At 29.8% G+C, this 57671-nt stretch carries 59 protein-coding genes, 1 tRNA gene and 3 pseudogenes (1 of these 63 running past the window's edge); 20 read left to right on the top strand and 43 right to left on the bottom strand.

Features of this window, described 5'->3' with window-relative positions; genetic code table 11:
- A pseudogene (locus SR62_RS08575) lies at positions 1-137 on the top strand (methyl-accepting chemotaxis protein); the annotation flags it as partial.
- 134 nt (positions 138-271) lie between these two features.
- Positions 272-2053, top strand: a complete 1782-nt coding sequence (locus SR62_RS08580) for a PhoX family protein (protein WP_100608246.1) — start codon at positions 272-274, stop codon at positions 2051-2053.
- Positions 2054-2090: 37 nt separating this feature from the next.
- Here the strand turns inward: SR62_RS08580 and trxB are convergent, their stop codons facing one another.
- The 19 genes from trxB to mqnP all read right to left on the bottom strand — a co-directional run bounded on the left by trxB (position 2091) and on the right by mqnP (position 15544).
- Entirely contained in the window at positions 2091-3029 is a 939-nt protein-coding gene (gene trxB / locus SR62_RS08585; RefSeq protein ID WP_002851648.1) for a thioredoxin-disulfide reductase, read from the bottom strand.
- 133 nt (positions 3030-3162) lie between these two features.
- On the bottom strand, positions 3163-3477 hold the full coding sequence (gene trxA, locus SR62_RS08590; protein WP_002778629.1) for a thioredoxin: 315 nt from the start codon (positions 3475-3477) through the stop codon (positions 3163-3165).
- A 56-nt stretch (positions 3478-3533) separates the two neighbouring features.
- A complete protein-coding gene (locus tag SR62_RS08595; protein ID WP_002851874.1) occupies positions 3534-3872 on the bottom strand; it encodes a YraN family protein in 339 nt (112 codons plus the stop codon).
- Positions 3872-5119, bottom strand: coding sequence for a homoserine dehydrogenase (locus tag SR62_RS08600; protein WP_002880854.1), 1248 nt, complete (start codon positions 5117-5119; stop codon positions 3872-3874). The genes SR62_RS08595 and SR62_RS08600 overlap by 1 nt, the downstream gene beginning before the upstream one ends.
- Before the next feature lie 3 nt (positions 5120-5122).
- Positions 5123-6325, bottom strand: coding sequence for an LL-diaminopimelate aminotransferase (locus tag SR62_RS08605; protein WP_002893100.1), 1203 nt, complete (start codon positions 6323-6325; stop codon positions 5123-5125).
- A gap of 11 nt (positions 6326-6336) precedes the next feature.
- Positions 6337-7143 carry a hypothetical protein gene (locus SR62_RS08610; protein ID WP_002857300.1) on the bottom strand — a complete coding sequence of 269 codons (807 nt, stop codon included), beginning with the start codon at positions 7141-7143 and terminating at the stop codon, positions 6337-6339.
- The gene (locus tag SR62_RS08615) at positions 7137-8075 is read right to left on the bottom strand and encodes a membrane protein (RefSeq protein WP_002857583.1); all 939 of its coding nucleotides are present in this window, start codon (positions 8073-8075) and stop codon (positions 7137-7139) included. The genes SR62_RS08610 and SR62_RS08615 overlap by 7 nt, the downstream gene beginning before the upstream one ends.
- On the bottom strand, positions 8068-8751 hold the full coding sequence (gene rlmB, locus SR62_RS08620) for a 23S rRNA (guanosine(2251)-2'-O)-methyltransferase RlmB (RefSeq protein ID WP_147502358.1): 684 nt from the start codon (positions 8749-8751) through the stop codon (positions 8068-8070). Before rlmB ends, SR62_RS08615 begins: the two co-directional genes overlap by 8 nt.
- A 13-nt stretch (positions 8752-8764) precedes the next feature.
- A complete protein-coding gene (gene rsmI / locus SR62_RS08625) occupies positions 8765-9589 on the bottom strand; it encodes a 16S rRNA (cytidine(1402)-2'-O)-methyltransferase (RefSeq protein ID WP_002880851.1) in 825 nt (274 codons plus the stop codon).
- A 2-nt stretch (positions 9590-9591) separates the two neighbouring features.
- Complete coding sequence (gene rpmE / locus SR62_RS08630) at positions 9592-9792, bottom strand: 50S ribosomal protein L31 (protein WP_002851603.1); 201 nt, start codon at positions 9790-9792, stop codon at positions 9592-9594.
- 78 nt (positions 9793-9870) lie between these two features.
- Entirely contained in the window at positions 9871-10527 is a 657-nt protein-coding gene (locus SR62_RS08635) for a 16S rRNA (uracil(1498)-N(3))-methyltransferase (RefSeq protein ID WP_002851903.1), read from the bottom strand.
- Between the two features lies 1 nt (position 10528).
- On the bottom strand, positions 10529-10936 hold the full coding sequence (locus SR62_RS08640) for a membrane protein (protein ID WP_002851635.1): 408 nt from the start codon (positions 10934-10936) through the stop codon (positions 10529-10531).
- Positions 10936-11361 carry a c-type cytochrome gene (locus SR62_RS08645; RefSeq protein WP_002893101.1) on the bottom strand — a complete coding sequence of 142 codons (426 nt, stop codon included), beginning with the start codon at positions 11359-11361 and terminating at the stop codon, positions 10936-10938. The genes SR62_RS08640 and SR62_RS08645 overlap by 1 nt, the downstream gene beginning before the upstream one ends.
- Complete coding sequence (locus SR62_RS08650; RefSeq protein WP_002858675.1) at positions 11361-11942, bottom strand: 6-pyruvoyl trahydropterin synthase family protein; 582 nt, start codon at positions 11940-11942, stop codon at positions 11361-11363. The genes SR62_RS08645 and SR62_RS08650 overlap by 1 nt, the downstream gene beginning before the upstream one ends.
- Positions 11939-12682, bottom strand: coding sequence for a 7-carboxy-7-deazaguanine synthase QueE (locus SR62_RS08655; RefSeq protein ID WP_002851883.1), 744 nt, complete (start codon positions 12680-12682; stop codon positions 11939-11941). Before SR62_RS08655 ends, SR62_RS08650 begins: the two co-directional genes overlap by 4 nt.
- Before the next feature lie 2 nt (positions 12683-12684).
- Positions 12685-13647: a GTP 3',8-cyclase MoaA gene (gene moaA, locus SR62_RS08660; RefSeq protein ID WP_002868437.1), complete on the bottom strand. Its 963-nt coding sequence runs from the start codon at positions 13645-13647 to the stop codon at positions 12685-12687.
- Between the two features lie 12 nt (positions 13648-13659).
- Positions 13660-14175 (bottom strand): DUF6115 domain-containing protein, encoded by a 516-nt coding sequence (locus SR62_RS08665; protein ID WP_002851715.1) that lies wholly within the window; start codon positions 14173-14175, stop codon positions 13660-13662.
- Positions 14172-14669 (bottom strand): hypothetical protein, encoded by a 498-nt coding sequence (locus tag SR62_RS08670; protein ID WP_002851641.1) that lies wholly within the window; start codon positions 14667-14669, stop codon positions 14172-14174. The genes SR62_RS08665 and SR62_RS08670 overlap by 4 nt, the downstream gene beginning before the upstream one ends.
- Complete coding sequence (gene mqnP, locus SR62_RS08675; protein ID WP_002851905.1) at positions 14660-15544, bottom strand: menaquinone biosynthesis prenyltransferase MqnP; 885 nt, start codon at positions 15542-15544, stop codon at positions 14660-14662. The genes SR62_RS08670 and mqnP overlap by 10 nt, the downstream gene beginning before the upstream one ends.
- Before the next feature lie 70 nt (positions 15545-15614).
- Here mqnP and miaA point away from each other — a divergent pair, with 70 nt between their 5' ends.
- Complete coding sequence (gene miaA, locus SR62_RS08680) at positions 15615-16484, top strand: tRNA (adenosine(37)-N6)-dimethylallyltransferase MiaA (RefSeq protein ID WP_002851982.1); 870 nt, start codon at positions 15615-15617, stop codon at positions 16482-16484.
- Here miaA and SR62_RS08685 read toward each other — a convergent pair.
- Positions 16470-17034: pseudogene (locus SR62_RS08685) on the bottom strand (manganese efflux pump MntP family protein). The gene miaA and the pseudogene SR62_RS08685 overlap by 15 nt on opposite strands.
- A gap of 147 nt (positions 17035-17181) precedes the next feature.
- Here SR62_RS08685 and SR62_RS08690 point away from each other — a divergent pair.
- Positions 17182-17256 (top strand) — tRNA-Glu (locus SR62_RS08690).
- A gap of 135 nt (positions 17257-17391) precedes the next feature.
- On the opposite strand, the gene SR62_RS08695 is transcribed toward SR62_RS08690, so the two are convergent.
- The gene (locus tag SR62_RS08695; RefSeq protein WP_002851904.1) at positions 17392-17574 is read right to left on the bottom strand and encodes a hypothetical protein; all 183 of its coding nucleotides are present in this window, start codon (positions 17572-17574) and stop codon (positions 17392-17394) included.
- 269 nt (positions 17575-17843) lie between these two features.
- Between SR62_RS08695 and sodB the strand changes: the two genes are divergently transcribed.
- On the top strand, positions 17844-18506 hold the full coding sequence (gene sodB, locus SR62_RS08700; protein WP_002860986.1) for a superoxide dismutase [Fe]: 663 nt from the start codon (positions 17844-17846) through the stop codon (positions 18504-18506).
- Between the two features lie 27 nt (positions 18507-18533).
- Here sodB and SR62_RS08705 read toward each other — a convergent pair whose 3' ends face one another.
- Genes SR62_RS08705 through SR62_RS08725 form a run of 5 tightly spaced genes read right to left on the bottom strand, consistent with a single transcriptional unit; the run spans position 18534 to position 23415 of the window.
- Complete coding sequence (locus SR62_RS08705; protein ID WP_002892643.1) at positions 18534-19739, bottom strand: saccharopine dehydrogenase family protein; 1206 nt, start codon at positions 19737-19739, stop codon at positions 18534-18536.
- Positions 19740-19774: 35 nt separating this feature from the next.
- Positions 19775-20683 (bottom strand): ABC transporter ATP-binding protein, encoded by a 909-nt coding sequence (locus SR62_RS08710; protein ID WP_011989565.1) that lies wholly within the window; start codon positions 20681-20683, stop codon positions 19775-19777.
- Entirely contained in the window at positions 20667-22283 is a 1617-nt protein-coding gene (locus SR62_RS08715) for an ABC transporter permease (RefSeq protein ID WP_074484194.1), read from the bottom strand. The genes SR62_RS08710 and SR62_RS08715 overlap by 17 nt, the downstream gene beginning before the upstream one ends.
- On the bottom strand, positions 22283-23287 hold the full coding sequence (locus tag SR62_RS08720) for a Fe(3+) ABC transporter substrate-binding protein (RefSeq protein ID WP_002892647.1): 1005 nt from the start codon (positions 23285-23287) through the stop codon (positions 22283-22285). The genes SR62_RS08715 and SR62_RS08720 overlap by 1 nt, the downstream gene beginning before the upstream one ends.
- Positions 23284-23415, bottom strand: a complete 132-nt coding sequence (locus SR62_RS08725; RefSeq protein ID WP_002859376.1) for a lipoprotein — start codon at positions 23413-23415, stop codon at positions 23284-23286. Before SR62_RS08725 ends, SR62_RS08720 begins: the two co-directional genes overlap by 4 nt.
- A 191-nt stretch (positions 23416-23606) precedes the next feature.
- On the opposite strand from SR62_RS08725, the gene SR62_RS08730 reads away from it, so the two are divergent.
- Positions 23607-24806 carry a putative transporter gene (locus tag SR62_RS08730; RefSeq protein ID WP_002866340.1) on the top strand — a complete coding sequence of 400 codons (1200 nt, stop codon included), beginning with the start codon at positions 23607-23609 and terminating at the stop codon, positions 24804-24806.
- Positions 24807-24904: 98 nt separating this feature from the next.
- Positions 24905-26263 (top strand): hemolysin family protein, encoded by a 1359-nt coding sequence (locus SR62_RS08735; protein ID WP_002860995.1) that lies wholly within the window; start codon positions 24905-24907, stop codon positions 26261-26263.
- Positions 26264-26276: 13 nt separating this feature from the next.
- Here SR62_RS08735 and SR62_RS08740 read toward each other — a convergent pair whose 3' ends face one another.
- The 10 genes from SR62_RS08740 to tig all read right to left on the bottom strand — a co-directional run bounded on the left by SR62_RS08740 (position 26277) and on the right by tig (position 35058).
- On the bottom strand, positions 26277-27461 hold the full coding sequence (locus SR62_RS08740) for a metallophosphoesterase (protein WP_052775319.1): 1185 nt from the start codon (positions 27459-27461) through the stop codon (positions 26277-26279).
- 9 nt (positions 27462-27470) lie between these two features.
- Entirely contained in the window at positions 27471-27680 is a 210-nt protein-coding gene (locus SR62_RS08745; protein WP_002857271.1) for an alkylphosphonate utilization protein, read from the bottom strand.
- On the bottom strand, positions 27673-28392 hold the full coding sequence (locus tag SR62_RS08750) for a TerC family protein (RefSeq protein WP_002892650.1): 720 nt from the start codon (positions 28390-28392) through the stop codon (positions 27673-27675). The genes SR62_RS08745 and SR62_RS08750 overlap by 8 nt, the downstream gene beginning before the upstream one ends.
- A 71-nt stretch (positions 28393-28463) precedes the next feature.
- On the bottom strand, positions 28464-29030 hold the full coding sequence (gene purN, locus SR62_RS08755) for a phosphoribosylglycinamide formyltransferase (RefSeq protein WP_002892652.1): 567 nt from the start codon (positions 29028-29030) through the stop codon (positions 28464-28466).
- Positions 29021-30391: an NAD(P)H-hydrate dehydratase gene (locus tag SR62_RS08760; RefSeq protein WP_147502359.1), complete on the bottom strand. Its 1371-nt coding sequence runs from the start codon at positions 30389-30391 to the stop codon at positions 29021-29023. Before SR62_RS08760 ends, purN begins: the two co-directional genes overlap by 10 nt.
- Positions 30375-31073, bottom strand: a complete 699-nt coding sequence (locus SR62_RS08765) for an NYN domain-containing protein (RefSeq protein ID WP_002826913.1) — start codon at positions 31071-31073, stop codon at positions 30375-30377. Before SR62_RS08765 ends, SR62_RS08760 begins: the two co-directional genes overlap by 17 nt.
- Before the next feature lies 1 nt (position 31074).
- Positions 31075-32580: a YifB family Mg chelatase-like AAA ATPase gene (locus SR62_RS08770; protein WP_002892655.1), complete on the bottom strand. Its 1506-nt coding sequence runs from the start codon at positions 32578-32580 to the stop codon at positions 31075-31077.
- On the bottom strand, positions 32577-33104 hold the full coding sequence (def, locus tag SR62_RS08775; protein WP_002892656.1) for a peptide deformylase: 528 nt from the start codon (positions 33102-33104) through the stop codon (positions 32577-32579). Before def ends, SR62_RS08770 begins: the two co-directional genes overlap by 4 nt.
- Before the next feature lie 35 nt (positions 33105-33139).
- Entirely contained in the window at positions 33140-33724 is a 585-nt protein-coding gene (clpP, locus tag SR62_RS08780) for an ATP-dependent Clp endopeptidase proteolytic subunit ClpP (RefSeq protein ID WP_002892658.1), read from the bottom strand.
- The gene (tig, locus tag SR62_RS08785) at positions 33724-35058 is read right to left on the bottom strand and encodes a trigger factor (RefSeq protein WP_032604007.1); all 1335 of its coding nucleotides are present in this window, start codon (positions 35056-35058) and stop codon (positions 33724-33726) included. Before tig ends, clpP begins: the two co-directional genes overlap by 1 nt.
- 142 nt (positions 35059-35200) lie before the next feature.
- Between tig and folE the strand changes: the two genes are divergently transcribed.
- Together folE and fliI are read left to right on the top strand one after the other, a co-directional pair.
- Positions 35201-35773, top strand: a complete 573-nt coding sequence (folE, locus tag SR62_RS08790) for a GTP cyclohydrolase I FolE (protein ID WP_002892660.1) — start codon at positions 35201-35203, stop codon at positions 35771-35773.
- The gene (gene fliI / locus SR62_RS08795; protein WP_002892661.1) at positions 35773-37158 is read left to right on the top strand and encodes a flagellar protein export ATPase FliI; all 1386 of its coding nucleotides are present in this window, start codon (positions 35773-35775) and stop codon (positions 37156-37158) included. Before folE ends, fliI begins: the two co-directional genes overlap by 1 nt.
- A 2-nt stretch (positions 37159-37160) precedes the next feature.
- Here fliI and purF read toward each other — a convergent pair whose 3' ends face one another.
- The 7 genes from purF to SR62_RS08830 form a co-directional block, all read right to left on the bottom strand.
- The gene (gene purF, locus SR62_RS08800) at positions 37161-38498 is read right to left on the bottom strand and encodes an amidophosphoribosyltransferase (protein WP_038400915.1); all 1338 of its coding nucleotides are present in this window, start codon (positions 38496-38498) and stop codon (positions 37161-37163) included.
- A 1-nt stretch (position 38499) separates the two neighbouring features.
- Positions 38500-39228: a 4-hydroxy-tetrahydrodipicolinate reductase gene (gene dapB / locus SR62_RS08805; RefSeq protein WP_002851754.1), complete on the bottom strand. Its 729-nt coding sequence runs from the start codon at positions 39226-39228 to the stop codon at positions 38500-38502.
- A gap of 62 nt (positions 39229-39290) precedes the next feature.
- The gene (locus SR62_RS08810; RefSeq protein ID WP_002892665.1) at positions 39291-40472 is read right to left on the bottom strand and encodes a replication-associated recombination protein A; all 1182 of its coding nucleotides are present in this window, start codon (positions 40470-40472) and stop codon (positions 39291-39293) included.
- Positions 40472-41599, bottom strand: coding sequence for a hypothetical protein (locus SR62_RS08815; protein ID WP_002892666.1), 1128 nt, complete (start codon positions 41597-41599; stop codon positions 40472-40474). The genes SR62_RS08810 and SR62_RS08815 overlap by 1 nt, the downstream gene beginning before the upstream one ends.
- A gap of 134 nt (positions 41600-41733) precedes the next feature.
- Positions 41734-42081 carry a hypothetical protein gene (locus tag SR62_RS08820; RefSeq protein WP_147502360.1) on the bottom strand — a complete coding sequence of 116 codons (348 nt, stop codon included), beginning with the start codon at positions 42079-42081 and terminating at the stop codon, positions 41734-41736.
- A gap of 63 nt (positions 42082-42144) precedes the next feature.
- Entirely contained in the window at positions 42145-42750 is a 606-nt protein-coding gene (locus tag SR62_RS08825; RefSeq protein WP_002892669.1) for a YiiX/YebB-like N1pC/P60 family cysteine hydrolase, read from the bottom strand.
- Positions 42734-43075, bottom strand: a complete 342-nt coding sequence (locus SR62_RS08830; protein WP_002892670.1) for a DUF4878 domain-containing protein — start codon at positions 43073-43075, stop codon at positions 42734-42736. Before SR62_RS08830 ends, SR62_RS08825 begins: the two co-directional genes overlap by 17 nt.
- Positions 43076-43317: 242 nt before the next feature.
- Between SR62_RS08830 and SR62_RS08835 the strand changes: the two genes are divergently transcribed.
- The 11 genes and pseudogenes from SR62_RS08835 to SR62_RS08925 form a co-directional block, all read left to right on the top strand.
- Positions 43318-44664, top strand: coding sequence for a CitMHS family transporter (locus SR62_RS08835; protein ID WP_052775322.1), 1347 nt, complete (start codon positions 43318-43320; stop codon positions 44662-44664).
- Positions 44665-44847: 183 nt separating this feature from the next.
- Positions 44848-46845 carry an OPT family oligopeptide transporter gene (locus SR62_RS08840; protein ID WP_147502361.1) on the top strand — a complete coding sequence of 666 codons (1998 nt, stop codon included), beginning with the start codon at positions 44848-44850 and terminating at the stop codon, positions 46843-46845.
- Between the two features lie 73 nt (positions 46846-46918).
- Positions 46919-47722, top strand: coding sequence for an undecaprenyl-diphosphate phosphatase (locus SR62_RS08845; RefSeq protein ID WP_032592228.1), 804 nt, complete (start codon positions 46919-46921; stop codon positions 47720-47722).
- 130 nt (positions 47723-47852) lie between these two features.
- Complete coding sequence (thrS, locus tag SR62_RS08850; RefSeq protein ID WP_002900786.1) at positions 47853-49661, top strand: threonine--tRNA ligase; 1809 nt, start codon at positions 47853-47855, stop codon at positions 49659-49661.
- Positions 49658-50176: a translation initiation factor IF-3 gene (infC, locus tag SR62_RS08855; RefSeq protein WP_002851726.1), complete on the top strand. Its 519-nt coding sequence runs from the start codon at positions 49658-49660 to the stop codon at positions 50174-50176. The genes thrS and infC overlap by 4 nt, the downstream gene beginning before the upstream one ends.
- Before the next feature lie 38 nt (positions 50177-50214).
- Positions 50215-51306, top strand: coding sequence for a DNA adenine methylase (locus SR62_RS08860; protein WP_002892675.1), 1092 nt, complete (start codon positions 50215-50217; stop codon positions 51304-51306).
- A 39-nt stretch (positions 51307-51345) separates the two neighbouring features.
- Positions 51346-54793, top strand: a pseudogene (locus SR62_RS09245) (S6 family peptidase).
- 80 nt (positions 54794-54873) lie between these two features.
- On the top strand, positions 54874-55902 hold the full coding sequence (gene argC / locus SR62_RS08910; RefSeq protein ID WP_002892684.1) for an N-acetyl-gamma-glutamyl-phosphate reductase: 1029 nt from the start codon (positions 54874-54876) through the stop codon (positions 55900-55902).
- A 9-nt stretch (positions 55903-55911) separates the two neighbouring features.
- Positions 55912-56358: a GNAT family N-acetyltransferase gene (locus tag SR62_RS08915; RefSeq protein WP_002874914.1), complete on the top strand. Its 447-nt coding sequence runs from the start codon at positions 55912-55914 to the stop codon at positions 56356-56358.
- 3 nt (positions 56359-56361) lie between these two features.
- Positions 56362-57207, top strand: a complete 846-nt coding sequence (gene argB / locus SR62_RS08920; RefSeq protein WP_074484196.1) for an acetylglutamate kinase — start codon at positions 56362-56364, stop codon at positions 57205-57207.
- Positions 57208-57210: 3 nt separating this feature from the next.
- Positions 57211-57671: the start of an aspartate aminotransferase family protein gene (locus SR62_RS08925; protein ID WP_074484197.1), read on the top strand. The gene runs 727 nt beyond the window's last position; the window shows 461 of its 1188 coding nt (coding positions 1-461); the start codon lies at positions 57211-57213; its stop codon lies off the right edge, out of view.

Here is a 57671-nt window from a genome sequence, read left to right on the forward strand (position 1 = left end):
TCAATGATAGCGTAGCTCAAATTGATCAAACTACTAAAGATAATGTTGAAATTGCTAATGAATCAGCTATTATTTCTAGTACAGTAAGTGATATAGCTAATAATATCTTAGAAGATGTTAAGAAGAAAAGGTTTTAATTAATCATTTATACCTAGTAAAAAACTAGGTATAAATTTTTCCTTCAATTTAAATTTTTCATCAAAGTTTCTAAAAAGTTTCCAAATATTTTTATACTTCCATTGTTTTAAATTTTAATATGGAGTAAAAACAAATGGAAAGAAGATTGTTTTTAAAAGGTTCAGCTTTAGGTTCTATGGTGGCTTTTTTTGCAAGTTCAAATTTAAGTGCTGTTATGCTTAAGGATAAGAATTTGTTAGGTTTTAAAGCTGTTAGTGCAAGCACACAAGATAAAGTTATAGTACCGCAAGGTTATGAAGCAAAGGTTTTAATTTCTTGGGGTGATCCACTTTTTAGTAAAGCAAAACCTTATGATGAAAATAAAATCATCGATATGAATGCAGTTAAAAATGCTCATTTGGTTTTTGGAGATGACAATGATGGTATGAGTTTTTTTCCACTTTCAAAAAACAGAGGAATTTTAGCCGTTAATAATGAATATATAAATCCTGAAATCATGTTTAATCATCATGGTAAAAATTTAAGCAAAGAAGATGTTTTATATGAGCAAGCCAGCGTGGGTGTGAGTATCTTAGAAATCGAAAAAAAGGGTGATGATTGGACTGTGGTTTTAGACTCTAAGTATAACCGCAGAATCGATGCAAACACTAAAATGCAAGTAAGTGGAGCAGCTAAAAAAGAAGTTTTAAAAAATGAAAAATTTGTTCATGGAACTTTTGCAAATTGTGCAAATGGACAAACACCTTGGGGAACTTATATCACCTGTGAAGAAAATTTTGAAAATTTTTTTGGAAGTTCAGATGAAAATCTAGAATTTAATGACTCTCTTAAACGCTATGGATTTAACAAAACTAGTCTTTATGGATGGGAGAAATTTGATGAAAGATTTGATTTAGCTAAAAATATCGATGAAGCCAATCGTTTTGGTTGGATAGTGGAAATCAATCCTTTTGATGCAAAAAGCACACCTGTTAAAAGAACTTCTTTAGGGCGTTTTAAACATGAAAATGCAGAAATTATCGTAGAAAAAGATGGTTCTGTTATAGTTTATATGGGTGATGATGAGATGAATGAATTTATTTATAAATTTGTTAGCAAACATAAATACAAAAAAGGTGCTGATACAAGTAAAATTTTAGATGAAGGTATTTTGTATGTAGGACAGTTTAATGGCAAGGTGGGAGATTTTAAAGGACAGGGAAAATGGATAGCTTTAGAATATGGCAAAAACAGCTTAGATGAAAAAAATGGTTTTAAGTCTCAAGCTCAAGTACTCATCAATACGCGTCTTGCTGCAAGCATTGTAGGTGCAACTCCTATGGATAGATGTGAATGGATAGCAAGCCATAAACAAAGTGGTTCTAAAGAGGTATTTGCAACACTAACGAACAACAAAAATCGCCAAGAACCTAATGCAGCAAATCCAAGGACTAAAAATGTTTATGGACAAATTTTAAAATGGATGCCAAAAAATTCTCATAAAGACGATGATTTTACTTGGGAAATTTTTGCTCTTGCTGGAAATCCTGATAACCAACAAGGCTTATATAAAGGCTCAAATAATATTACAAGTGAAAATAAATTCAATTCTCCTGATGGACTTAAATTTGATAGAGATGGAAGACTTTGGATACAAACAGATGGATCTTATTCTAATAAAGATGAATACGAAGGTATAGGAAATAACTGCATGCTAGCAGCAAATCCAAAAACAGGGGAAATCAGACGCTTTTTAACAGGGCCTATTGCTTGTGAATTAACAGGGATTGCTTTTAGTGAGGATTATACTACAATGTTTGTAGGCATACAACATCCAGGAGAAGGTTTAAAAGGTAGTACTTTTCCTTATGGAAAAACACCAAGATCGAGTGTAATAATGATAAGAAAACTTGATGGTGGAGTGATAGGAAGCTAAATAAAAATAAAGTTGCTTTTAGCAACTTTATAAAATCTTAATGCAAGCTTTCTATATAAGCCATAGCACTTAATGCAGCTACAGCTCCATCACCTGCAGCACAAATAACTTGCTTAGGCGCATCTTTTCTAAGGTCCCCTGCGGCAAAAAGTCCAGCAACGCTAGTTTGCATTTTAAGATCAACACTTACTTGCCCACCTTCTTCCATATTGCATAAAAACTTACTATCGTCTTGTTTTAAAATTTCATTTCTTACGTTAAGACCAACAAAAGTAAAAATTCCTGGAACATTTAAATCTCTAATACTACCATCTTTTAATTTTACTTTTACTCCAGCAACACCCATTTTATCGCCATATACTTCATCTACACTTGCGCTAGTAATGAGTTCTATTTTTTCGTTTTTCTTAACTTTTTCTACTGTAGATGGAGCTGCTCTAAACTCATCTCTGCGGTGGATAAGATAAATCTTAGAACAAATATTTGCTAGATATAAAGCTTCTTCTAAAGCCGTATCTCCACCACCTAAAACTGCAACTTCTTTATTTTTATAAAAAAATCCATCACAAGTTGCACAAGTGCTTACACCTTTTCCAAAAAATTCATCTTCGCCCTTAAAACCTGCTTTTTTTGGAGCTGAGCCTGTACAAACTATCACAGCTTTAGCAAGTTCTGTTTTACCACCTTCTAATTTGATGGTAAAACTTCCATCACTATTTTTTAAAATTTGTTCTACTCCAACCATTTCATGTTTTAAACCAAAACGCATACATTGTTCACTCCAAGGAGCCATAAAAGAAATTCCATCCATAACTTGGGCTACACCTGGATAATTTTCTATCTCAGAACTTGAGGTAATTTGTCCACCAGGCATACCTTTTTCAAACATTACTACATTTTTAAGTCCACCTCTAGTTGCATAAAGTCCGGCACTAAGTCCAGCAGGACCTCCACCTATGATTGCTACATCTAACATTTATATTTCCTTTATATTGAATTTTATTATTAATAATGATATAAAAATTATTCTTAATAGTAGTTAATAAAAATTATTATTTAGTATAAATTTGAAATTTTTAAGAAGAAGGCTAGTTATACTAGCCTTTAGTTTATAGCAAAGAGTTTAATTTATCGCTAATTGCTTGTTTAGATTGTGCACCAACGAGTTGATCTACAACCTCACCATTTTTAAAGAAAATAAGTGTAGGAATAGAGCGAACACCAAATTCAGCTGCTAAATCACCTTGTTCATCTGTATTTACTTTGCAAATTTTAGCTTTACCATCAAAGTCATTTGCAAGTTCATCAATAACTGGAGCAAGCATTCTACAAGGTCCGCACCATGGAGCCCAAAAATCAACTAAAGCTACACCTTCTTTTGCTTGAGCAAAATTATCACTTGTTAATTCAATATATTTTCCCATAATTTTTCCTTTCTTTAATTTTTGTCTAATTGTATTTTATTTTTTTAAATATCAGCTTAAAAACTTATATTTTCGCAAAATTGTATCACATCATTTTTAATGCAAATCAGATCAATCTGAAAATCCGATGAAATTCCATTTTTAAGATGATAAAATTCTATAGTTTTTAAAATTTTTTCAAGTTTTTTTCTATCCAAACGCTCGGAAACTTCATAATCATTTTGAGTAAATTTAACCTCTATAAAATGTAAAATTTCATCTTTTTTGGCTATTATATCGATTTCTCCAAATTTAGAATGGAAATTTCTTTTTAAAATTTCAAAGCCCTGTTTTTTTAAAAATTTACAAGCCTTATCTTCCCCTAAAATTCCATCTAAATAAGCTTTTACACCCATTATTCTATACGCATCATAAAAGGCTTGGTTTTTATAAAATCTTGTTTGCGTAAAATTTCAAGCAAATTTTGTATGCTTTTTTCATAAGTTAAATGTGTAGTAAAAAACAAAGTACTGTAATTTTCATCATTTTTTTTAGGTTTTTGTAAAAAACTATCGATAGAAATATTATTTTCACTCATCAATTGTGTGATTTTAGATAAAATCCCTATTTTATCTTCAACTTTCACCCTTAAATAATATTTTGTATAAATTTCATCTTTGCTTAAAAGCTCGTATTCTAAAGTATTCACAAAACCAAGCATTGGTGCTTTTACCTGATCTCTTGCTATATCCATAAGATCTGAAATCACAGCACTTGCAGTAGCCTCTCCTCCTGCTCCTGCTCCATAATACAAACTTTCACCCAACAAATCTCCATTAATGCTTATAGCATTCATCACTCCATCAACTTTTGCAAGCATTTTTTCTTTATCTATCATAGTAGGATGCACTCTTAATTCTACTTTATTTTCACGCACCTTAGCTATACCTAAAAGTTTTATGGTAAATTCAAACTCATTAGCAAAATACATATCTTCAGGTGCAATTTCACTAATACCCTCGATCAAAATATCTTCAGGTTTAGCTTTAAGATTATAAGCGATACTTGATAAAACAAGCAGTTTATGTGCTGCATCTTGTCCTTCTATGTCAAAAGTTGGATCAGCCTCTGCATAACCTAAATTTTGAGCTATTTGTAAGGCTTGTTCAAAACTCATATTTTTTTGACTCATAGAACTTAAAATATAATTACTCGTGCCATTTAAAATCCCTTTTATAGCCAAAATATTATTTGCACTTAAACCTTCTTTTAAAACCTTGATAATAGGAATTCCTCCAGCCACACTTGCTTCATAACCAAAAGCTAAATTTTTAGCCAAATTTTCAAGTTCATAACGATGATAAGCAAGCATAGCTTTATTTGCAGTAACAACGGCTTTTTTCTTTTTTAAAATTTCACTCACTATTTTAAAAGCTTCATCCACCCCACCCATTAATTCTACAAAAACATCTACATCAGCATTTAAAATTTCTTCAACACTGTGAGTAATTGGAATTAAAGCATTTTTTTTGGGACTTCTAGCAAGAGCGATCACAGGAGTGATACTTTGTCCACATCTTGCACGAATGAGTTTATCATTTTCTAAAAGAAATTTAACCACTGCACTTCCAACAGTGCCATAACCAAGAATCGCTACTTTCATAACTTATTCTTTTAAATATTTTTTGATATTGCGTGCAGCTTGACGTATGCGATTTTCATTTTCAATTAAAGCAATTCTTACATACTCATCACCTGCTTCGCCAAAACCTACCCCAGGACTTACTGCAACACTAGCGCGTTGTAAAAGTTGCTTTGAAAATTCTAAACTTTTTAAATGCCTTTTGCTTTCAGGGAGTCTTGCCCAAACAAACATACTTGCTCTTGGTTTTTGAAGTTTCCAGCCTGCATTTTCAAAAGCTTCAAGTAAAATGTGCATTCTTTTATCATAAGTTGCACGGATTTCATCCACACAAGTTTGATCTCCATCTAAAGCTATGGTAGCTGCTACTTGAATAGGTGTGTACATACCATAATCAAACCAAGATTTTATTTTTTTAAGCGCACTGACTAAGCGTTTATTTCCTACTACAAAACCTACACGCCAACCTGCCATATTGTAAGATTTTGAAAGAGTGTAAGTTTCTACCACTACATCTTTTGCACCTTCAATTTCCAAAATAGAAGGAGTTTTATAGTCATCATAAGTTAAATCTGCATAAGCAATATCTGAAATAATATAAAATCTTTCTTTTTTTGCCGTTGCTATCAATCTTTCATAAAAACTTTTCTCACAAGTTACTGTTGTTGGATTATGCGGGAAATTAACAACGACATATTTTGGACGCGGGATGCTTTCATTTAAAGTTTTATGCAAATTTTCAAAAAATTGATTTTCATCAAGCTCAAATTTTTCATTATAAGCTAAAGGCATTTTTGCTACATTACCTCCTGCTATAATAAAAGCTTGAGTATGTATAGGATAAGCAGGAGTTGGCACAATAGCAACATCTCCAGGATTTATAATCGCTCTTGCAAGATTTACAAAACCCTCTTTTGAACCCATGGTAGCTACAACTTCATTTTCAGGATCTAAATTGACATTATATTTTCTTTTATACCAATTACAAACTGCTAAGCGAAGTTTATAAATCCCCATGGATGTAGAATATCCCGAGGTTTTATCTTTGTTAGCACTTTCACAAAGTTTATCTATAATGTGTTGTGGAGTTTTACCATCGGGATTTCCCATTGAAAAGTCGATGATATCCTCTCCAGCACGTCTTGCTGCCATTTTTATCGCATTTACTTCTGCGAAAACATAATTTGGAAGTCTTTCTATGGTATTAAAACGGATTTCATCAAACATTTCTTAATCCTTTATTTTTTAAGTGTGATTTTTAAACCCCTGCGTATATTATCTAAACTATACATATCGCTTACAATAGCATATATAGCACCATTTGGAATAAGTTCTGAAAAATGATTATTTTTATTTTCGCTTTTTACTGCTTTAATTAGATTTAGATTTTTATCTAAAAAGAAGATTTTAGGAAACCAATTGTCTAAATCATTTGCATCAATAATCAAATTTGTAGCATTTTTTAAATCAAGCACATAGTCTTTAAGGGGCTTTTCTAATGATTTTGGAGTATTTAAATTAACATTTGTATTGGTTTTTAATACAGCATTGGAAAAATTTAAATCATATTCATAGTCATATGCCCCAATACGCTTAATATTATTTATATAGACAGAATTTTCTTTTAAGAGATTGTAAAGCGTTCCAGGATCTAAAACATATTGAGATTCTACTTGTATGGTATAGTCAATATTTCCTTCTCTTAAAATCAAATCTGTAGGGATAAAATATATATATCCAGCATCTGTTAAAACATCGGATAAAATTTTAAAAAACATAACTTCATCAGCTTTTGCTTTAAAATTTAGTCTTAGACTTTGAGGATTTGATAGTGTTAAGGCAATTAAAGAATTGGTTTTTAATATTTGAGATATTTTTGCAATATCACAATTTCCATTATTATCTATGTAAGAATTATTTGAAAATAATAATTCTAGTTGAGAATTTTTACTAGGATTGTTTACTAAATTTTTTGCTAATTCAAGACTTGAGATTGCAAAAGATATATTAACCCAAAGAGTAAGAATAATAATTTTTTTTACCATTCTTTACCTTTATTTAATTTTACAAATTCAGCAGCTGAAATACTTGTAATTTTTCCATCTTTAATCAAGAAACGTTTTGAAATTCCTGCAGGAAATTTTTGTTCTTTATTTTCTTGATCAAACATTGTTAAAGCTGCAGCCCCTGTTAAAATTAACTGATCTTTATCTAAAGAAATATTAAAATCTTTTTCTTTAACAAAGCTTGTTTTTTTAAGACTTTTTAAATCTATTAAACCTATCCAAATCTTGGTAGAGGTTTTAAAATGTGCTTCTTTTAAAGAATCAGTTTTTGGTGTATTGGTGTCTTCTTGGATTTGGGTATTTTTTTCTTCATCGAGTAGGGTTGTGTTATTTTCACTGATATTATTTTCTATGCTTATGTTTTTATCATTTTCTTGTAATGAGATGTTTTGGCTTGGTAAAACGCTCTCTGTTTGATTTGTTTCTTGTGCTTTATTGTTGTCTATAACAACAACATTGTTTCCACCTAAAGATTTTAAATTTTCTTGTGCTTGTCCTATGATATCTATAACTGTTGCACTAGTATTATTTTGTTCATCTTTGAAAAAAGTTTTAAGTGTATCAAAATAATAAATTCCACTTCCTATAATCACTAAAACAATAAGAACAATCAAAAAAGGCCAAGCGTTAGAGGATTTTTGACTATAAGCATCTAGTTTTGGGGTTATCATTTTTGATTTTGTTTGTGGAGTAGGATTGTTTTCGTTAAGATAAGCTTCATACTCTTCGTTAAAATCACTAAAGTCGAGTTCGTATTCTCTGCTCAAAATTTTAACAAAACCTTTAACATTAAAACGACTTAAAACAGCAAAATTCTTTTCTACTAAAGCTTCAAGAAAATCAAGTTCAATTTGCGTTTTTGCTGCAACTTCTTTTAAATTTAATTCTTGTATTTTTTTCCAATTAAGCATTTAACATCCTATCACAAAGTATTGCAAAGGCAGCGCTGACATTAAGACTATCAAAATTATTTTTCATCGCAATGCCCACACATTCATCGCATTTTTTTACAATTTTAGAGCTTAAACCAAAACCCTCACTACCCAAAACTAAAACTTTTTTACCATTGTTTATTTTTACACTGTGAATTTCTTTTCCCGAGCCATCACTCGCATAAAAATAAAAACCTACTTGTTTTAGTTCATTTATTACACTTAAAGCATCGTTGCTTATCACAATAGGTAAATCAAGAGCCGCTCCGCTGCTTGTGCGAATTATTCCTTCCATGGTTAATTTTTCACCAATAAAAATTAAAGCCCCAACCCCTAAAGCATAAGCTGTACGCGTGATAGCCCCTATATTTCCTACATCGCTAATTCCATAAAGCATAACAATAAAATCATTTTTTTTGATCTCATTTAAATTCGCAAAAGAACTTTCTTTAATATCTAGCAAAAAACCTTGATGATTTCCACCTTTCGCATAAGCTTGAGCAGTTTTAAAATCAAGTTTTTTGATTTTAAAACCTGATTTTGCGATTTTGGAAAAAGTAGTTTTATCACATTCTTTTGCTAAATAAAGCTCATTGATACAGTCTTTATGATATTCTAAAATATAAAAAAATATTTGCTTCCCATAAACTATCATATTAAAATTTTACCTAATCTTGACTTAAAAGCAGTTTTTGATAAATTTCTTTTGCATTTTTTTCATTGATCTTTGATAATAATTTTGCTTTTGCTTTTAAAGGCAGCTCTAAATCCATAATATCTTTTTCACAAAGAGTATTTTGCAAAAAATTTTGCTCTTTTGATTGCAGTACTACAACCCATTCACCGTTTAAATTAGACTTTTTTAAAATTTCAAAAAGCTCTTTAGCATTGCCTTTAAATTTTTTTTCAAATTTTTTACTGATTTCTTTAATCAAAAAAATTTCTCTTTGGCTGTCTAGAATCATAATTTGTTCTACTAAAGATAAAATACGCTTGGGGGATTCGTAAATAATACTTGGATAAGGAAGGTTTAAAATTTTTTCTATGTCTTTTTGTCTTTCTTTGCCTTTATTTGCTAAAAAACCAATAAAGATAAATTCTTTTTGACAAAATGCTGAGCTTACAAGAGCAACTAAGGCTGCATTTGCACCTGGTAAAATTTCATAGGTGATATTATTTTCTTGTGCAAATTCTACCAAAGCCTTGCCAGGATCACTAATCCCTGGCATTCCTGCATCGCTTAAATAAGCTACATTTTTTTCAAATATCTTTAAATCAATACTTGCTAAAACTTCTTTTTCATTATGGGAGTGTAAGGCTATAAATTTAGAAATATGTATATCAGTGTGAAATTTGGTATTTAATAACGAAATCAAAGACTTACTTACTCTTGTATCTTCGCAAAACACAAGATCGCAAGTCTTTAAAAGTTCTAAGGCTCTAAAAGAAATATCGCTTAAATTTCCTATGGGAGTAGGAATAAAATAAAGCATAATTATTGCATTGCGTATTTTTTCTTAAATTTTTCTACACGACCTGCAGCATCTACAATTTTTTCACTGCCTGTAAAAAAAGGATGGCAATTTGAACAAATATCTACTCTTAATTCTGCTTTGTTTGACTTTGTTGTAAAAGTATTTCCACAAGCACAACTTACTTTGCATTCTACATATTCTGGGTGAATTTCTTTTTTCATTAGTTTTCCTTAAAAATTAAAACAATAAGCCGTGATTATAAATTATTTAACATAAAAAAGAGATTAATTTAAGAAAAGTTAAAGCAAAATTTTTGAAGCTATAGCTATAATAGCTGTTTGACTTTTTAGAATATTAGAGCTTTTAAGAGAGATTTTCCGGTTAAACAATAATCTCTCATCATTGTTAAATCCACCTTCAGGACCTATAAAATATAATTCTTTTTCATCGAAATGACTTTGTTGTTCTCCTTGAAAATCAACCATAATTGCATTTGGAAATTTTTGAACAAATTCTTGAGTGCTTTGGTGGATAATTAAATCCATTTTAGTATTTCTACCGCATTGTTCACAAGAAGAAATAATGATTTTTTCAAATCTTTCTAAATCGATTTTAAAATTTCTTTGTGAAAAATTTGTAAAAACCAAATGTAACTTTTTTACTCCAAGTTCATTTAAGAAAGGTAGAGTTTTTTCTAAAATTTTAATATCTATAATGGCTAAGGCTAAGTTTAATTCACTTTGTTTTATATTTTGTGATTTTTTGTTTAAAAATTTTAAAGTGCAAGAATTTCTTGTTAAATTTGTGATTGTATAGTTGTAAAGAAAATTATCTTGTAAATTTCTAAGATTTAGCTCCGAATTTTCCTTTACTCTTCTTACTTTTAAATGGTTAAAGTTTTCACCTTGAAGTTGTATAAACTCTTCTCCAGCTTGCTTGTTATACAAAAATTGCATTTTATAGATATCTTTCTATTAAAAAAGGCAAAAACAATAAAAAAATTTCAAAAGGTAAAATCAAACAACTAATCCATCTAAAAGTGGCATATTTTCTAAATCTTCTTGCTTTTTTAAAACAAACAAAGTGAAAAATTGCTAAGGCAAAAATTAAGATCCAAGAAAAAATCATTACCCAGATATTGACATTCATTTGAAATTGTTTCATTGCTGATAACAAACAACCTGTAAAAATAATCAAAGCTAAAAATAAATAATAAATTGGTAAAAATAATCGTATTCTGCGAATAAAAATGAATTCGGTTTTAAAATTTCCTTGTGTTAGTATAAGATAAAAAAGCATTAAAAAACCGCTCGCATAAAGACTATAAAGATGTAAAGCTAAAAAGAATTCGTAACTTTGATCCATTATTTTCCTTTGTTTATAAAATCAGCTAAATTTTGAATTTGTTCATCACTTAAAAAACTATGGTTTTTATCTTTTATCGTTTTTATTTTTTGTATAAAAATTTTATTGCTCAAGGTTTTAATGGCCGTGCTGTTTTTAGGTTTTAATTCCCCTTTTTCTCCATGACAAGTGGCGCATTTTTGTTTATATAAAGAGTTGATAATACTAGGATTGACTTCATGTTCATCATTTGAACTTTGTGCTTCATCATCTACAGGTAAAGGCAGGTTGGAGTCACTTAATTCTGTTTTTTCATCGTTTTGTTCTATTTGGACTACTTCTTGATCTGTATTTTGAGTCTTGGAAATATTTTTTTCATCATTAGAACAGGCAGATAAAACTAATAAAAAAAAACTTAAGGTAATTAAAATTTTAGCTTTTTGCATTAAATCTCCTTTGGATTTATAAAAATTTCTTCATTTTTTAATTTGTTATAAAAATCTATATCATTCCATTCTGCTTTAATGCCATTGGAAAATTCTATGTCTTGAAGTGAAATTTTTGGCATTAGCTCACTATAGGCATCTTCTCTAAAACCTTGTGCATAGCCTGTTCTTGTTTCATGAACAATGATGCTTTGTAAAGTCACTCCTTGTTCTCCATTTACCATTTTTGTTTGTTTTAATAAAGCATCTATAAGTATGAAAAATACACGACAAAAATTTTCAGCACTTACATTAACAGGCAGGCAAATCCAACGACTTGAATATTTTTTCATTTCTTCTAAATATTTTGCGTCATCATATTTAAAAAGAGTGATAGCATGATCAAAACTATCAATAATTTGGCGTATATAGGTTTTTAAAAGTCCAAAATCATAGACCATTCCAGCATTATCTAAATATTTGCTTTCAAGTAAAACTTCAACTTTGTAAGAATGTCCATGAATGCTACTTTTGCAACGCTTAGAAGAACAAAATCTAACAATGTGTGCGTTTTCAAATTCAAATAATTTTCTTATAATCATACACCCTCTTTATCGTTCCAAAGACGAATATGAATTCTATCAGAATAATTATAACCATTCTTAATACAAAATTCAGCAATTTTTTGAGCATTTTTTTTAAGGTTTTGCTCATTTTCACCCATAGGCATACAAAAAATTTGATTTGGAGCTTCTTTTAGAATTTCATTGATTTCTAAAAATGAATTATCAAGAGTATTGGCATCTAAAACAAATTTATAAAAACTATCTTTTGCGTAATTTTTAAATGCTTTTAAAGCTTTAAAATTTAATCGTTTATCTTTTTTTATCCCACTATTTTGGAGTTTAACGCTTAAAGCAAAAATACATTCTTTGTAAAAAGGATATCTATCAAAATCAATTTCTATGCTTCCATTGCTTTCAAAGTGTATTTCGAATTTATTTTTTAATAACATTTGGATAAATTCTATAAATTCAGGATTTTCATAATGGATTAATGGCTCTCCACCTGTGATAACAACTATAGGATCAAAGTCTTTTTTTAATTTTATCACTCTTTTTAAAAGTTCATTAGCATTTAAAGTTTCATAACTTTCTTTAAAATCTTTTGTGAAAACAGCTCTTATCGTGTCACATCCAATGAGAGTTTTATCGTTTTTTGATATTTTTACATTAAAACCTAAACAGTTGAAATTGCAACCAGCAAAACGCATAAAAATAGCTAATTTTCCATTATATTTGCCTTCTCCTTGAATGCTTAAGAAACTTTCAACAAGTTGCAAAATTAACCTCCAGTTTGATAAAAAGCACGAGATGAGGTTTCATTATCAACAACACTCCATTTATTTTTTTCTGGTTTATTTCTTAATACTTCTTGTAATATTTCTACAGCGGCTTTAATATCACCTTTTCGAACCGCTTCTTTTATGCTTAATGCTTCATCAAAATAAAGGCAAGGTATTAACAAGCCTTCAGCACTTAAGCGTATGCGATTGCAAGAATCGCAAAATTCATGGCTATGAGGATCTATAATTCCAAATTCATAATCATCTGCCTTGTAAATACTCACAGGTGCTTTTTCATCTTTTTTTATAAGTTGAATTTGATATTTTTGACTCAAAATTTGTATAATTTCATCTCTTTTTAATCCTTGTAATTTACCATAAGCATGAGTATTTTCCATAAATTCTATAAAGCGAATTTGAGCTTTTTTTGATTTTGCAAATTCCAAAAGAGATATCAGTTCATCATCGTTTAAATTTTTAAGAGCTACAGTATTAAGTTTTACTTTCAAATCTAGATTTAAAGCTTCATCAATTCCAGATAAAACACTATCTAATACATCTTTTTGCGCAAGAGTTTTTGCTTTTTTGTGATCTAGGGTATCAAGTGAAATATTAAGTCGTTTAAGTCCAGCATTTTTTAGGTCTTTAGCAAAGTCTTTTAGTAAAAATCCATTTGTAGTTATAGCAAGGTCAATATCGCTTTTATAATCGCTAATCATTTTTATAAAAATACTTAAATCTTTTCTTAATAAAGGTTCCCCACCTGTTATACGGATTTTTTCAATTCCTTCGTCTATAGCTGCTTTAACAAATAAAAAAAGTTCTTCAAAGCTTAATAAATTTTCTTTTGGCTGATAATCGAAAGGAATTTTTGGCATACAATAAAGGCAGCGAAAGTTACATCTTTGTGTAACTGAAATTCTAAGATAATTTATCTTTCTACCGAATTGATCTATAAGCATTTATTTTCCATTCTATTTTATTAATTTCTTAAATTTTAAGACAAGTTCTACATTTCCAGTGCCAATGCGTAAATCTTTAGCGATTTGTTCTATGCTTTTTCCTTCTTTGAAAAGATTTTCTATTTTTTGTTCTTCTGTATCGTAATTTGGTGTAAGTTTAGCCATGCTTTGTGCTTTTTGTTCCAAATTTAAAAGACGATTTTGTTGTTCATTTTGAAAATCTTCTATGATATGTTCCATAGTTTTTAGTGTTCTTAAAACAGGAGTGATTTTTGAACTGATTTGTTTATCAAGTTCAATCATAATTTCTTCTTTTAAAAGAGAGGTTTTATAGTCTTCATCCTCTTCGCTATCATCTTTAACTCCTAATTCTTTACGAAAATAATGAAGTTCTTTGGTAATATCTTCTATCACATTTTGAAGTTTTGCTATTTTTGCATTATTTTCTCTTTCTTTGATATTCATGTAGGCTAGCATTGCAATTAAAAGCACAATTATAAAAACTAAATAAAGTACATCATCACTCATTCTTGGCCTTTCTTATTTCTTATCATATTTCTTTGGATTTCAACAACAAAAGCATCAAAAGCCATTTTGTCTTCAGGCTTAATTTTGATAATTTTTGCCAATGTTTGACTTTGAGCTTTGATAAAAATAGCTATTTTTTGATTATTTAAATCAAATCTTAAATAATATTCTTTATCTTCTTCTAAAATAGTATCCAAAAAATTTAGATACTCAAAATTTAAAGATTCTATTACCCCTTTTTGCTTAAGTGGTATAAGTTCTTTATTTTTATCTAAAGAATTTTCAAGTCTTAAAATATCTTCTTTTAGACTTAAAAGAAGATCAAAAATAATTTTTTCACCCTCGTCAAAATCAATGCGTAAAGCAAGTTTTTTCCATTTTAAAATTTGAGAAATTGCTCCAAGTTTTAGGTATTCTCCAAGAAAACGGTTATTTTCTATTTCACAACATTCTAAATGAGCTTCAAATCCTGCTTTAAAAAGTGCTAATTCCATAATAAATCAATCCAAATAAAAATAAAAAAGATAATACTTAAATAACCATTTAGAGTAAAAAATGCTCTATCAATATGAGCAAAATTCTTATGAACAATTTTATGTTCCAAGGCTAAAATAATACCGCTTATAATTACCCCAATAAGTGCTATTTTTCCAAGTGCTACACCCCAAACTTCCCACACAAAAAGAAGCCAAAATAATACCGCTAAAATATGGCAAAAAGATGATATAAATAAAGTAGCCTTTGAACCAAATTTAGCAGGAATAGAGTGAAGTCCTATTTTTTTATCATACTCCATATCTTGTAAAGAATAAAGCAGATCAAACCCAGCTGTCCAAAAAGTTACACCTAAACATAAAATAACGCTATAAATGTGAATTTCACCCATAATTATAACACTTCCTGCAATAGGCGCAAGTCCTAAACAAAATCCTAAAACTAAATGTGCTAAAGAACTAAAGCGCTTAAAAGCTGAATAAATAGCCAATACCAAAAGCACAGGAAAAGACAAATAAAAGGCCAAGGTATTAATAAAATAAGAACATGATATAAAAATAAGTGCATTAATAATGATAAAAATCCATACGCTTTTTCTACCTATTTTTCCACTGACATTAGGGCGATTTGCACAACGAGGATTATCCTTATCTATATCTTCATCCATTAAACGATTTGTAGCCATGGCAAAATTTCTTGCACTTACTGCACAAATAATGCCTAAAATCAACGCCTTAAAACCAAACCAAGCAGTGTCATTTGCAAGTTTTGATGCTACAATCATAGAGGAAAATAAAAAAGGCAAAGCAAAAATAGAATGCTTAAATACTACAAGTTCTAAAATATCTTTAAATTTTATCCAGAATGTGTTCATTTTTCTACTTTAAAATATTTTTTGCTATGATTTTACTAAAATTTTTATAAATTTTAGGATAAATATTAAAATGTTTTTTGAAATAGCATTAATAGGAACAACCGCGAGTGGAAAAACATACATAGCCAATACTTTAGCAAGAGAATTTAATGCTGTTGTTTTAAGTCTTGATAGTCTTTGTGTTTATAAAGAGATTAATATAGCAAGTGCCAAGCCTTCACAAGATGATCTTGCGAGTATAAAATACTTTGGGGTAAATTTATTGAGCGTGAATGAACATTTTAATGTTGAGTTATTCATAAGAGAATATCAAAAAGCAAAAGAATTTGCTTTAGCTAGAAATTTACCTCTAATTATAGTAGGTGGAACTGGATTTTATTTAAAAACTATGATAGATGGTTTAAGTGAAAAAACCTTAGAGTCAAAGAGTTCTTTAAATAACGATGAAATTTATGCTCTTTTATTAAATATTGATCCAAACTATAAAATAGAAAAAAATGATACTTATAGATTAAAAAAATGGCTGGGTATTTATGAACAAACAAGAGAAATTCCTAGTGAATTTTTAAAAAGAACACAAAAAACTGGGGTGCTTAAAGATATAGAAATTTATGAGCTTGCGTGGGATAAAGAAATTTTAAAAAAACGTATTAAAACTAGAACAAAAGAAATGCTTGATAATGGACTTTTAGATGAAGCAAAAATTCTTTTTTCTAAATTTGATCATAAACTTAAAGCATTAAATTCTATAGGTTTGAAAGAGTGTAAAGAATATTTAGATGGAGAAATTTCCTTTAAAGAGCTTGAAAATTTAATCACGATACATACTACACAACTTGCCAAAAGACAAAGAACTTTTAATAAAAAATTTCAAAGTAAAGCCTTGGAATTTGATAAAGCTTTAGCTACTTTAAGAATGAAATTTTCAATCGAAAAATAAATGTTCTATTAGAATTTTTACTCCTAGTATAATTAAAACCAATCCGCCTAAAAGTTCAGCTTTATTTTTAAGATAAATTCCAAATTTATTCCCTATTTTTAGAGCAATGATACATAAAATGAAGGTGATAATACCTATTAAAAATATAGCTAATAATAAATTTACATTTAAAAATGCAAAACTCACACCAACTGCTAGTGCATCGATACTCGTAGCAATTGCTAAAGCTAGCATGGTTTTAAAGCCAAATTGATTGGCATTACTATCGCAATTTTCATTTTCCAATGACTCTTTGATCATTTTTAATCCTATTAAAGAAAGTAAAATAAAAGCTATCCAATGATCAATACTCGCAATAAAAGATGCAAAAGTTATGCCTATAAAATAACCAATAGTTGGCATCAAAGCTTGAAATCCACCAAAATAAATTCCAACAATAAGATAATGTTTTAAATGTAGTTTTTTAACACTAAAACCTTTTGCATAGTGATACAGCAAAAGCATCCATTCCTAAAGCACAGGATAAAAAAATAAGACTATAAAAATCCATAACAAATCCTAAAATTTTATAAAAAATTGAAGATGAAATTATAATCAAACAAAGATAAAAATCACATAATTTTGATATATTTAATTAAATTTTAAGAAATAAATATATATAATTCAATTTCATTTTTATTTTTTACTCCTTAAAAGTGGCCCATTCGTCTAGCGGTTAGGACATCGCCCTTTCACGGCGGTAACACGAGTTCGAGTCTCGTATGGGTCACCACTTTTTAATTTTTCTTTTAAAATAACAATTTTTTCATTTTTTCTATTGAAATTTAATAAATATTAATAATTTATTTTGTAGAATACGAATAGCTTTTGATATAAGTCTATTATAGACTTATATCAAGGCTGGGCATTATTGAGCTGGTGTTTGCTCTTTTGTTTTTTTGTGAGTTTTAGCTTCATGTTTTTTATCAGCTTTAGCTTTTGAATGATGAGCTTTTGTATGTGTTTGATTTACATCGCTTGGAGTATTAGCTGCAAAAACATTAGCTGCGAAAGCACCTAGTAATGCTGAGATTAGTACAACTTTTTTCATATTTTCCTCCTTATGAATAATTTTTAGTTGCAAATTAATTGTAATTATTAAAAATCAACAAATAGATATTTTTTGTAAAAATATTTCAAAAAAATATAATTTTTTATATATATATTTAAATTATTATTAAAATATATTATAAATATATCTTATTTTATTTAGGTTAAATAAATAGAAATTTTACCCACTAAGCTTTTAAGATATTTTTACTCTTTTTAATATTATTATGGTAATATTTTCAATATCAAACTAAAAATAAAGGAGAAATTATGTTTGAATTAAGAAAATTACCTTATGATACCAATGCTTTTGGTGATTTTTTGAGTGCTGAAACTTTTAGCTATCATCATGGAAAACATCACAATACTTATGTTACAAATCTAAATAATCTTATTAAAGATACTGAATTTGCAGGTAAAGATCTTGTAAGTATTATCAAAACTTCAAATGGGGGCGTATTTAATAACGCAGCTCAAGTTTATAATCATGATTTTTATTTTGATTGCATTAAGCCAAGTACAGGCTGTGGCTGTGGCGGTTCATGTCAAAGTATAGATGCTAATTTACAAGCGGCACTAGAAAAAGAATTTGGATCTTTAGAAAATTTCAAAGCTGAATTCATCAAAGGTGCTACAGGAGTTTTTGGTTCAGGATGGTTTTGGTTAGTTTATAATACTAAAAATCAAAAACTAGAATTTGTAGGTACTTCAAATGCAGCTACACCAATTACCGAAGATAAAGTTCCTTTACTTGTTGTAGATGTTTGGGAACATGCTTATTATGTAGATCATCGCAATGCACGCCCTGCTTATTTAGAGAAATTCTATGCTCATATTAATTGGGAATTTGTTGCAAAAGCTTATGAATGGGCTTTAAAAGAAGGCATGGGATCAGTTAGCTTTTATGCAAATGAACTTCACCCTATAAAATAATTTAAAGGCATCAAAACGATGCCTTTTTTACTCTCCTAAACTCGGAGTCATTTCGATAATCTTCCAAGGAAGTCCTTGAGAATTCAGCTCTTCCATAAAAGGCTTAGCGTCAAATTCTTCCATATTAAACACGCCTTTTCCTTGCCAAATTCCTTTAGCGATTAATTTCGTACCTATCATAGCAGGAACACCTGTAGTATAGCTCACAGCTTGTGCACCAGTTTCTTTGTAACATTCTTCATGATTGCAAACATTATAAATATAAACTTGCTTGTCTTTTCCATCTTTTTTACCACGAATCACGCAACCTATATTGGTATAACCTTTAGTGCGTGGCCCCAAACTCGCAGGATCAGGAAGCAAGGTTTTTAAAAATTCTATAGGAATGATTTCTTTTCCTTGGTGCATCACAGGTTTAATCCCTAGCATTCCAACATTTTCAAGGCATTTCATATGAGTTAAATAACTTTGTCCAAAAGTCATAAAAAAGCGTATTCTTTTTAAACCCTTGATATTTTTTACCAAGCTTTCAAGTTCTTCATGATAAAGCAAATAGCTATCTTTCACTCCTACTTCTGGATAATTCCACTCCATTTTTATTTCCATCGGTTCTGTTTCTATCCACTTGCCATTTTCCCAATAACGCCCTTTAGCAGAAACCTCACGCAGGTTGATTTCAGGGTTAAAATTGGTCGCAAAAGCATAGCCATGATCACCTGCATTGCAATCTAAAATATCTATATAAGAAATTTCATCAAATAAATTTTGCTGTGCATAAGCACAAAAAACATTAGTTACACCAGGATCAAATCCACTTCCTAAAAGTCCTAAAATTCCTGCTTGTTTAAACTCATCATTTCTCGCCCATTGCTCTTTGTATTCAAATTTAGCCAAATCAGGATGTTCATAATTTGCCGTATCTATATAATCAATCCCTGCTTTTATACAAGCATCCATTAAACTCAAATCTTGATAAGGCAAAGCAACATTGAGTAAAATTTGCGCTCCTGTTTTCTTGATAAGTTCTACAACCGCATTGCTATCATCAGCATCAATTTGCGCCGTTTCAATTTGAACCCCTAAACGCTCTTTGATAAAAGCAGCGATTTCATCACATTTGCTTTTTGTTCTACTAGCTAAAGTAATTTTACTAAAAGTATCAGAATTCATTGCGCATTTTACAGTAGCCACACGACTTACTCCACCTGCGCCTATGATTAAAAGATTTTTCATGAAATTTGTCCTTAAAAGATTTTTAGGAATTTTAGCTAAAAATTGATAATATCAAAATTTATTTTTTCTTCTAAGTTATAATTTGAGCTTAATAACATAAAAAATTCTATATTTTTATATCTTAACTTAAGTCTATAAAAAGCCCCTAAAAATTCTTTTTGTAAAATTTTAGCCTCAAAACGATTTCCTATTTTAAGCTCTGCATAACCAAAAATATAATTTTTTGAAGCTATCCAAGCAAAAAATTCATCTTCTAAATCAAGTTTTTCTTCTATGATATTTAAATCAGGTAAAATTTGCGCACTTTTAAAATCAGGCTTAAAATAAAGCTCTTTAGGATTTGCATGAGCTAAAATTTTTCCTTTTTCTAAAAAAGCGATTTGATTAGACATACAATAAGCATCTTCAATATCATGAGTTACCATAATAGCCGTAATGCCTTGATTTTCTATCATTTTTTTCAATTCTCTTCTTAAATCTTGTTTTAAATTTTGATCCAAATTAGAAAAAGGTTCATCTAAAAGCAAAAGCTTACATCCTCTTGCTATAGCTCTAGCAAAAGCCACTCTTTGCGCTTGCCCTCCTGAAATTTCATCGATTTTTTTATATCTTAAATCTTCAATTTCAAAAGTTTTAAGCAAATGATTTAAAATTTGATTTTTATCTTTTTTATCATAAAGTGCAAAAAGTATGTTTTTTTCAACATTTAAATGAGGAAATAAAGCATAATTTTGAAACATCAAAGCCACTTCACCTTTGCAAGAAAACAAATCATAAGAACTAGCTTGTTCAAGCTTAGCAATAATCCTTAAAAGCGTGCTTTTTCCGCTTCCACTACCCCCTAAAATGCTTAAAAATTCTCCTTCTTTGACATGAAGATTGATATTTTCTAAAGCTTGTATTTTTCCAAAATTTTTAGATAAATTTTTAATTTCTAACATCATCTTTCCTTGTGATTTTATCCATCCAAACAACAACCATTAAAGAAAGAAAAACGATAAATAAGGAAGGCAAAGCTGCATCATAAATTCTTTCATCACTTGCAAACCAGAAAGCTTTAACACTTAAAGTTTCAAAGCCAAAAGGTGCTAAAATTCTACTTAAAGGAAGTTCTTTAATCGTATCAATAAAAACAATAATAAAAGCCAAAAATAAAAAATGTTTCATTAAAGGTGTGTGAATTTTAAAAAATAAAATAAAATAACTCGTTCTTAAATTTAAACTTGCCTCATCAATATTTAGATGAATTTTATTATATCCTCCTTCTAAAGAATAAATTGCACTCGCTAAAAAACGAATTATATAAGCAAAAATAAGAACAAATAAAGAATTTCCTAATAAACTCATGTGAAAAATTTTATCCAAAAATACAAAAAGCACTATAATGCTAATCCCTAAAGCAGCAGCAGGTATAGAATAACCCAAAGAACTTATTTTTAAAATAAATAAATTAAAAAAATGATTTTTAACTATCCTAGAACTAAACATCAAAAAATAAGCTAAAAAAGTGGTAATTAAAGCAGTGATTAAAGCTAAGATTATAGTTTTAAAACTGATAATATAAAATTGTGATTCAAAAAGCTTATGATCTTTTAGCCCCCAATAAACTAGCCAAATAAAAGGTAAAATAAAACCTACAAAAGCAATCATAAAACAATAAATACAGGATAGAATTTGTTTAATAGGATTTAATTTTCTTTTTTTGATAAAAAGAGTTAAATTTTGATTAAAACTATAATGATGTTTATTTTTATAATAAAAATCCACATACATAATCAAAAATACAAAAAGCATTAAAATACCCGATAAAACACTAGAAGAATAAGAATCATTCAAATCATACCAGAGTTTAAAAATTCCAGCTGAAAAAGTATCCACTCCCAAATAAGCACTTGCACCATAATCACTCAAAGTTTCCATTAAAACCAATAAAGTTCCAGAAAAAATGGCAGGTCTTGCACTCAAAAGTGCCACGCGTGTAAAAATTCTAAATTCAGAATATTTCATGATTTTAGCTACTTCATAAGCCTCTTTGGCTTCACTTTTAAAAGCTGTTTTAGCAAATAAATAAATATAAGGATATAAAGAAATAGACAAAACAAAAATAACACCATAATGATTGAAAAAATCTATCCTAAAGCCAAAATTTTCGTGAAAAAATCCTTGAAAATCCATAATTCCTACATAAACAAAGGCTAAAATATAAGCAGGTATAGCCAAGGGTAAAATGAGTAATTTTTCTAAAATTTTACAGAAATAAAAATCATAATTTGCGATCAAATAAGCAGAACTCACACCCAAAATCAAGCTTAAACACAATACTCCCACGCTAATTATAAAAGTATCTTTGATGAATTTTAAAAATAAATAATCAAAAAAATGACTCAAATTTTCTTTAATAGATGAAAATTGGGTTAAATCACTTGCATTAAAATTTTGAAATAAAATATAAAAAAGTTCAGCAAAAATACCAAAAATAGGCAAAGCAAGAAAAAGGGCAAGTAAAATTGCCCAGAGTTTATAGTATTTTAGGGATTTATACATTATCTAAAACCGACTTCATCGTAAATTTTAACAGCTTCTTTAATATTTTCTGCTATCTTACTCACAGGGATTTGATCTTCTTTGAAAGTTCCAAAATCTTTTACAGTTTGGCTTAATTCTACATCATTTCTTATAGGAAATTCATAATTACTATCAGTAAGAGTTTTTTGAATTTCAGGACTTAACATAAATTCCATAAATTTTTTAGCCGCATCTTGATTTTTACTTGATTTTGTCATAGCAATACCGCTAATGTTAATATGCGTTCCTCTATTGTCTTGATTAGGAAAAATAATACCCAAAGAATTCCCCACTTCTACATCTTTTGGATTTTTAGAATTCTTTAAAAGCCCTATATAATAAGTATTCATAACTGCAAATTTAGCTTCGCCTGCAAATACTTGTTTGGCTTGATCTCTATCCCCACCCTTTGGATTTGTCGCAAGATTTTCAAGCACACCTTTAGCCCATGCTTTAGCCTCTTTATTTCCGTCATTAGCTATAATAGATGCTAAAAGAGTTTTGCTATAAGGAGCTGTAGCACTTCTCATAACAATTTCTCCTTTAAATTCAGCTTTTGCTAAATCTTCATAATTTTTCATTTTGCTAATATCGATATTTGCGTTTTTGTTGTAAGCAATAATTCTTGCTCTTTTTGTAATCGCAAACCATTCTTTATCCTTATCTCTTAAATGAGCGGGTATAAATTCTTCTAAATATTTTGATGAAACAGGGGATAAAAGTCCTAAATTCTTAGCTTCTGTAAGATTTGAAATATCAGCTGTGATGAAAATATCAGCAGGAGAATTACTTCCTTCAAGAGAAAGTCTTTTAATAAGTTCTGAAGCTTTAGCTTGAGTATGATTGACCTTAATACCTGTTTTTTCTTCGAATTTTTTGATGATTTCAAAATCAGCATTATAATGTCTTGCTGAGTAAATATTAAGCTCACTAGCACCTAAAAATGAAACAGCCGTTAAAAACATAAAGAAGATTTTTTTCATATTTTATCCTTTAATTGAGAATTATACTCGGTTTTATTAAGATCTTTAAAGTCGGTATGAGAATGTTCAGAGCAAGCAAAAGCAAAGCCAACGCATAATAAAAATAAAATTATTTTTTTCATAGACATTAATTCCTTTTAGATATTTTGATAAGAAATATTAATATTAAAAAGTAAATATGACGTAATCTTTATATTTTTATATTTCTTTAAAGAATAAAGAGGTTTATTTTTGACACATGTGTTGATAAATTTATGATTTTTAATAAACTCTTGATTAAATAAAGTTGATTAAAATTTTTCTTTTAAAAGGTGGTAGCATGTTTTCTTCATTTTTTGCAAGTAAAAAATGGGCTTTATGGGCTTATTTGGGACTTTTTTTACTGTTATTTTTCTTATATATACAAACAAGCTTAAATGTTGCAATCAATTCATGGTATAGTGATTTTTACAATGTTTTACAAAAGCCAAAAATAGAACTTTTGGATTCTAATTCTACGCAAAAAATAGAAGAAAATCTTGAAAATAATACCACTTTAATCCAAGAGGCTAATCAAAGAGCTGAGCAAAATTTCCAAAAAGCTAATTTTATCAATAAAGGTGCATTGTATTATTATCAAAATTTATTAGAATATTTTTTCAACTCTAGGGCTATGATTGAAAAGCCAAATTATTCAGCAAATGATTTTTATGCTTTGATTTTAGTTTTTTTAGCTATTGCTATTCCTTATGTTTTAATCGCTACGATTAATATCTATTTTGCTAGTGTCTATGCTTTTAAGTGGCGTGAGGCTATGACTTTTTCTTATTTAAAATTTTGGAAAAATAAAGATGACAATATAGAAGGAAGTTCGCAAAGAATTCAAGAAGATACTTATAATTTTTCTAAAATCGTAGAGAGTTTAGGACTTAGTTTTATAAAAGCTTTGATGACCCTTGTAGCATTTATCCCGATTTTATGGAGTTTAAGTGATGTTGTGAGTAAAGCTTTATTTGCAAATTTAAGTGAAAATTCTTCTTTTTATTTTTTAAAAAACATTGATGGTTTGCTTGTTTATATTGCACTTTTGATTTCTTTAGGAGGCTTGGTTGTGTCATGGTTTGTAGGTATTAAGCTTCCTGGACTTGAATATAACAATCAAAAAGCTGAAGCAGCTTTTAGAAAAGAGCTTGTTTATGCTGAGGATAATCGCAAAGAATACGCTAAAAATGAGACTATGATAGAGCTTTTTACAGGGCTTAAATTTAACTATAAAAGACTTTTTTTACATTATGGATATTTTAATATTTGGCTCATTTTATTTGAGCAAATGATAGTTATAGTGCCATTTTTAATCATGGCACCAGGGCTTTTTGCCGGAGCTATAGGACTTGGTATTGTAATGCAGATTAACAATGCTTTTGATCAAGTACGAAGCTCTTTTAGTGTTTTTATCACAAACTGGACAACTATCACTCAACTTAGAAGTATATATAAGCGTTTAAAAGAATTTGAGAAAAATATTTCTTATAAGTCTTAGTTTTTTCTTATAAAATACAAGAAAAAATTCAAATATTAAATTTACTTTTAATTGTGTATAATAAGGTTTAATAATATTTTATTTCTTAAGGAGCTTCATTGGACCCCAGTCAGGTTTTGGATTTAAACCAAACTTCTACAGCATCTTTTGATGCAGGATATTCTATACTTATGGTTGTTGTTGCACTTGCTCTAGTGTTTTTAAATGGTTTTTTTGTTTTGTCTGAATTTAGTATTGTTAAAGTACGTCGTTCCAAGCTTGAAGAGATGGTAAAAGAAAAAAAAGCTGGTGCCAAGAAAGCTTTGGAGGTTACTTCAAGACTTGATACTTATCTTAGTGCTTGTCAATTAGGAATCACTTTAAGTTCTCTAGCTCTTGGTTGGATAGGTGAGCCTGCTATTGCAAAAATGCTAGAAATTCCGCTTATTAATCTTGGTTTTAGCACTGTTATTATCCATACTATAGCTTTTATTATTGCTTTTAGTATTATTACTCTTTTACATGTGGTTTTAGGAGAACTTGTGCCAAAAAGTATAGCTATTGCAGTTGCAGATAAAGCGGTTTTATTTATAGCTAGACCTCTTCATTGGTTTTGGATACTCTTTTTGCCTTGTATTAAAATTTTCGATTTTTTAGCAGCTATAAGTTTGAAACTTTTTGGAATAAAACCTGCTAAAGAAAGCGAGCTAACTCATAGCGAAGAAGAAATTAAAATCATAGCAAGTGAGAGTCAAAAAGGTGGAGTTTTAGATGAATTTGAAACAGAGATCATACGCAATGCTGTTGATTTTTCAGATACTGTTGCTAAAGAGATTATGACTCCTAGAAAAGATATGATTTGTCTAAATAAACAAAAAAGTTACGAAGAAAATATGCAAATCATTTGTGAGCATAAACATACTCGCTTTCCTTATATTGACGGTTCTAAAGATACTATTTTAGGGATGATACACATACGAGATATAATACAAAATGAATTAAGCCATAAAAGTCAAAATTTAGATACTTTTGTTAAACCTTTGATTTTGGTTCCTGAAAATATCAGCATTTCAAAAGTACTTGTAATGATGAATAAAGAACGCTCTCATACTGCATTAGTAGTTGATGAGTATGGTGGAACTGCTGGAATTTTAACCATGGAAGATATCATGGAAGAAATTATTGGCGAAATTAAAAGTGAGCATGAAGAAGACAGCTATAAAAAACTTGCTGAAAATATCTATGAATTTCAAGGACGATGCGATATAGAAACTGTTGAAGAAATGCTTGTAATAAACTATGATGAGGATTTAGAACAAGTTACTATAGGTGGATATGTATTTAATCTTTTAGGACGCTTGCCTATAGTAGGAGATCGCATTGAAGATGAACTTTGTTACTATGAAGTTAAAAAAATGGATGGGAATTCTATAGAGCGTGTTAAGGTGGTTAAAAAAACAAATAAAGATGAAGAATAAGCCTCTTTAGGCTTTATTTCTTTTTGTAAATTTGGTTTTTAATTTCTATACACTCAAAACCTTTTTCATCTAGTGTAACTACGCGTAAATATCCATCATCATCTATTTTACCCTCGCATAAAAATACTCTTTTGGCTATTTTCATAGGAAGTTTTTCTTTATTTCTGTGTCCAAAGATTTGATAAAGATTGTCCGAGGTGAAATTACAAAATTGATTTGCTACTTTTTGACTGTCTTCATATCCACCTACACCATAAATAAAGTCATGGCTTGGTATAAAACTTATTTTTTCAGGTTTGGAGGGTATAAAATTTACTCCTCCATGTGAACAAAATATGAATTTATTTTGGAATTTGTAGTATAAACATTCTTTTAGATGAGGATAGAGTTTTCTAGCATCTCTTGGAGTAAGTTTTTCTTTTCTAAAATCCTTTAAAGTATTTTCATTAAATTCTTTGGAATTTGACAATTCTCCATTAGCCCATTTTATAAGATGTCTTTCGTGATTTCCTTCTAATAAGCATACGTTTTCTTTTTCGCAAATTTTTAAAAGAAATTTTATTACTTTGCCATTTTCTATACCTCTGTTGATATAATCTCCCAAAAATATATAAAATTCATCTTCTTTGATTGTTTTAATGTATTCTTTTAAAACACTATAACAACCTTGTAAATCTCCTATATGATGAATTTTTTTATATTTGCTTAAATTTGGCATTTGGTAAAGACATTTTTTCCAGTCGCTCGAGTCTAAAATTGGGTATTTTTTTGGATTTTTTTTGAGTAAATCTTGAGTTTTTTCCAAAAGAGCATAAGGGATGATATATCCATTTTTTTTAGCTTCTAAAAGATTTTTTTCTTGACATTGTTTTAAAGAGCTATCAAAAACAATAACATACATTTTATAGCGATATTGTTTAGCTAAGTCTTTATAAATTTTTAATGTTTCATTGTAAGCGTTTATGATGCAAAACTCACCTTTTTGCATACGCATTTCTAGAAGTTTGAGTAAAATTTTACTTAAATCTTCATCATTTTTAACATTTAAAATTTTATATTCACTGACTATATTTTTAACGCTTCCTGATAAAAGACGCAAAGCATTTAAATCAAGTGTATAATTTTGAAGTTTATTATTTTTGATAAATTCTTCTTGTCCTGCGTAATAATTCCCTCTTAAAACAAGTAAGATTCGCACATTCTTTGCCTAGATTTTCTTTAAAAATTCAGTTTTTAAAACAATAACGCCAAATTTATCCACTCTAGCCTCAATTTCACCTTCTTTAGAAGTGAGCTTAATATTTTTTATAGTAGTTCCACGTTTTAAAGTTGTACTTGCACCCTTAACCTTAAGATCTTTTATTACACTCACGCTATCACCTGCGTTAAGTTCTGTTCCATTAGCGTCTTTAGCCATTTTTTTCCTTTCTTTGATCTAAAATATTTAAAATTTGCACCACTAAAGCAAAAGCCATAGCAGTATAAATATATGCCTTATCAATATGAATATCAAAACTTTCAGCAACTAAAACTACGCCTATTAGCACCAAAAAAGCTAAGGCTAAAATTTTAATGCTTGGATATTTTTCAACAAAATCTGCTATAGGTTTAGAAGCAAAAAGCATCACGCCTACTGCAATAATAACAGCGATAATCATGATGGTTACATCTTGAGCAATTCCTACTGCGGTAATAACACTATCAAGCGAAAACACTATGTCAATCACAGCAATTTCAGCTACAACTATCCAAAGTTTATTGCTTGCTTTAAAATGACTTTGACTTTCTTCTTGATGAGAAATTTGCTCTTTAATTTCTTTAATAGACTTTACAATCAAGAAAAGCCCACCTAGTAAAAGCACTAGATCTCTTCCTGAAATTTCATTGCCCAATACACTAAACAAAGGTGTTACAAGTTTCATTACCCAAAAAAGAGATAAAAGAAGTAAAATTCTTGTAATCATTGCAAAAGCTAAACCTAAGATACGTCCCTTATCACGATGTTCAGGGGGTAGTTTGCTTACTAAAATAGCTAAAAAAATGATATTATCTATCCCTAGTACAATTTCAAGAGCGCTTAAAGTAGCTAAAGTAATCCAAGCATCAATACTAAATATCCATTCAAACATAAATTTCCTTGAAAATTTTAAAATTTTTTAAAGCGATATTTTATAGTTTTAAAGCAAATACCTTTAATTCTTTAAGAAAAAATTTCAATCACACTTAAGGGTAAAATTTCATGTTCTAGGCTATGGATTTTTTTTTCAAATTCTTCAAAACTCAAATTTCTTTTTTCAAAAGCTTTTTGAGCGATAATCATTCCACCATCAAGTTCTTCATTGACCCAATGCACACTGACTCCAGCCACTTTCATATCACTTTCATAACTTTCTTTAATAGCATGTGCTCCTTTAAAAAGTGGCAATAAAGAAGGATGAAGGTTAATTGCCTTAATATTTTTTGTAAAAACAGGACTTAAAATTCTCATAAAACCTGCCAATACAGTAAGATTTGCTCCACTTTCTTTGATTTTTTGTACCAAAATCGTATCAAATTCTTCACGAGTATTATAAGCTTTATGATCAACAATTACAGTATCAAGACCAAATTTTTTTGCCCTTTGTATACCAAAAGCATCTTTTTTATTGCAAAGGCAAAGTACTACTTCATAGGTATTTTCCCCTATGGTTTTTTTATGAAGTTTTTCTAAAATATTTTCTAAATTACTTCCATTTCCACTAAAAAGTACAGCTAATTTTACAAGCATTTTAATCCTTTGATAAGTTTTAAAGCGTCAAAGCTATTTTTATTAAATTTATATTTTTTTGCAACAAGTCCATGAGCTAAAGTAGCATTTTTTGCTGCTTCTAAAGCGCTAAAACCAAAACCTAAATGTGCAGCAATCATTCCACTTAAAACATCTCCACTCCCACCTTTAGCTAAGGCTTGATTTCCTAAATTTACAACAAATAATTTTTCTTTTTGCACAATAATAGGATTAGCTCCTTTTAAAACAAGAACACAATCATAATTTTGCGAAAATTTTCTAGCATAGAAAAAGCGATTTTTTTGCAATGTTTCTATATCTAAATCCTCATCAAAGCACATTTTATAAAGTTTTATAAATTCTTTTGGATGAGGGGTTATAACAACATCTTTTCTGTTTAAATACCAAAGCAAAGCTTCACTTAAAAAACAATTTGCATCCAAGATCAAAGGAGTGTTTTGCAAAATTTCATCTTTTAGGAAATCCAAATTTTCAAGCCCCATGCCTAAAGCAATAGCACTTGCATTATTTTCAATTTTTTCTTTTAACATCAAAAGAGGCGAGAAACTTTTTTGTGCTACTAAAGAAACAAGACCTGCTCCAAAATTTAAGGCTCCAAGTCCTGCTAAAGTTCCAGCACTTGCATTGGCAACTATATAAATATGGCCAAAATTTCCTTTATTGGCGTTGATTTTTCTATCTATAGTTTTTAAATCTTTTTTTTCAAGCAAAAAAGCTTGAGAATTAGGGTAAAATTTCTTAGATCTAATGCCTAAATTGGCTATTTTAATCCTTCCTACAAATTCCTTAGCAAAATCTTCAAGTAAAATTTCCTTTAAAGCTCCCATACAAAATGTAATATCAGCTTTAAAACAAGGATAAAATCCCAAATTTGTAGGTATATCACAAGCTATTTTTAAAGCCTTACTTTGATTAACTTTTTGAATAATTAAACTTGTTTTTTCATCTAAACAACGATTTGAACCTGTACCTAAAATACAATCAATGATAATATGAAATTTTTTAAAATTGGGTTCTTTTTTACAAAATTTAAAAGCATAATTTTGTAAAATTTGCTCTTGTTTTTTAAAAAGCGTATTTTCTTTAAAGCCTATTTTATAAGCTTTAGCGTGTTTTAAATTTCTTAAAGCCACCAAGCCATCTGAAGCGTTGTTACCCCCGCCTAATAAAAAAAGTATTTTTACTTTTCTAATCTTGCGTTGAATGCGAATTTTTTTAGCTTCTTTTTTAATTAGCTTGGCTAAATTTAATCCCGCATTTTCCATTAAAATAAGCTCATCTAAGCCTTTATTTATAGTATTTTGTTCTAAAATTTTTATATTATCAATAATAGCTTTCATAATCTTTTTTCACCAAAAAATATATATTTTTTTCTCTTTCTTCTTCAAATTTTTTCATTTTGGGTAAAAATTTCTGGATCAAAGCACGAAAATTCTTAAAACCATAATTTTGCGGATGAAAATCCGAGTATTTGCGGTTCATATTAGTGCGGATTTGTGCGTATTCGGCACGCCCTTTTTCATCGATAAGTTGTTCGGTGATATTGATTAAAGCTCTTAAATAATCCTTACTTAAAATATCTTCTTTTTTACTCTCATCTTTATCTAAATAAAAAAATTCACTAAAGGCATTTACATAAGATTTTATAGACTTTTCAAGCCCCATTCCTATAACTTGTTTTTTATTTTCTCTTAATTTTTGAATGAGTGAAGTATAATCACTATCGCTTGAAACAATAACAAAAATATCTATATTTTTTTCATAAAATATGGACATAATTTCAGTGATTAAATACATATCGCTTGAGTTTTTGTTGGCTGCAAAATTAAATTGTTGCATAGCGATTAAAGAATATTCAGCAATTTGCTCTCTCCAACCTTGTATATTTTTTTGAGTCCAATCCCCATAAATGCGTTTAATGATAACCTCTCCGTAATCTGAAGCGATATCAAAAATACTTTTAGCGTATTTTGCAGGGATATTTTCTGCATCTATAAAGATAGCTATACTTTTATTTTCCATTTTAATTCCTTGCTCTAAAGCTTAAAGCTTCTAAAATATGGGTTTTGCTAATATTAAGACTTTGTTCTAAATCCGCTATACTTCTTGAAACTTTTAAAATTTTATTAAGCGATCGCAAAGAAAGATTATAACGTGAAATTGCTAAATCTAGCGTATCTTTGGCATCTTTTTCCAATACACAAAAACGACTTAAATCTTCATCTTTTAATTTCCCATTAAATTCTTTTTGCCCCCGTTTTTTACTAAAAATAAAAGCTTGTAAAATTTTTTCACTCATTTCTTTAGAACTTATACTCGTTTTATCATCCTTGCTGATCTCATCCATAGCTACATAAAGATCAATCCTATCCATAATAGGAGCTGAAATGTGATTTTTATACTTTTTAATCTCATTTTCGCTACAAACACAAGAAAGATTTTTGGAGAATAAATTTCCACAAGGACAAGGATTTTGGGCAGCTATAAAGCTAAATTTTGTTTCATAAATGATTTTAGAATTTACTCTTGAAATATGAATTTTATGATCCTCTAAAGGTTCTCTTAAACTCTCTATGATTTGCTTGTTAAAATGTGGAAATTCATCAAAAAACAATACTCCACCATTTGCAAGTGCGACTTCTCCAATTCTAGCATTTTTTGTTCCTCCGCCAAAAATACTTGCTCTTGTAGAAGTATGATGAGGATGACGAAAAGCACGAATTTTAGTAAATTCACAATCTTTTGAATCTAAAGACATATAAGCATTTTGCATTAAAATTTCATTTAAACTTTGAGGAGGCATGATATAAACAAGGCGTTTAGCACACATACTTTTACCACTTCCTGGACTTCCTTCAAATAAGATATTATGCATACCTAAAGCAGCTATCATACAAGCTCTTTTGGCTTTTTCCTGCCCTTTGATGTCTTTAAAATCAAGTTTAAAATCCATATTTTGTAAAAAAATTTCATTTTCTATTTGTAAAGGGTTTGCAAATAAAGGATGATTGTGAGAAAAACGAAAATTTTCATAATTTTTTTCTTTAAAAAACTCTATTGCTTCATTTAAATTTTCAAGTCCATAAACCTCTAAATTTGGTATCATGGAAGCTTTTTGTGCTATACTTTTTGGAACAACGATCTTAGCTTTTTTAATTTTAGCAGAGAGAAACAAAAGCAAAGAAAAAAGCTCATTTGTGCTTTTAATACTTCCATCAAGTCCTAATTCTCCTACTACAAAAAAGTCATCTAATTCTTCATTTTGCAAAAGGATTAATAAAGCGATAGCCAAATCAAAATGCGATCCCTTTTTTGGGATGCCTGAAGGACTAAGATTGATAGTGATTTTTTTAGCAGGAAAAGCAAAATCACAACTTAAAAGTGTGGCTTTGATGCGTTCGACACTTTCCTTAATCGCTGTACTTGCAAGCCCTACTATGCTTAAATTTGGCAAACCTCTTGTAAAAGTGGATTCTACCTCTATAATGTCTAAGCCTTCATGAAAGCTTATGCACTTTAGTTTTTTCATTTCTCTTTTTTATGATTTTTCTTCTTTTTCTTAAATTCTTTATCGAATTTTTGACGCTTAGCAAAGGAAATTTTTTCTATAAATAAATGTCCATTTAAATGATCATTTTCGTGTTGAATAGCCACAGCTAAAAAACCTTTTGCTTCAAGTTCTTTAAATTCTCCAAAGCGATCTTGATATTTAAGCAAGATATGATTATAGCGTTTCACTTCTTCAAAAAAATCTGGCACACTCAAACAGCCTTCTGTGCAAGTGATCATTTCTTCATCTAAAGGAATAATTTCAGGATTGATAATCTCTAGCAAATCTTCTTTTTTTTGTTCATCGTTTTCATCAAAAATATTTACAAGTAAAACACGCAAAGGAATATCTACTTGAATAGCTGCTAAACCTACTCCATTACTTGCTATCATAGTTTCATACATATCATCAAGCAAGGTGTGAAGTTCTGTATCAAATTTATTTACAATTTTAGAGTTTAAAAAAAGTCTAGGATTAGGATAAGTGATAATTTTTCTAACCATTAAAAAGCCTTTGTTTTAAATGATCTCCAAAGAAATCATTTAAAACTTTTTTCCAAAACCTTATCAATCAGCCCATATTCTTTAGCTTCTTGTGCTGACATGAAAAAATCTCTTTCTGTATCTTTTGCTATTTTTGCAACTTTTTGCTTAGTATTTTTTGCCAAAATATCATTAAGTATAGTTTTGAGTCTTAAAATTTCTTTGGCTTGAATTTCAATATCTGTGGCTTGACCTCTAGCTCCACCTAAAGGTTGATGAATCATAATACGTGAATTAGGCAAAGCAAAACGTTTTCCTTCTGCGCCACAACTAAGCAAAAATGCTCCCATAGAAGCAGCTTGTCCTATACAAATCGTACAAACATCAGGTTTGATATAGTTCATAGTATCATAAATACTAAAACCACTTGTAATTACACCACCTGGAGAATTGATATAAAGATAAATATCTTTTGTAGGATCTTCAGCTTCTAAAAAAAGAAGTTGTGCTACGACAGAAGCGGCAAGTTCATCATGAATTTCACCACTTAGCATAATAATTCTATCTTTTAAAAGGCGTGAATAAATGTCATAACTTCTTTCACCACGACTAGATTTTTCAATAACATAAGGAATAAACATTATTTATCTTCTTTCTCTTTTTTGCTCACTTTTTCCGATTTTTCTGTTTTTGGCATAAAAATATCATTAAAAAGTTTTTCTTCAATTAAAGCCATTTTCACAGCAGGCAAAGCTCCTTGTTTTTTATAGTTTTCTAAATGCTCTTTTGGATTCATACCATAGCGATATGCTTCAAAATAAATCGCTTGAATCAATTCTTGATCATTTACTTCAATCTTACGCAATTTTGCAAGTTCATCAATGATAAAAGTAAGTTTTACACTTTTTTGTGCTTCTTCTTTAAAAGAATCACGTTTTTCTTGATATTTTTCTTTACTTGCTTTAAGCTCTTCAATTTCTTTTTCGCTAAAAGTATTAAAAGCCGCACGCATTTGCATATCAGTTTCTTGTTCTACTATGCCTTTAGGCAAATCAAAATTATATTTTTCAATCAAAGCATCTGCAAATTTGCCTTTTAATTCATCATTTACAAGTTTGAAAAGTTTTTCATTTTTGATTTGCTCTTTTAATTTTTCATCTAAAACTTCAACACTAGCTTTTTCTTCTCCTGGTAAAAGTTTTTTAAGCATTTCATCATCAAGTTCTGGAATTTTAAGCTCTTGAATCTCATGTAGTTTTACTTTAAATACTGCATCTTTACCCGCTAAATGCGCCGCACCGTATTCTTTAGGGAAAGTTACTTTGATATCTTTTTCTTCACCTATTTTCATTCCCACCATACCATCTTCAAAACCTGGAATAAATTGCTTAGAACCAATTTCTAAAACATAATTTTCAGCTTTACCACCTTCAAAAGCTTTATCATCTACAAAACCTTCAAAATCAAATTTTGCAAAATCACCTTCTTTTAAAGCTCTTTTTGTTTTTATAGCTTCAGGAGTAGCAAAACGCTTTAAAAGTTCATCTTTTTTCTCATCAATTTCTTTTTTACTTACTTTTGGAGTTTGATATTCAGGGATGAGTTTTTCATAACCCTCAAGTTTGATTTCAGGTTTAAAAGAAAGTATTAATTCAGCAATAATTTCTCCATCTTTACGATCAAATTTTTCAAAATATGGCTCACCTACAAGCTCTTTATTTTCTTTTTTAAGTTCTTGTAAAGCGCTATTTACAGCGGATTTAAAAAGATTTTGTTCTGCATCTTGAGTGAGCTCTCTTTCATATCTTTTAAGTACGGCACTTACAGGAACTTTTCCTGGTCTAAACCCGTCCATTTTTACACTTTTAGAAGCTTTTTTTGCTAAATTTTCTACTTCATTTTTGATCATTCCTGAAGGAATTTTTACACTAGCAGTCGCATTAACAGAATCTAGTTGCTTTGCCTTTACTTCCATAGTTTTTTTCCTTATAAAATAAAATTTGCTTTCAATCATAGCAAATTTTTCCTTATTACTTGCATAAAATTTTAAAGTAATTTATGATAAAATTGCAATATTACATTATTATTAAAATATAAAAATATTTTTGGAGAAAAATTTGCAAAAAAAATTTGAAGATTGTGTTAAAACCATACTTGAAATTATAGGAGAAAATCCAAATCGTGAAGGACTGATTAAAACACCCAATCGTGTTTTTAAAGCTTATGAATTTCTTACTAGTGGTTATACGCAAAATGTCAAAGAAATTTTAAATGATGCTTTATTTCAAAGCTCTAATAATGAAATGGTTTTAGTGCGTGATATAGAATTTTATAGTCTTTGCGAACATCATCTTTTACCTTTTTTTGGGCGTGCTCATGTAGCCTATATCCCTAATAAAAAAGTAGTAGGTTTAAGCAAAATTCCACGCCTTGTAGAGGTGTTTGCAAGAAGACTTCAAATCCAAGAACAACTCACCGAACAAATCGCACAAGCTTTAATGGAAAATGTCGATGCAAAAGGTGTGGGTGTAGTCATAGAAGCAAGACATATGTGTGTTGAAATGCGTGGGGTACAAAAAGCTAATTCCACCACTACAACTTCAGCTTTGCGTGGAATTTTCTTGAAAAATGAAAAAACCAGAGAGGAATTTTTTTCTCTCATAAACTCTGCTAAACAGGTAAGATTTTAATGAATCTTGAAAAACTACGCTCCAAACTTGGTAAAGAAAATTTAAGTGCAATCTTTGGAGAGATTACAAAAATTTCTGCTACGAGTATAGAAATTCGTGGGCTTAAAACAGGGGTTGGAGATATAGTGAAGTTAGTTTCTAATGAAAATGAAAATTTAAACACTCTAGCTATGGTCGTAGAAATCAAAGAACAATTTAGCTATTTAAGCCCATTTTCTTTTATAGAAGGTTTTAAAATAGGCGATCGTGCTTTCATAAGTGATGCAGGTATGCAAATAGGCGTTAGCGATGAACTTTTAGGCAGGGTAGTAGATCCTTTTATGCGTCCAAAAGATGGTAAAGGAGCTATAGAAGTAAGTAAATATATGCCTATAATGCGTGCACCTATTGATGCGATGAAAAGAGGGCTTATAGAAGAAGTTTTTCCCGTAGGTGTTAAAACCATAGACGCACTTTTAACTTGTGGTGTAGGACAAAAACTTGGTATTTTTGCAGGAAGCGGGGTAGGAAAATCCACTCTTATGGGAATGATAGTTAAAAATTCCAAAGCCCCTATAAAAGTAGTGGCACTCATAGGAGAAAGGGGGCGTGAAATTCCTGAATTTATACAAAAAAATTTAGGCGGAAAGCTCGATGATACAGTGATTATTGTTGCTACAAGCGATGATAGTGCTTTGATGCGTAAATACGGTGCTTTTTGTGCAATGAGTGTGGCAGAATACTTTAAAGAACAAGGTAAAGATGTACTTTTTATCATGGATAGTGTAACGCGTTTTGCTATGGCTCAAAGAGAAATTGGACTAGCTCTTGGAGAACCTCCTACAACCAAAGGTTATCCACCAAGTGTTTTAAGTCTTTTGCCTCAACTCATGGAAAGAACGGGTAAAGAAGAAGGTAAAGGCACTATAACGGCCTTTTTTACCGTTTTGGTGGATGGCGATGATATGAGTGATCCAATCGCCGATCAAAGTCGTTCTATCTTAGATGGACACATTGTTTTAAGCCGTGAATTAACAGACTTTGGAATTTATCCTCCTATTAATATACAAAACTCTGCTTCAAGGGTAATGAGTGACATTATAAGTCCTGAGCATAAACTTTGGGCAAGAAAATTTAAGCGTTTAAACTCGCTTTTAAAAGAAAATGAAGTATTGCTTCGCATCGGTGCTTATCAGAAAGGAAGTGATAAAGAACTTGATGAAGCTATTTCTAAAAAAGAATTTATGCAAAAATTCTTAGGCCAAAATCCTGAAGAAAGCTCTGAATTTAATCAAACTTTAGAGCTTTTAAGTCAAATTGATACACCAAATACTCCTTTGCCACCAACTCAAAATATAAATGTAGGAAGTGCAAGTGCAACCTTGCCTAATCCTAATTTAAAATAAAATTATTTAATAAAATAATCTCCATCAAAACTGATTAAAGAATATTTTCTTTCATCGCCTATGCTTTGAGTTAGCTCTTTTATGCTTAAAAAACTTAGCGTATCAGCTTCTACATATTCACGCACTTCTTCAGCATTTTTATTTGCGCTGATAAGTTCTTCAAAAGTTGGAGTATCTATACCATAAGTATCAGGAAATTTGATCTCAGGACAAGCTATGGCAAGATGGATTTTACTCGCTCCTGCAGCACGAAGTAAGGAAATTATTTTTTTAGAAGTGGTACCACGCACCAAGCTATCATCAATGACTACGATTTCTTTACCTTCTAAAACTTTACGCATAGGGTTGAGCTTTAGTTTTACTTTTAAATTTCTAAGCTCTTGAGTTGGCTCTATAAAAGTTCTTCCTACATAATGATTTCTTACTATTGCCATTTCAAGAGGGATTTGTAAATATTGAGCAAAACCTATAGCTGCACTTACTCCACTATCTGGCACAGGCACGACAAAGTCTGCTTTATAAGCAAATTTTTTAGCTAAAGCTTCGCCCATTTTTTTACGCACTTCATACACGCTTTTACCTTCTACTATGCTATCAGGTCTAGCAAAATAAATGTATTCAAAAGCGCAAATTCTAGGAGTTTGAGAAAAAAGTTCTATGCTTTCAAATTTATCATTTCCCTGAGTAAAAATAAGCATTTCCCCTGGTTTAACATCACGAATAAATTCAGCCTCTATAAGATCAAAAGCACAAGTTTCACTAGCAACTATATAGCCTCCATCTTTTAAACGCCCTAAAGACAAAGGACGCACCCCATGAGGATCTCTTACAATATAAAGTTTATCTTTGCTTGCTAAAACAAAACAATAAGCTCCTATACATTCTTTTAAACTCTCAATAAATCTATCTTTTAGACTTTCTTGCTTACTTCTTGCGATAAGATGGACAACATTTTCTGTGTCCATATTGGTTTGAAAAATAGCCCCATCTTGAATAAGTCTTGATCTTACCTCTTCTTTATTGACTAAATTTCCATTATGCGCTAAAGCAATATCACCTAAAACTGAAGTAGCTGCTATGGGCTGAGCGTCATTTAAACTTGAATTTCCTGCTGTAGAATAGCGATTATGCCCTATAGCGATTTCACCCTCTAAAGTTTTTAGATTATCAGGATTAAAAATTTGACTCACTTCACCTTTGGCTTTAATAGTCTTAATATTTTTACCATTGCTTACACTGATACCACTTGCTTCTTGCCCACGGTGTTGCATAGCAAAAAGCGCATAATACGCATAAGTGCTAGCATTTTTTGAATTGATAACTCCTACAACTGCACACATTTTAAATTCCTAAAAAATCATTGATTGAATACATTTTTGCTTCTTGCTTGCTAAGCCAAATAGCGATTTTAATCGCACCTTTAGCAAAAGTCGCCCTTGAAGTAGCGGTATGATTAAGTTCTAAAAACTCACCATCTTCGTAAAAACCTACCGTATGGCGTCCTACTATATCGCCACCCCTTAAACTCATCACGGCAATCTCATCTTTACTTCTTTCACCTATAATGCCATCTCTTCCACTTACTCTTACTTTTTCAAGTTCTAAATTTCTAGCTTTTGCTACACTTTGAGCTAAAGTCATAGCTGTACCACTTGGGGCATCTTTTTTATGGCGATGATGCATTTCTAAAATTTCTATATCAAAATTTCTTAGCATTTGACTGGCTTTACTAGCAAGATAGTTTAAAACCGCAACACCTAAAGACATATTGGTCGCATAAAAAATCGGCATCACTTCACTAGCACTTTGCATCAAATGTAAAATTTTCTCATCAAGCCCTGTTGTACCTATTACCAAAGGTTTAGGCATAGTTCTTGCATAATTTAAAAGCTCATGAGTTCCACTTGGGGAAGAAAAATCAATAATCACATCGCTTTTTTCAAAAAGCTCTCCTAAATTTCCACCCTTATCATAAAGTATCGAAATTCGTGCTTGTGTTTCGCTTTTTAAACATTCTTCAATCTGTTTTCCCATTCGTCCTTTAGCGCCATAAATTCCTATTTTAATCATCTTTTTCCTTGAAAATAAAATATTGATTTTAGCATTTATTTTGTAAATTTTAAATAATAAAATTAAGCTTTATGGTTTTTTAATTTATATAAATTATCTAACAATTTTGCTTCTTCTCCTAAGCCCTTGCTATGATAAAATTTTAAATTTTTACTAAGATATTTTTGCTCTACCCAGCCACCAAAATCATGTGGATAAAGATAGTTTTGTTTTTCTTGATGATTGTTGTTAAGATAATTAGGTATTTCTAAAGCTTCATTATTTTTTACATAGTTTAAAGCTTCATTGATAGCTTTGTAGCTTGCATTGGATTTGATTGTGCTTGCTAAATAAACTACGCATTGGGCTAGGATAATTCTTGCTTCAGGATAACCTATATTTTTAACAGCCTCTAGAGTTGAAACCGCTAAATTTAAAGCATTTGGATCGGCATTTCCGATATCTTCACTTGAAAAAATCACCAAACGCCTAGCGATAAAATCCGCACTTTCTCCTGCATCAATAAGTCTTGCAAGATAATAAATAGCTGCATCAACGTCACTTCCGCGTAAACTTTTTATCATTGCACTTGCTAAAATATAATGTGTATCTTTTGAGCTAACACCTTCACTATTTATGGTGTTGCGAAGTTTTTTAAGATTTTCAAGACTGATATGTTTTTCATCTAAAACCAAGACAAATTCAAGCAAATTTAGCATAGCTCTTGCATCAGCACTTTTCAGTAGAAAATCTTTAGCTTCTTTATCAATACTAAATTTCATTTTTTCTTGTACACGCAAGAGTAAAGTTTCAAGTTCCTTTACCCCTAAAGATTTAAATTCAAAAAGCATGGAACGACTTCTTATACCAGAACTTAAAACAAAATAGGGATTTTCAGTGCTTGCGCCGATTAAAATTAAACGGTAATTTTCCATAGGAATTAAAAGCATTTCTTGTTGGGTTTTGCTAAGGCGGTGAATTTCATCAATAAAAATTAAAGGCTTATAAAGACTATTTTTATAATTATCTAAAATTTTTCTTAGTTCTTCGAGTTTAAAATTTCCTCCATCAAATTCATAAAAATCTAAGCCAAATTCTTTGGCTACAACTCTAGCAAAAGTTGTTTTTCCAGAACCTGCCGTTCCAAAAAAAATACTATGAGGAAGTTTTTGTAAAGCAGTAAATTTTTTGAAAATTTCTGTAAGCTCATATTGTCCTAAAATATCATCAAAATTTTCAGGGCGAAAGGTCAAAGCTAGGCTCATTAATTTAAATCCATATTTGAAAATTCACTACCATTAATTTTTAGTTGAGGATTGGCTAAGCTATCATAAGATAAATTTAGAAAAAAGTTATTATTTTCTTTTAAAAAATATTGATTTAAACCTCCATAATCTTTTGTCCAAGGAAAAATTTCATCAGGCTCATCTGAACTGATAACTTGTAATTTTGCTTGATAAGAGTTGTTAATATTTAAATTGCCTTGTAGACTGATATTTTGTTTATTTTTTTCAAGAATTAAATTTTGTATTTCTAGATCAAGATTTTTTTGAATAAAATGAGAGATATTGAAATTTGAGTTAAGAAATTTATTTATGGTTATATTAAATTTTGTTTTGTCAAAATTTAAATTCTGACCCAATAAAGATTTAAGATCAATATCAATTTCATTGGATTTTCCTTGTATGTTTAAGTTTATTGTTGAATTTTCTTCATTAAAATTTACTAGATTTTTGCTATAAAAAGAATTGATTTTATTGTTATCTAACACAAGATAATCAAAGTTGATTTGTTGTTGGCTTTTGCTAAATAAATTTAATTCATAAAATTGTACAGGATTGTTAAAAAATTGTTCGTAATTTAAATTTTGCAACACAAATTTAGTATAAAATTGAGAAAAATTAATCATATCAAAATGTATTTTAATGTTTTTAATTTCTAAATTTTTATTCATTAAAGCTTCAATATATCCGCCGTTTATGATGGTATCTCCACCTTCATTGCTTAAATTTATATCTTTAATATTTAGAAATATTTTAGAGTTGTTATCGTGTAATTTGAGAGTAAAAGTTCCTAATTTATTGTTTTTTAACACTTCATCTAAAAAATCAAAAGGATTTGTAAAATTTCCTTTTATAATTTTATTTAAGAAAAAATAATTATTAAATTTAAGGTTGATTTTGGTTGAAAGCTGTGTATGACAGTGATTTAAAGTAAAACTTCCTTTAGAGGTTAAAAAACCTTTTTTGAAGTAAATATCTGTAATTGTATAATCAGGATTGCTGTTTTTAATAAATTTATTAAATAAAAGTTCGTTAGTGTATCCTATATAAAATATATGAATAATAAAACCTAATATAAAACAAAAAACAATAAAAATCCATTTTTTCATTATTTGCCTTAGATGAAAATATAAGTGTTATTTTATAAATTGCTTGTTAAAAAAGAGTTTAAATTTTTATTTAAGAGTGATGAAGTAGTTTGCCGAAGAATGATTTTTATAAATCCCTTGTTAAGGGATTTATATTAATAAGCTTTTTTATAACATTGAATTTCAATTTTTCTAGCTACTGGAATAGCCTGAGTATTTGGTGTAACAGGTGTTCCATAAGAAATTTTACTTTCTAAAAAATTTCCAACCTGTAAATCTTTAAAAGTTCCATCTTTATCTGTTCCAAAAATACCACAATCATCCATTTCTATTTCGGTATTTGGTAGAACTTTTATAGCCATTTGTCCGCCATAAATAGAGTCAATAAGCAAGGTTTTATTGTTATCATAAATTTGTGCAATAGTACCTTCAAGTTTTAGACTATCTGCAAAAAGCATTGAGCTAGCTAAAAGTGTTGATGCGAATAAAATACTTTTTTTCATAATTATTTCTCCTTAATATAAAGTGATGACATTATAAAATTTTTAAGTGAAGTGAATGTGAAATTAAAAATTTTGACTTTCATAAATTAATACGCTTTGATTATTTTCAAAAAAAGTTTGTGGAAAAAGATATAAACCTTCATTAAAAGGAGCTTTGATTAGAGTGTATTGAAGATGAAATGGGGTAATGGAGTTAATAGATTGTTCTAAAAAAGTAGTGCAGTAAAAAGCATCTTTATCTGTACTTATGATAAATTTTCTGCCTAAATGTTCCAAAGCTTTAGCAACTATTTTTTGTTTGGTTTTTTCATCAAATTTTAATCTTTTAATAGCAATTTTATGACTCAGTTTTAAAAAATCATCCATAGAGCTTAAGATAACTTGGTTTTTAGCATTTTTGTCATCATCTGTTGTAGCATGTATGAGTATAGTTGGAGAAGTTTTAACTACCATAGCGATATGAGAATAAGGGCTTTGACTTAAATTTTCTATTAAAAAACTTTCACTTCCTATTCCTGCACGAAAGACAAGATCACCTATTTCAAGAAAAGATAGATAGGGTTTTTTGATGATTTGATTTGAAGGATTGGAATTTATAAAGAAACCCAAAATTCCAATCAATAAAAATAAAATTAAGAAAAAATATAAAATTTTATTTAAGTAAAACAAGCCATTTTCTATCTTTTTTAGCAAGAAAAACATTGCTGCTTTGATTATTATCATTGTTAAATAACACTAAAACTCTGATTTTAGCAGAATCTTTATTGATTGTTTTTTCTTCAATTTGAATATCTTTAACACCACCCATTCTTTTTGCTTTGGCTGCATTTTCAGCAACAACTTGAGTGATTTTATCACTAACAAATGTTTTTTCTTCATCGCTTTTAGCTTCGCTAAGATCAATGTAACTCATAACAGATTTAGTATCACCACTATAAAGATCTTTTGTAAAATTTTTAGCTAAATCTTCAGGATTTGAAGAACCGCAAGCCACTAAAAAAAGGCAACTAAAGCCAAGAAAGAAAGTTTAAAAAATTTCATTTTTTTCTTTTGATAGTATAAATTAAAATATTCATAATTATAGCAAAATAATTCAAAATTATTTTTTTATTCTTGTTTATAATGGTTACATTAGAAAATATATTTTTTTAAAAAGCTATAAATTTAAACACATATAAGTTGGAGTTAAAATATCCTATTTTATTATCGAATAAAAATGATACAAAAGGATAGGATATGGAAATTTTTTTAGCTTTATTGGGTTTTTTCTCGTTAGGATTGATAGTTTGGCTTTTGCTAAAAGATTATACTACTCCAGCACTAGCTTTTATAAGTGTAAGTATTAGTGTAGCTTGTATTTTACTTATTCTTGAACGGCTTGGTTTTGGCGTGGGTGTAGCTTTAGGGGTTAAAGGAGGTGTTTTTGATATTAAAACATTGGTTGTTTTTATTAAAGATGGAGTCAAAAGCGTAACGGATACGGCAGCTTTGTTTGTTTTTTCTATACTCTTTTTTAGTGTTTTAAATGCAAGTGGTTTTTTTACTAAAATTTTAAATGCATTTTTATCAAAAATGAAAGCTAATATATATCAAGTTTGCATTCTTACTGTTTTTATTGCTGCTGCTGTACATTTAGATGGTTCGGGTGCTTCTACTTTTCTTATTGTAATACCTGCATTATTACCTATTTATGAGCGTTTAAGTATAAGAAAGACTTCAATGTTATTGATTATTACTTCAGCTATGGGGGTTATGAATGTTATTCCTTGGGGTGGTCCTACTTTAAGAGCGGCTACTAATATAGGAATGGATGCAAATTTGCTTTGGCACCATATTATACCTATTCAGATTGTAGGTTTAGTATTATCCCTTCTTTTGGCAATTTGGATTGCTAAGATAGAAATAAAAAGAGGTGCAGGCGCAGGTAACTTGTCGGGAATAAATTTAAATATAGAAAAAAGCGAACACCATAATGAAAAATGGTTTTGGTTAAATTTACTTGTAGCTATTGGGGTTATTGGGCTTTTAATTAGCGGTATTATTCCTAGTTATATTTGCTTTATGATAGGGCTTGTAATAATTTTACCGCTTAATTATCCTAATTTAAAAATAGCTAAAAAAGTTTTAGATCGTGCAAGTGCTGGTGCAATGCTTATGTATATTACTTTAATTGGTGCTGGGATATTAATAGGCGTATTTGATAAAAGTGGTATTATGGAGAAAATGGGTGTTTTGATTTTAAATTTCGTTCCAGATTATTTAGGTACTTATATTCCTTTAATGGTAGGGATATTGGCTGTTCCAATGGCAATTATTTTTTGTACGGATTCTTATTTTTATGGAGTGATGCCTATAGTTTTGAGTGTAACTAAGGCTTTTGGTGCTGAACCTTTGACTATAGCTATTATCATGGTGATAGCAAGAAATTGTGCGACATTTATTTCTCCTGTTGTACCTGCAACTTTGCTAGGTTGTGGTTTAGCAGAGGTTAATATTAGAGATCATATCAAAAGAAGCTTTTTTTATATATGGGGTATAAGTATTATTTGCTTGATTTTTGCTGAGGTAGCTGGGATAATATAATTAAAATAAAAGAACTTTTGATTTTTCAATGATTAGCCCATTGTTTTATGATATTTTTGAGTCAAAAATTTATAAAAATATAAGCGTTTTTTTGTATTATTTTATTTTAATTTAGAGAAAAATTATAAATTTAAACTTATAAGAATATTTTTTAAGTTGAAAGTAAAATTTTAAAACGGAGAAATGATGTACAAAAAACAAAATTTACCAGAACTTACCTTAAGGGGTTTGATTTTGGGAAGTATTTTAACTATTATTTTTACAGCTTCAAATGTATATTTGGGGTTAAAAGTGGGACTTACTTTTTCATCATCAATTCCAGCTGTGGTCATCTCCATGGCGGTTTTGAGTCTTTTTAAGACTTCAAATATTTTAGAAAATAATATGGTTCAAACTCAAGCTTCAGCAGCAGGAACTTTATCATCGGTTATTTTTGTTATCCCAGGGCTTTTTATGTGTGGGTATTGGAGTGAATTTCCACTTTGGCAAACTTTTATGATATGTCTTTGTGGTGGCGGACTTGGAGTACTTTTTACTATACCATTAAGAAGGGCTATGGTGGTTGAAAGCAAACTTGCTTATCCTGAGGGTAGAGCCGCAGCTGAAATTTTAAAAGTAGCCAATAAAGATCAGAGTAATAAAAAAGGAAAACAAGGCATTAAAGAAATAGCATTAGGCTCTTTTATAGCTGCTATTTTTAGTTTATTAAGCAATGGTTTTAAACTCGCTGCAAGTGAGAGTAATTTTGCTTTTATTTGGAATAAAATGGCTTTTGGTTTTTCTATGGGATATTCTTTGGCACTTTTAGGGGCAGGTTATTTAGTTGGTTTAGCAGGCGCTATAGCTCTTTTTGTAGGTATGTTTTTAGCTTGGGGTATTTTTACTCCCTATCTTTCAAATTTTGAATTCGATAGTGCAAAAAATGCCGTAGATTTAGCTTCTAGTGTATGGAGTTCTAAAGTAAGACTTATAGGAACAGGAGCTATTGCTATAGCAGCGCTTTGGACTTTAATAGAACTTTTAAAACCCGTTATTGAAGGTATTAAAGAAATTGTTAAAAATGTTAAAATTACTAATCAAGAAAAAAATGAAAGAACAAATATAGACCTTTCTTTAAAAAGTATTTTTATACTTTTTGTTTTAATGGTTGTGGGTTTATTTATTACTTTTTATAGTTTTGTTGAAGATGCTAACTTAAGTATTTATTATCAAATGCTATTTTCATTTGTTGGAACTTTAGTTTCTGTTTTAATAGGTTTTTTTGTTGCAGCAGCTTGCGGATATATGGCAGGACTTGTAGGATCTTCTTCTAGTCCTATTTCTGGAATCGGACTTATTGGTGTTATTATTTCTTCTATTGTTTTTTTGGTTTTAGGTGTGGAACTTTTTCAAGATCCTATGCTTTCTAAATTTGCAGTAGCATTAGCTATTTTTACTACTAGTGTTATTTTGGCTACAGCTGCTATTTCGAATGATAATTTACAAGATTTAAAGACAGGACATTTAGTCGGAGCTACTCCTTGGAAACAACAAGTTGCTTTACTTGTAGGCTGTGTTTTTGGTGCTTTGGCTATAGTTCCTGTTTTAAATTTGCTTTATCAAGCCTATGGTTTTGTCGGAGCAATGCCAAGAGAAGGTATGGATACTTCATCGGCTTTAGCAGCACCGCAAGCGAATTTAATGAGTACTATCGCTCAAGGAATTTTTCATCACAATATAGAGTGGGGTTATATGGCTTTTGGTGTATTTGTAGGAATTTTAATGATTATTATAGATAAAATTTTAAGAAGAACACAGAAAATGTCTTTGCCGCCTTTAGCCGTTGGAATAGGTATTTACCTTCCGCCTGCTGTAAATATACCTTTAGTTATAGGCGGAATTTTAAAATATATTGTAATACAATACTTGACTAAAAAATATGCAAAAAATTCTCATAAAGAAGAAAAACTTGCAAGTTGTGAGCAAAGAGGCACGCTTTTTGCTTCAGGGCTTATAGTGGGTGAAAGTATTTTTGGGGTAATTATCGCAGGAATTACTGTATTTTCAGTAAGTATGGGTGGTAGTGAAAATCCTTTAGCTTTAAATTTAGCAAATTTTCATGATAGCGAGCTTTTCGTACTTATCTTTTTTGTGGGAGTTGTATTATATTTTATTAAGCGTATTGTTAAAAAAGATGCTTAATTTTTGGGGTTAAAACCCCATTTAATCCATTCTGATATAATTTTTCTTTTGCAATTATTATTCAAGGATTAAAATGGAAAATTTATATGCCTTAATACTTGGGATTATAGAAGGTCTAACTGAGTTTTTACCTGTTTCTTCAACAGGTCATATGATTTTAGGTACGACTATTTTAGGCATTGATATAGATGAGTTTTGGAAAAGTTTTTTGATTATCATCCAACTTGGTTCTATTTTGGCGGTAATTTTTGTATTTTGGCGTAAATTGTTTCAAGGGCTTGATATTTGGTTAAAACTTGCAGTGGGATTTTTTCCTACTGGAGTTATAGGGCTTTTTGTGGCAAAATACTTAAATGCTTTATTTAATGGTTGGGTTGTGGTTGGAATGCTCATTTTTGGTGGTGTTGTGTTTATTCTTATAGAACTTGCACATAAAAATAAACAATATCGTATCAATTCTTTAGAAGAAATAAGTTTTAAACAAGCTTTTTGCATAGGTATTTTTCAATCTTTAGCCATGATTCCTGGTACTTCAAGAAGTGGAGCAAGTATTATTGGTGGACTTTTGCTAGGATTTAATAGAAAAGTTGCGGCTGAGTTTAGTTTTTTGCTTGCCATTCCAACGATGATTATCGCTACAGCTTATAGCATTTATAAAGAGCCTGAGCTTCTTAGCAATGCAAATTCTTTAATTCCTTTAGGCATAGGTTTTATCACTGCTTTTATTGTTGCAGTTTTAGTTATAAAATTTTTCTTAAAATTTATTTCTAAATTCGACTTTATCCCTTTTGGAATTTATCGTATTATTTTAGGATTTGTTTTCTTTTATTTGTATTATAGTGGGATTTTAAATGCTGGAAGTGAATTTAAGCTATAAATAAATATTAAATTTATTCTAAGATTTTTTTAAAAATAAGCTGAATTTCAAAAATAATTAAGTCTTAGAAAGTTAAAATTAGAACTTTATAAACACTCACAGGGTAAGTGAGCGACAAAGGGTTAAAAATATGGAAAAAGAAGTTATTGCGTATTTGGACAATGAGACGATAATTGACTCTCAAAGTGTGAAAAATACAAATTTAAAAGAAATTTATTTTGATAATTCTAAAGAAAGTTTAGAAGTGATACGCCATTCTTGTGCGCATTTGATGGCACAGGCGATTAAGAGCTTGTATCCTGAGGCTAAATTTTTCGTTGGTCCTGTTATAGAAGATGGATTTTATTATGATTTTCGTGTAGAAAGTAAGATTGGCGAAGAAGATTTAGTAAAAATTGAAAAAAAGATGAAAGAACTTGCTGAAGCAAAGATTGAAATTTCAAAATATGAAATCACAAAAAACGAAGCTTTGGCTAAATTTCAAAATGATGATTTAAAACAAGAAGTTTTATTGCGTATTCCTGATGGAGCTGTAAGTATTTATAAACAAGGTGAATTTGAAGATTTGTGTCGTGGTCCTCATGTGCCAAATACGAAATTTTTACGCTTTTTTAAACTCACTCGTGTTGCAGGAGCGTATTTGGGTGGCGATGAAAAAAGAGAAATGCTTACTCGAATTTATGGGACTGCTTTTGCAGATAAGGAAAGTTTAAAAGAGTATTTAACCATTATTGAAGAAGCTAAAAAACGCGATCATAGAAAGCTTGGAACAGAGCTTAAACTTTTTACTTTTGATGATGAGATCGGAGGAGGCCTTCCTATCTGGTTAAGTAATGGTGCAAGACTTAGATCTAAACTTGAACATATGCTTTATAAAATTCATCGTTTGCGTGGTTATGAGCCTGTGCGTGGGCCTGAGCTTTTAAAAGCAGATGCATGGAAAATCAGTGGGCATTATGCAAACTATAAAGAAAATATGTATTTTACACAAATTGATGAACAAGAATATGGCATTAAGCCTATGAACTGTGTGGGGCATATTAAAATTTATCAAAGTGATGTAAGAAGTTATCGTGATTTGCCTTTGAAATTTTTTGAATATGGCGTAGTGCATCGTCATGAAAAAAGTGGGGTTTTGCATGGACTTTTTAGAGTGAGAGAATTCACTCAAGATGATGCACATATTTTTTGTATGCCAAGTCAGATTAAAGAGCAGGTTTTAGAAATTTTAGCTTTTGTGGATAATTTGATGAAATTATTTGATTTTAGCTATGAAATGGAAATTTCAACTAAACCTGAAAAAGCCATAGGTGATGATGAAATTTGGGAAGTAGCGACTAAGGCTTTAAAAGAAGCTTTAGATGAACAAGGTTTAAAATACGGTATTGATGAAGGTGGCGGGGCTTTTTATGGGCCAAAGATTGATATTAAAATCACCGATGCTTTAAAAAGAAAGTGGCAATGTGGAACCATACAAGTAGATTTTAACCTGCCAAGTCGTTTTAAACTTGAATACACTGATAGTGATAATGAAAAAAAACAACCTGTAATGTTGCATCGTGCGATTTTAGGTTCTTTTGAAAGATTTATAGGAATTTTAACCGAGCATTGTGCGGGTGAGTTTCCATTTTTTATCGCACCAACTGCGGTGGGTATAGTGCCAATAGGCGAAGCACATATTGCTTACGCAAAAGAAATTCAAAAAGAATTATTAGAGCTTAATATCGATAGCGAGGTGTATGAAAAAAATGAGAGCTTAAGTAAGAAAATTCGTATCGCTGAAAAACAAAAATTACCTATGATTTTAGTTTTAGGCGATGATGAGGTGGCAAAGCGTAGCGTTGCTTTAAGAGATAGAAGAGCTAAAGAACAAAAAAATCTTAGCTTGGACGAATTTATTAAATTAGTTAAGGAGAAAATGAGTGAGGTACACTTTTGAGTAAAGAAAAAGAAGTATTGCTCAATGAAGAAATAAGAGCGGATGAAATCAGATGTGTTGGCGATGATGGCAAAGTTTATGGTATTATCAGTAGTGATGAAGCTTTAGAAATTGCAAATCGTTTAGGACTTGATCTTGTAATGATAGCTGCAGATGCTAAGCCACCTGTTTGCAAGATCATGGACTATGGTAAATTCCGTTATCAACAAGAGAAAAAACAAAAAGAAGCAAAGAAAAAACAAAAAGTGATTGATATAAAAGAAATCAAACTTTCTGTAAAAATTGCTCAAAATGATATTAACTACAAGGTAAAACATGCTTTAGAATTTTTAGAACAAGGTAAGCATGTGAGATTTCGTGTGTTCTTAAAAGGACGTGAAATGGCAACTCCTGAAGCAGGTGTAGCTTTGCTTGAAAAAATTTGGACTATGATAGAAAATGAAGCTAATCGTGATAAAGAGCCAAATTTTGAAGGTCGTTATGTAAATATGCTTGTAACTCCAAAAAAAGCTTAATCCACTTTTGTGGATAAGGCTTTTAAAGGTTTTAAATTTTGAAAGAAAATCCTTCTTTTTTAAAAGAGCAAATTATAACTTATCTTGGAAATAAAAGAGCACTTTTAAGTTTTTTAAATAATGGCTTTAAGGTAGCTAAAAAAGAACTTGGTAAAGATAAATTTAGTTTTTGTGATATATTTAGTGGCTCAGGCGTTGTAAGTCGTTTTGCAAAAGCACACTCAAATTATATTTTAGCCAATGATTTAGAAGATTATTCAAAACTCATCAATGAGTGTTATCTTGCTAATAAAGACAAAGATTTACTTCAAAATATAAAAAAGTATTATAAAAATTTAATCCAAAATTTAGATTTTCAAAAAGGTTTTATCAGTGAGCTTTATGCTCCAAAAGATGATAATGATATTAAAAAAAATGAAAGGGTTTTTTATACTTTTAAAAATGCTTTATATCTTGATACTATAAGGCAAAAAATCGAAAATGAAATTCCAAAAGAATTGAGGCATTTCTTTATAGCTCCTTTGATTTATGAAGCCAGTGTTCATTCAAATACTAGCGGAGTTTTTAAAGGTTTTTATAAGGGTAAGGATGGCATCGGAAAATTTGGTGGCGAAGGACAAAATGCACTTAAACGCATTAAAGGAGAAATAGAGCTTAAAATGCCTATTTTTTCAAATTTTTCTTGTGAATTTGAAGTGATGCAAAAGGATGCAAACATGCTTGCAAAAGAACTTGATTTTTTTGATGTAGCGTATCTTGACCCCCCTTATAATCAGCACCCTTATAGTTCTAATTATTTTATGCTAAATTTAATTGCAAATTATAAAAAACCTGAAGAAATTTCTAAAATCAGTGGCATTCCAAAGGATTGGAACCGCAGTACTTTTAATAAGTCAAAATTTGCCCAAGATGCTTTATTTGAACTTATTAATGATTTAAAAGCAAGAGTGATTTTACTTTCTTATAATTGTGAAGGTTTTGTAAAAAAAGAAATTTTTTTAAAGCACTTAAGCACTCTTGGAAAATGCCGGATTTTAGAGCAAAAATATAATACTTTTAGAGCTTCTCGCAATCTTAAAAATCGCAATATCCATCTTCATGAGCAACTTTATATTTTAGTTAAAAATTAAATTTTGTGCTAAAATTATATTTATAAAAAGGAGGGATTTATGAAGCTAAAATTATCTTTTTGTCCATTAATGGCATTTGGTTTTTCTAATTATCTTTTTGCTTCGGCCATTGATCCAAAGTTATTTTCAAGAATATCTTGATTTTGCCAGTAATAAAGGCAAATTTCAAGTAGGTCAAAGTAGCTTTGAAATTTTAGCAAAAAATCCTAGTCAAAATATCTCTTTTAATGTGCCTATGATTGATTTTTCTACTTCAAATCGTGGAGGAAAATTCCAAGGAGAATTTACCAATATAGGACAATCTTATATAGTCAGTGCTTCTCATATGAGTACAAGTTCAAATACCGGAAAGTAAATAAAAGTTATGTGAAACAAGGTAGTGTTTTACCTTTGGAGGTGTAGCAAATAGAATCGTAAGCTCAAGTGATAATTTTACTTATAAAAAAGAAAATGTGGATTTTACTGTTTTAAAAATGAGTAAGATTAGTCTCAATAAAAGTGCAAATTTAAGTAAAGATTTAAATCTTATTGAAAAAGATTCTGGCGATGGTGGAGATATTTATGAATACAAGGATCCATTTTGGGATAGTTGCCAAAGTAGAATAAAAGGTAAAGGCAAGCTTTTTGACAGTTCGCGTTATGAGTACTTTGCAAGAGAGGGAAGTGGTATTGTAGCTTTAGGTTTTGAAGATACAAATAAAGTACCCATTAAGATTTTTGATTCTAATGAAATCAATTTAGGGGTTTTGTCAGTTTAACTCCTAAAAATACTGAAGATAAGCGTTTTAAGTTGCAATTTCTTAATTATACCAATGATAAAAGAAATTCTTTTACAAGTTCTTCAATATCCGGGGATTCTGGAAGTGGAGTTTATGTTTATGATAAGATGGATAAAAATCGTATTTAGTGGGTGTGGTAAGTACGAGTAATTGTAATGTCCATTTTACTATGGATATACTTGTTTACAGGTTGATTATGCTTTGATCAATCAAATAAAGATCAATGAATTTTAAAATGCTCATAAAGTAGTCATAGGATCTGGAACTTATACACTTAGTAGCGATGGTTTGATGAAAGATGGTAAAAAAATAGAAAATGTAAGTTTGATTTCTAAGACTAATGTGGGTTATGTAAGCTATAAAAATTCTTTTGATGATAAAAATAATTGTGATAAGAGAATTGAAGAAATGCAAAATAGCAAGGATTTGTATTTTTCTCAAAATGGAAGTATAAATTAAATAGCGATGTGGATTTAGGCGCTAGTGTTTTAAATTTGATAAAAATTCAAATTGGCAAATAACAGGCGATAAATGGCTTATACATGGCGGAATTTATGCTGATAAGGGTTCAAGTGTAGAATATAATGTTAAAACCAAAAAAAGATGATTTTCTTTATAAAATGGGCGAAGGAGAGCTTGTTGTCAAAAGTCAAAGTGTGGATGCAGGACTTAGAATGGGTGAGGACCAAGGTAAGTCTTGAGGGTGAAGGTTTAAGTTTTGGCGAAATTTATATGAATGGCAGAACTTTGGATTTATCAGGCTTAACATTAAATTTTGATCAAATTAAAACTGACTCTAATAATGTTTTTATCACAAGTTCTTAATCAGGAACACATTTAAATTTAGAAAACAAGCAAGATTATCTTTATCATGGCAATATCTTTTCAGATGAAGCTGTAACAATGAGTGCCAATACAGACAAAGCTTTGATTTTTGATGGTAATATTTACAATAAAGAAGGTGTTTTTAGGACAGAAAATGCCAAGTTAAATTTTCAAGGACATGCTAGAATACACGCTTATGTAAGCAAAGAACAAGCTAAAAAACTTCAAGAACATGGTTTAAGTGCTTTAACTAAGCCTGTAAGTTTTACACAAGAAGATTGGGAAGATAGGGTTTTGTTTTAAAAGAGCTTAATTTAGAAAAAAGCGAGTTTTATCTAGGGTGTAATGTAAGCTTAAAAGTAGAAAACCTTAATGCTAAAAATTCCAAAATAGAGCTTGGAAGTAAAAATTTGTGGATCGATGAAAAAGATGGGGAAAATATTATTGATAAGACTGATGATTATTCTTATGGAGATGTTGTATAAACAGGAGTTGGCAAAGAAATGGCTTTTGAGCAAAAGCTTTAAAATACCCAAAATGCTAAGATAGAAAAGGTTTATTTTAGTGTAAATTTAAATCTTGATCATTCTGATGTTACTTTCAAAACACAGTTTTTAGTGGTAATATCAAAGGTATCAATGATACGCAAAAAAAATCTTGCGATTAAAGATTCTTTGCTTGAGTCTCATATACAAATGAGCAATCTTCAAGTAGAAAAAAGTGCTATTTATAGAAAAGTTGATGCAAAAAAAATTAAGTGCAAATAATACAATATTTAAAATCAATGCGGATTTTGAAAATTCTAAATCAGATTATATTAATTCTAAGGAAAGCACACAAGGAGTAAATAATACTTTAATATTAATTTTTCTTAATAATCCTAGTAAAAAGCGGGTTTAAATATCTTACTAGCTCATTTAAAAGATGAAAATAAACATTTAACAAAGGAATTTTTTACTATGCCAAATGTGAGCAAGGTTTTAGTACGTATACCCCAAATGTTGTTTTTTCTCATAATGAGGAAAATTTTGCCCAGAGTGGAATTTAGAAAAAATTGATTCTAAGATTAAAGATGAATATTTTTTTACTAATGATAATACTCAAGCTATTGTAAAAACTAAATCTATACTTGCTCAAGCTATTTTAGGCTCCATGATAGGAGTGGAATAATATGCATAAAAGAATGGGGGAATTACGCAATAATCCTTATGAAAGTGGTGTATGGTTAAGAACTTTTGGATGGGGTACGAGTGATGAGTATAATAGTGGAAAATACTTTGAAATTCAAAGCGGACATGATAAATTAAACGAGTATTCGAATTTCGAGCTTTACAGTGGAGTAAGGTTTTTATAGTGATTTTGTTTTAGATATATTTATTATCAAAATGAAATAAATGCAAATTTTATTCCAGGAAATCAAGGTAGATTAGATGATAATGATGGTTCGCATAATATTATCTTAAGTGCTGAGTTAGGTTATAGAAAAGCTTATGATAAATTTTATCTTGAGCCGATTTGGAATTTATCAGTGGTTATGTAGGAGCTATGGATCTAAAAGGAGATATTGCTAGTTTAAAACGATTTTCTTATATTCCTTTAGTCGTAAAAACAGCATTTTTCATAGGAAGTCAAAATTAAAATTTAAATTTTAGAACAGGACTTGGTTTGTATGCGGATCCGATTAAAGCAGGAGATCAAATTTTAGAGGATCAAGCAAGTCAGAGAAGATATGAAGGAAAAAAGATCAAAGAATGTTTATAAATTTAGGAAATGATTATAAGCTTAACGATAAAACACGCTTTAATTTTGAATTTGAAAAGACATTTTTTGGCGATTTAAATGTAGATTGGAGTGCAAATGCTAATTTAAGATATAGTTTTTAAATAAAAAATAATTTAAAAATTGTATTTTTATTTTAAGCTTTTTTGTTTATAATACTTGCTTTTACATTTAAAGGATAAAGATGAAAATAAAAGTTGGGATTTTAGGAGCGAGTGGTTATGCGGGAAATGAACTTGTTCGCATTTTGCTTAATCATCCCAAAGTTGAAATTTCTTATTTAGGTTCGAGTTCTAGCGTGGGGCAAAATTATCAAGATCTTTATCCTAACACCCCTTTAAATTTATGTTTTGAAAATAAAAATTTAGATGAACTTGAACTTGATCTTTTGTTTTTGGCTACTCCGCATGAATTTAGTGCTAAACTTTTAAATGAGAATTTATTAAAAAAGATGAAAATCATTGATTTAAGCGCGGATTTTCGTCTTAAAAATCCTAAAGATTATGAGCTTTGGTATAAATTCACTCATCCTAATCAAGAGCTTTTGCAAAATGCGGTTTATGGACTTTGTGAGCTTTATAAAGAAGAGATAAAAAAAGCAAGTTTAGTGGCAAATCCAGGTTGTTATACCACTTGTTCTATCTTAAGTCTTTATCCGCTTTTTAAAGAAAAGATTATTGATTTTAGCTCAGTTATTATTGATGCAAAAAGTGGAGTAAGTGGAGCAGGAAGAAGTGCAAAGGTGGAAAATCTTTTTTGTGAAGTTAATGAAAATATCAAAGCTTATGGTTTGGCTTCGCACCGCCATACTCCCGAAATTGAAGAGCATTTAAGCTATGCGGCCAAAGAGAAAATCACTCTACAATTTACCCCTCATCTTGTGCCTATGCAAAGAGGAATTTTAATCAGTGCTTATGCAAATTTAAAAGAGGACTTGCAAGAACAAGATATACGCGATATTTATACAAAATACTATCAAAACAATAAATTCATAAGGCTTTTACCGCCGCAGTCGCTTCCGCAGACTCGGTGGGTTAAATCAAGCAATTTTGCGGATATAAATTTTAGTGTAGATCAACGCACAAAGCGTGTTATTGTGCTTGGTGCTATTGATAATTTAATCAAAGGTGCAGCAGGACAAGCTGTTCAAAATATGAATTTAATGTTTGATTTTGATGAAGATGAAGGACTTAAATTCTTTGCAAATTTGTAAAGGATAAAAATGTTAATACGAGCTATGCAAAAAAGCGATTATGAAGCCGTTTATAAGCTTTGGTGTGAGATAAAAGGCTTTGGGATAAGAAGCATTGATGATAGCAAAGAAAATATAGAAAATTTTTTAGATAGAAACCCAAATCTTAGCGTTGTAGCAGTGGTTGATGAAGAAATTGTAGGAAGTATACTTTGCGGGCATGATGGACGCATAGGAGGATTTTATCATGTATGTGTACATAAAGATCATAGAAAAAAGGGTATAGCACACGAGATGACTAAATTTTGTCTTGAGGCTTTAAAAGCTCAAAAGATTAATAAAATCGCCTTAATCGCTTTTAAAAACAATGATTTAGGCAATGAGTTTTGGAAACATTATGGTTTTACTTTAAGAGAGGATGCGAATTATTACGATCTTTCTTTAAATGAGTATAATCAAACTAGCTTTAATGCTTAAGGAATGATCATGCAAAAATATTTAGAAAAAGCTAATGTCTTAATCGAAGCTTTGCCTTATATACGCAAATTTAATTCTAAGATTATACTTATAAAATACGGCGGATCAGCTATGGAAAATGAAGAGCTAAAGCATTGTGTGATGCAAGATATAGCTCTTTTAAAACTCGTGGGTTTAAAGCCTATTATTGTACATGGTGGGGGAAAAGATATTTCTGCTATGTGTGAAAAATTAGGCGTAAAGAGTGAGTTTAAAAACGGTCTTAGGGTTAGTGATAAAGCCACTATTGAAGTGGCCAGCATGGTTTTAAATCATATCAATAAAAATTTAGTCCATAATTTGCAAAATTTAGGAGTTAAAGCCATAGGGCTTTGTGGTAAAGATGGCGCGCTTTTAGAATGTGTGAAAAAAGATGAAAATTTAGCTTTTGTTGGCACGATACAAAAGGTAAATTCGAAAATTTTAGAAGAGCTTTTAGAGAAAGATTTTTTACCTATCATTGCTCCTATTGGCATGGATGAGGATTTTAATACTTATAATATTAACGCTGATGACGTAGCTTGTGCGATCGCCAAGGCTTTAAGGGCTGAAAAACTTGCTTTTTTAACTGATACTGCAGGACTTTATGAGGATTTTAGTGATAAAAATTCTTTGATTTCTAAAATTAGCCTTGAACAAGCTAAAATTTTAGCTCCTAAAATAGAAGGCGGTATGTATGTAAAATTAAAATCCTGTATTGATGCTTGTGAAAATGGAGTCAAAAAGGTGCATATTTTAGATGGACGCGTGAAGCATTCTTTATTGCTTGAGTTTTTTACTGATGAAGGTATAGGCACTTTAGTGGGTTAAAGGATGAAAATGGATTATAAAGAACAAAGTCATATTGTCCCTACTTATAAGCGTTTTGATATAGTTTTAGAAAAAGGGCAGGGGGTTTATCTTTTTGATGATAAGGCTAAAAAATATCTTGATTTTTCAAGTGGTATAGGTGTTTGTGCTTTAGGATATAATCATGCTAAATTTAATGCTAAAATCAAAGCTCAAATGGATAAACTTTTACATACTAGCAATTTATATTATAATGAAAACATAGCCGCTGCAGCTAAAAATTTAGCCAAAGCTAGTGCTTTAGAGCGTGTTTTTTTTACAAATTCTGGTACAGAAAGTATAGAAGGAGCGATGAAAACAGCTAGAAAATACGCCTTTAACAAAGGTATTAAGGGTGGACAATTTATCGCTTTTAAGCATTCTTTTCATGGGCGTACTTTAGGGGCTTTATCGCTTACTGCTAATGAAAAATATCAAAAGCCTTT

Source organism: Campylobacter sp. 2014D-0258, assembly GCF_008000495.1.
Classification (GTDB): domain Bacteria; phylum Campylobacterota; class Campylobacteria; order Campylobacterales; family Campylobacteraceae; genus Campylobacter_D; species Campylobacter_D jejuni.

Coding starts and splice junctions, on each gene's coding strand:
- mqnP (WP_002851905.1), bottom strand. CDS start 15,544: ATGAACACATTCTGGATAAAATTTAAAGATATTTTAGAACTTGTAGTA.
- SR62_RS08580 (WP_100608246.1), top strand. CDS start 272: ATGGAAAGAAGATTGTTTTTAAAAGGTTCAGCTTTAGGTTCTATGGTG.
- SR62_RS08760 (WP_147502359.1), bottom strand. CDS start 30,391: ATGAAAGCTATTATTGATAATATAAAAATTTTAGAACAAAATACTATA.
- rsmI (WP_002880851.1), bottom strand. CDS start 9,589: ATGCTTTATTTTATTCCTACTCCCATAGGAAATTTAAGCGATATTTCT.
- SR62_RS08665 (WP_002851715.1), bottom strand. CDS start 14,175: ATGAGTGATGATGTACTTTATTTAGTTTTTATAATTGTGCTTTTAATT.
- SR62_RS08695 (WP_002851904.1), bottom strand. CDS start 17,574: ATGAAAAAAGTTGTACTAATCTCAGCATTACTAGGTGCTTTCGCAGCT.
- SR62_RS08725 (WP_002859376.1), bottom strand. CDS start 23,415: ATGTCTATGAAAAAAATAATTTTATTTTTATTATGCGTTGGCTTTGCT.
- SR62_RS08730 (WP_002866340.1), top strand. CDS start 23,607: ATGTTTTCTTCATTTTTTGCAAGTAAAAAATGGGCTTTATGGGCTTAT.
- trxB (WP_002851648.1), bottom strand. CDS start 3,029: ATGTTAGATGTAGCAATCATAGGTGGAGGTCCTGCTGGACTTAGTGCC.
- SR62_RS08915 (WP_002874914.1), top strand. CDS start 55,912: ATGTTAATACGAGCTATGCAAAAAAGCGATTATGAAGCCGTTTATAAG.
- SR62_RS08845 (WP_032592228.1), top strand. CDS start 46,919: ATGGAAAATTTATATGCCTTAATACTTGGGATTATAGAAGGTCTAACT.
- SR62_RS08670 (WP_002851641.1), bottom strand. CDS start 14,669: ATGGAATTAGCACTTTTTAAAGCAGGATTTGAAGCTCATTTAGAATGT.
- SR62_RS08615 (WP_002857583.1), bottom strand. CDS start 8,075: ATGCTTAATTGGAAAAAAATACAAGAATTAAATTTAAAAGAAGTTGCA.
- miaA (WP_002851982.1), top strand. CDS start 15,615: ATGTTTTTTGAAATAGCATTAATAGGAACAACCGCGAGTGGAAAAACA.
- moaA (WP_002868437.1), bottom strand. CDS start 13,647: ATGCTTATAGATCAATTCGGTAGAAAGATAAATTATCTTAGAATTTCA.
- rlmB (WP_147502358.1), bottom strand. CDS start 8,751: ATGATAGTTTATGGGAAGCAAATATTTTTTTATATTTTAGAATATCAT.
- argB (WP_074484196.1), top strand. CDS start 56,362: ATGATCATGCAAAAATATTTAGAAAAAGCTAATGTCTTAATCGAAGCT.
- SR62_RS08595 (WP_002851874.1), bottom strand. CDS start 3,872: ATGGGTGTAAAAGCTTATTTAGATGGAATTTTAGGGGAAGATAAGGCT.
- sodB (WP_002860986.1), top strand. CDS start 17,844: ATGTTTGAATTAAGAAAATTACCTTATGATACCAATGCTTTTGGTGAT.
- SR62_RS08610 (WP_002857300.1), bottom strand. CDS start 7,143: ATGGTAAAAAAAATTATTATTCTTACTCTTTGGGTTAATATATCTTTT.
- SR62_RS08605 (WP_002893100.1), bottom strand. CDS start 6,325: ATGTTTGATGAAATCCGTTTTAATACCATAGAAAGACTTCCAAATTAT.
- SR62_RS08635 (WP_002851903.1), bottom strand. CDS start 10,527: ATGCAATTTTTGTATAACAAGCAAGCTGGAGAAGAGTTTATACAACTT.
- SR62_RS08770 (WP_002892655.1), bottom strand. CDS start 32,580: ATGAAAAAACTAAAGTGCATAAGCTTTCATGAAGGCTTAGACATTATA.
- SR62_RS08835 (WP_052775322.1), top strand. CDS start 43,318: ATGGAAATTTTTTTAGCTTTATTGGGTTTTTTCTCGTTAGGATTGATA.
- SR62_RS08710 (WP_011989565.1), bottom strand. CDS start 20,683: ATGATGTTAGAAATTAAAAATTTATCTAAAAATTTTGGAAAAATACAA.
- SR62_RS08815 (WP_002892666.1), bottom strand. CDS start 41,599: ATGAAAAAATGGATTTTTATTGTTTTTTGTTTTATATTAGGTTTTATT.
- purF (WP_038400915.1), bottom strand. CDS start 38,498: ATGTGTGCAGTTGTAGGAGTTATCAATTCAAAAAATGCTAGCACTTAT.
- purN (WP_002892652.1), bottom strand. CDS start 29,030: ATGCTTGTAAAATTAGCTGTACTTTTTAGTGGAAATGGAAGTAATTTA.
- dapB (WP_002851754.1), bottom strand. CDS start 39,228: ATGATTAAAATAGGAATTTATGGCGCTAAAGGACGAATGGGAAAACAG.
- SR62_RS08600 (WP_002880854.1), bottom strand. CDS start 5,119: ATGAAAGTAGCGATTCTTGGTTATGGCACTGTTGGAAGTGCAGTGGTT.
- SR62_RS08720 (WP_002892647.1), bottom strand. CDS start 23,287: ATGAAAAAAATCTTCTTTATGTTTTTAACGGCTGTTTCATTTTTAGGT.
- clpP (WP_002892658.1), bottom strand. CDS start 33,724: ATGTTTATTCCTTATGTTATTGAAAAATCTAGTCGTGGTGAAAGAAGT.
- SR62_RS08750 (WP_002892650.1), bottom strand. CDS start 28,392: ATGTTTGAATGGATATTTAGTATTGATGCTTGGATTACTTTAGCTACT.
- tig (WP_032604007.1), bottom strand. CDS start 35,058: ATGGAAGTAAAGGCAAAGCAACTAGATTCTGTTAATGCGACTGCTAGT.
- thrS (WP_002900786.1), top strand. CDS start 47,853: ATGGAAAAAGAAGTTATTGCGTATTTGGACAATGAGACGATAATTGAC.
- SR62_RS08810 (WP_002892665.1), bottom strand. CDS start 40,472: ATGAGCCTAGCTTTGACCTTTCGCCCTGAAAATTTTGATGATATTTTA.
- trxA (WP_002778629.1), bottom strand. CDS start 3,477: ATGGGAAAATATATTGAATTAACAAGTGATAATTTTGCTCAAGCAAAA.
- SR62_RS08645 (WP_002893101.1), bottom strand. CDS start 11,361: ATGCAAAAAGCTAAAATTTTAATTACCTTAAGTTTTTTTTTATTAGTT.
- argC (WP_002892684.1), top strand. CDS start 54,874: ATGAAAATAAAAGTTGGGATTTTAGGAGCGAGTGGTTATGCGGGAAAT.
- SR62_RS08705 (WP_002892643.1), bottom strand. CDS start 19,739: ATGAAAAATCTTTTAATCATAGGCGCAGGTGGAGTAAGTCGTGTGGCT.
- def (WP_002892656.1), bottom strand. CDS start 33,104: ATGGTTAGAAAAATTATCACTTATCCTAATCCTAGACTTTTTTTAAAC.
- fliI (WP_002892661.1), top strand. CDS start 35,773: ATGAATCTTGAAAAACTACGCTCCAAACTTGGTAAAGAAAATTTAAGT.
- SR62_RS08765 (WP_002826913.1), bottom strand. CDS start 31,073: ATGGAAAATAAAAGTATAGCTATCTTTATAGATGCAGAAAATATCCCT.
- SR62_RS08745 (WP_002857271.1), bottom strand. CDS start 27,680: ATGGCTAAAGACGCTAATGGAACAGAACTTAACGCAGGTGATAGCGTG.
- SR62_RS08640 (WP_002851635.1), bottom strand. CDS start 10,936: ATGGATCAAAGTTACGAATTCTTTTTAGCTTTACATCTTTATAGTCTT.
- SR62_RS08715 (WP_074484194.1), bottom strand. CDS start 22,283: ATGTATAAATCCCTAAAATACTATAAACTCTGGGCAATTTTACTTGCC.
- rpmE (WP_002851603.1), bottom strand. CDS start 9,792: ATGAAAAAAGAAATTCACCCAGAATATGTAGAATGCAAAGTAAGTTGT.
- SR62_RS08650 (WP_002858675.1), bottom strand. CDS start 11,942: ATGATTATAAGAAAATTATTTGAATTTGAAAACGCACACATTGTTAGA.
- SR62_RS08820 (WP_147502360.1), bottom strand. CDS start 42,081: ATGAAAAAAAGTATTTTATTCGCATCAACACTTTTAGCTAGCTCAATG.
- SR62_RS08840 (WP_147502361.1), top strand. CDS start 44,848: ATGATGTACAAAAAACAAAATTTACCAGAACTTACCTTAAGGGGTTTG.